Annotated in this window: 49 protein-coding genes (1 of these 49 cut by a window edge); 29 read left to right on the plus strand and 20 right to left on the minus strand. The window is 62.2% G+C overall.

Annotated features, from left to right (window positions below):
* Positions 1 to 50: 50 nt before the first annotated feature.
* The gene (rhtA, locus tag LOY31_RS20145) at positions 51 to 938 is read left to right on the plus strand and encodes a threonine/homoserine exporter RhtA (RefSeq protein ID WP_007955853.1); all 888 of its coding nucleotides are present in this window, start codon (positions 51 to 53) and stop codon (positions 936 to 938) included.
* A gap of 168 nt (positions 939 to 1,106) precedes the next feature.
* A complete protein-coding gene (locus LOY31_RS20150) occupies positions 1,107 to 1,388 on the plus strand; it encodes a hypothetical protein (RefSeq protein ID WP_007955851.1) in 282 nt (93 codons plus the stop codon).
* Positions 1,389 to 1,398: 10 nt separating this feature from the next.
* Here LOY31_RS20150 and LOY31_RS20155 read toward each other — a convergent pair whose 3' ends face one another.
* On the minus strand, positions 1,399 to 1,968 hold the full coding sequence (locus LOY31_RS20155; RefSeq protein WP_007955849.1) for a TetR/AcrR family transcriptional regulator: 570 nt from the start codon (positions 1,966 to 1,968) through the stop codon (positions 1,399 to 1,401).
* Positions 1,969 to 2,059: 91 nt separating this feature from the next.
* On the opposite strand from LOY31_RS20155, the gene LOY31_RS20160 reads away from it, so the two are divergent.
* Positions 2,060 to 2,788, plus strand: a complete 729-nt coding sequence (locus tag LOY31_RS20160) for an SDR family oxidoreductase (protein ID WP_108562869.1) — start codon at positions 2,060 to 2,062, stop codon at positions 2,786 to 2,788.
* A gap of 33 nt (positions 2,789 to 2,821) precedes the next feature.
* Complete coding sequence (locus tag LOY31_RS20165; protein ID WP_085607047.1) at positions 2,822 to 3,412, plus strand: 2-hydroxychromene-2-carboxylate isomerase; 591 nt, start codon at positions 2,822 to 2,824, stop codon at positions 3,410 to 3,412.
* Here LOY31_RS20165 and LOY31_RS20170 read toward each other — a convergent pair.
* A complete protein-coding gene (locus LOY31_RS20170) occupies positions 3,409 to 4,407 on the minus strand; it encodes a zinc-dependent alcohol dehydrogenase family protein (protein WP_258712126.1) in 999 nt (332 codons plus the stop codon). The two genes, LOY31_RS20165 and LOY31_RS20170, sit on opposite strands and share 4 nt — an antisense overlap.
* A 112-nt stretch (positions 4,408 to 4,519) precedes the next feature.
* Between LOY31_RS20170 and LOY31_RS20175 the strand changes: the two genes are divergently transcribed.
* The gene (locus LOY31_RS20175) at positions 4,520 to 5,428 is read left to right on the plus strand and encodes a LysR family transcriptional regulator (protein ID WP_258712127.1); all 909 of its coding nucleotides are present in this window, start codon (positions 4,520 to 4,522) and stop codon (positions 5,426 to 5,428) included.
* Here the strand turns inward: LOY31_RS20175 and LOY31_RS20180 are convergent.
* The 4 genes from LOY31_RS20180 to LOY31_RS20195 form a co-directional block, all read right to left on the minus strand.
* Complete coding sequence (locus LOY31_RS20180) at positions 5,421 to 7,229, minus strand: aminopeptidase P family protein (RefSeq protein ID WP_258712128.1); 1,809 nt, start codon at positions 7,227 to 7,229, stop codon at positions 5,421 to 5,423. The two genes, LOY31_RS20175 and LOY31_RS20180, sit on opposite strands and share 8 nt — an antisense overlap.
* 57 nt (positions 7,230 to 7,286) lie before the next feature.
* A complete protein-coding gene (locus LOY31_RS20185) occupies positions 7,287 to 8,453 on the minus strand; it encodes an aminotransferase class V-fold PLP-dependent enzyme (RefSeq protein WP_221535636.1) in 1,167 nt (388 codons plus the stop codon).
* A 206-nt stretch (positions 8,454 to 8,659) separates the two neighbouring features.
* Positions 8,660 to 9,274 carry a LysE family translocator gene (locus tag LOY31_RS20190; protein WP_221535635.1) on the minus strand — a complete coding sequence of 205 codons (615 nt, stop codon included), beginning with the start codon at positions 9,272 to 9,274 and terminating at the stop codon, positions 8,660 to 8,662.
* Positions 9,275 to 9,375: 101 nt separating this feature from the next.
* Positions 9,376 to 9,645 (minus strand): hypothetical protein, encoded by a 270-nt coding sequence (locus tag LOY31_RS20195; RefSeq protein WP_221535634.1) that lies wholly within the window; start codon positions 9,643 to 9,645, stop codon positions 9,376 to 9,378.
* A gap of 389 nt (positions 9,646 to 10,034) precedes the next feature.
* Between LOY31_RS20195 and msuE the strand changes: the two genes are divergently transcribed.
* From msuE to LOY31_RS20215, 4 genes are read left to right on the plus strand one after another with little or no spacing between them, the layout of a single operon-like run.
* Entirely contained in the window at positions 10,035 to 10,598 is a 564-nt protein-coding gene (gene msuE / locus LOY31_RS20200; RefSeq protein WP_007955830.1) for an FMN reductase, read from the plus strand.
* 10 nt (positions 10,599 to 10,608) lie between these two features.
* Positions 10,609 to 11,754 (plus strand): FMNH2-dependent alkanesulfonate monooxygenase, encoded by a 1,146-nt coding sequence (gene ssuD, locus LOY31_RS20205; RefSeq protein ID WP_007955828.1) that lies wholly within the window; start codon positions 10,609 to 10,611, stop codon positions 11,752 to 11,754.
* Positions 11,755 to 11,764: 10 nt separating this feature from the next.
* Entirely contained in the window at positions 11,765 to 12,952 is a 1,188-nt protein-coding gene (locus LOY31_RS20210; protein ID WP_007955826.1) for an acyl-CoA dehydrogenase family protein, read from the plus strand.
* Positions 12,953 to 12,975: 23 nt separating this feature from the next.
* Positions 12,976 to 14,079 carry a sigma-54-dependent Fis family transcriptional regulator gene (locus LOY31_RS20215; protein ID WP_258712129.1) on the plus strand — a complete coding sequence of 368 codons (1,104 nt, stop codon included), beginning with the start codon at positions 12,976 to 12,978 and terminating at the stop codon, positions 14,077 to 14,079.
* Here the strand turns inward: LOY31_RS20215 and LOY31_RS20220 are convergent.
* Complete coding sequence (locus LOY31_RS20220; RefSeq protein WP_007955823.1) at positions 14,076 to 14,441, minus strand: antibiotic biosynthesis monooxygenase; 366 nt, start codon at positions 14,439 to 14,441, stop codon at positions 14,076 to 14,078. The genes LOY31_RS20215 and LOY31_RS20220 overlap by 4 nt on opposite strands.
* Positions 14,442 to 14,531: 90 nt before the next feature.
* On the opposite strand from LOY31_RS20220, the gene soxR reads away from it, so the two are divergent.
* Positions 14,532 to 14,990 carry a redox-sensitive transcriptional activator SoxR gene (gene soxR, locus LOY31_RS20225; protein ID WP_085607061.1) on the plus strand — a complete coding sequence of 153 codons (459 nt, stop codon included), beginning with the start codon at positions 14,532 to 14,534 and terminating at the stop codon, positions 14,988 to 14,990.
* 36 nt (positions 14,991 to 15,026) lie between these two features.
* Here the strand turns inward: soxR and LOY31_RS20230 are convergent, their stop codons facing one another.
* The 3 genes from LOY31_RS20230 to LOY31_RS20240 form a co-directional block, all read right to left on the minus strand.
* Complete coding sequence (locus LOY31_RS20230) at positions 15,027 to 15,797, minus strand: MetQ/NlpA family ABC transporter substrate-binding protein (protein WP_258712130.1); 771 nt, start codon at positions 15,795 to 15,797, stop codon at positions 15,027 to 15,029.
* Between the two features lie 73 nt (positions 15,798 to 15,870).
* Entirely contained in the window at positions 15,871 to 16,536 is a 666-nt protein-coding gene (locus tag LOY31_RS20235) for a methionine ABC transporter permease (protein ID WP_007955819.1), read from the minus strand.
* Between the two features lie 2 nt (positions 16,537 to 16,538).
* Positions 16,539 to 17,753 (minus strand): SfnB family sulfur acquisition oxidoreductase, encoded by a 1,215-nt coding sequence (locus LOY31_RS20240; protein ID WP_258712131.1) that lies wholly within the window; start codon positions 17,751 to 17,753, stop codon positions 16,539 to 16,541.
* A gap of 284 nt (positions 17,754 to 18,037) precedes the next feature.
* On the opposite strand from LOY31_RS20240, the gene LOY31_RS20245 reads away from it, so the two are divergent.
* The 10 genes from LOY31_RS20245 to LOY31_RS20290 all read left to right on the plus strand — a co-directional run bounded on the left by LOY31_RS20245 (position 18,038) and on the right by LOY31_RS20290 (position 25,920).
* Positions 18,038 to 18,496 carry a VOC family protein gene (locus LOY31_RS20245; RefSeq protein WP_085607067.1) on the plus strand — a complete coding sequence of 153 codons (459 nt, stop codon included), beginning with the start codon at positions 18,038 to 18,040 and terminating at the stop codon, positions 18,494 to 18,496.
* A 141-nt stretch (positions 18,497 to 18,637) separates the two neighbouring features.
* Positions 18,638 to 19,513, plus strand: coding sequence for an alpha/beta fold hydrolase (locus LOY31_RS20250; protein WP_258712132.1), 876 nt, complete (start codon positions 18,638 to 18,640; stop codon positions 19,511 to 19,513).
* A 254-nt stretch (positions 19,514 to 19,767) separates the two neighbouring features.
* Positions 19,768 to 20,967 carry a PepSY domain-containing protein gene (locus tag LOY31_RS20255; protein ID WP_085607070.1) on the plus strand — a complete coding sequence of 400 codons (1,200 nt, stop codon included), beginning with the start codon at positions 19,768 to 19,770 and terminating at the stop codon, positions 20,965 to 20,967.
* Positions 20,964 to 21,506: a thiamine pyrophosphate-binding protein gene (locus tag LOY31_RS20260; RefSeq protein WP_085607072.1), complete on the plus strand. Its 543-nt coding sequence runs from the start codon at positions 20,964 to 20,966 to the stop codon at positions 21,504 to 21,506. The genes LOY31_RS20255 and LOY31_RS20260 overlap by 4 nt, the downstream gene beginning before the upstream one ends.
* Entirely contained in the window at positions 21,503 to 21,844 is a 342-nt protein-coding gene (locus tag LOY31_RS20265; RefSeq protein ID WP_007955813.1) for a hypothetical protein, read from the plus strand. Before LOY31_RS20260 ends, LOY31_RS20265 begins: the two co-directional genes overlap by 4 nt.
* The gene (locus LOY31_RS20270) at positions 21,841 to 22,416 is read left to right on the plus strand and encodes a DUF6162 family protein (RefSeq protein WP_258712133.1); all 576 of its coding nucleotides are present in this window, start codon (positions 21,841 to 21,843) and stop codon (positions 22,414 to 22,416) included. The genes LOY31_RS20265 and LOY31_RS20270 overlap by 4 nt, the downstream gene beginning before the upstream one ends.
* 35 nt (positions 22,417 to 22,451) lie before the next feature.
* Positions 22,452 to 23,381, plus strand: a complete 930-nt coding sequence (locus tag LOY31_RS20275) for a metal ABC transporter substrate-binding protein (protein WP_064598220.1) — start codon at positions 22,452 to 22,454, stop codon at positions 23,379 to 23,381.
* A complete protein-coding gene (locus LOY31_RS20280; protein WP_258712134.1) occupies positions 23,378 to 24,121 on the plus strand; it encodes a metal ABC transporter ATP-binding protein in 744 nt (247 codons plus the stop codon). The genes LOY31_RS20275 and LOY31_RS20280 overlap by 4 nt, the downstream gene beginning before the upstream one ends.
* Positions 24,121 to 25,020, plus strand: a complete 900-nt coding sequence (locus LOY31_RS20285) for a metal ABC transporter permease (RefSeq protein WP_258712135.1) — start codon at positions 24,121 to 24,123, stop codon at positions 25,018 to 25,020. The genes LOY31_RS20280 and LOY31_RS20285 overlap by 1 nt, the downstream gene beginning before the upstream one ends.
* Entirely contained in the window at positions 25,021 to 25,920 is a 900-nt protein-coding gene (locus LOY31_RS20290; protein WP_258712136.1) for a metal ABC transporter solute-binding protein, Zn/Mn family, read from the plus strand.
* A 191-nt stretch (positions 25,921 to 26,111) separates the two neighbouring features.
* Here LOY31_RS20290 and LOY31_RS20295 read toward each other — a convergent pair whose 3' ends face one another.
* The 5 genes from LOY31_RS20295 to LOY31_RS20315 form a co-directional block, all read right to left on the minus strand.
* Entirely contained in the window at positions 26,112 to 26,336 is a 225-nt protein-coding gene (locus LOY31_RS20295) for an MbtH family protein (RefSeq protein WP_007917715.1), read from the minus strand.
* An 83-nt stretch (positions 26,337 to 26,419) separates the two neighbouring features.
* Positions 26,420 to 27,832 carry an aspartate aminotransferase family protein gene (locus LOY31_RS20300; protein ID WP_258712137.1) on the minus strand — a complete coding sequence of 471 codons (1,413 nt, stop codon included), beginning with the start codon at positions 27,830 to 27,832 and terminating at the stop codon, positions 26,420 to 26,422.
* Positions 27,833 to 27,974: 142 nt separating this feature from the next.
* A complete protein-coding gene (locus LOY31_RS20305; protein WP_258712138.1) occupies positions 27,975 to 28,460 on the minus strand; it encodes a GNAT family N-acetyltransferase in 486 nt (161 codons plus the stop codon).
* A gap of 107 nt (positions 28,461 to 28,567) precedes the next feature.
* On the minus strand, positions 28,568 to 29,890 hold the full coding sequence (locus LOY31_RS20310; RefSeq protein WP_258712139.1) for an ATP-binding protein: 1,323 nt from the start codon (positions 29,888 to 29,890) through the stop codon (positions 28,568 to 28,570).
* A complete protein-coding gene (locus LOY31_RS20315) occupies positions 29,890 to 30,570 on the minus strand; it encodes a response regulator (protein ID WP_258712140.1) in 681 nt (226 codons plus the stop codon). The genes LOY31_RS20310 and LOY31_RS20315 overlap by 1 nt, the downstream gene beginning before the upstream one ends.
* Positions 30,571 to 30,869: 299 nt before the next feature.
* Here LOY31_RS20315 and LOY31_RS20320 point away from each other — a divergent pair, with 299 nt between their 5' ends.
* The 4 genes from LOY31_RS20320 (at position 30,870) to dsbG (ending at position 35,014) form a co-directional block, all read left to right on the plus strand.
* Complete coding sequence (locus LOY31_RS20320) at positions 30,870 to 31,541, plus strand: hypothetical protein (protein WP_221535626.1); 672 nt, start codon at positions 30,870 to 30,872, stop codon at positions 31,539 to 31,541.
* 124 nt (positions 31,542 to 31,665) lie between these two features.
* Positions 31,666 to 33,396 (plus strand): protein-disulfide reductase DsbD, encoded by a 1,731-nt coding sequence (gene dsbD, locus LOY31_RS20325; protein WP_258712141.1) that lies wholly within the window; start codon positions 31,666 to 31,668, stop codon positions 33,394 to 33,396.
* Positions 33,396 to 34,268, plus strand: coding sequence for a TlpA disulfide reductase family protein (locus tag LOY31_RS20330; protein ID WP_258712142.1), 873 nt, complete (start codon positions 33,396 to 33,398; stop codon positions 34,266 to 34,268). The genes dsbD and LOY31_RS20330 overlap by 1 nt, the downstream gene beginning before the upstream one ends.
* Positions 34,244 to 35,014 (plus strand): thiol:disulfide interchange protein DsbG, encoded by a 771-nt coding sequence (gene dsbG, locus LOY31_RS20335; protein ID WP_179694212.1) that lies wholly within the window; start codon positions 34,244 to 34,246, stop codon positions 35,012 to 35,014. Before LOY31_RS20330 ends, dsbG begins: the two co-directional genes overlap by 25 nt.
* 31 nt (positions 35,015 to 35,045) lie before the next feature.
* On the opposite strand, the gene LOY31_RS20340 is transcribed toward dsbG, so the two are convergent.
* Together LOY31_RS20340 and LOY31_RS20345 are read right to left on the minus strand one after the other, a co-directional pair.
* On the minus strand, positions 35,046 to 35,858 hold the full coding sequence (locus LOY31_RS20340; RefSeq protein WP_085607093.1) for an alpha/beta fold hydrolase: 813 nt from the start codon (positions 35,856 to 35,858) through the stop codon (positions 35,046 to 35,048).
* Between the two features lie 120 nt (positions 35,859 to 35,978).
* Complete coding sequence (locus LOY31_RS20345; RefSeq protein ID WP_258712143.1) at positions 35,979 to 48,977, minus strand: non-ribosomal peptide synthetase; 12,999 nt, start codon at positions 48,975 to 48,977, stop codon at positions 35,979 to 35,981.
* A gap of 380 nt (positions 48,978 to 49,357) precedes the next feature.
* Here LOY31_RS20345 and LOY31_RS20350 point away from each other — a divergent pair, with 380 nt between their 5' ends.
* The gene (locus tag LOY31_RS20350; RefSeq protein ID WP_007955779.1) at positions 49,358 to 49,912 is read left to right on the plus strand and encodes an RNA polymerase factor sigma-70; all 555 of its coding nucleotides are present in this window, start codon (positions 49,358 to 49,360) and stop codon (positions 49,910 to 49,912) included.
* A gap of 72 nt (positions 49,913 to 49,984) precedes the next feature.
* Here the strand turns inward: LOY31_RS20350 and LOY31_RS20355 are convergent, their stop codons facing one another.
* From LOY31_RS20355 to LOY31_RS20365, 3 genes are all read right to left on the minus strand, one after another.
* The gene (locus LOY31_RS20355) at positions 49,985 to 50,998 is read right to left on the minus strand and encodes a GNAT family N-acetyltransferase (protein WP_102686439.1); all 1,014 of its coding nucleotides are present in this window, start codon (positions 50,996 to 50,998) and stop codon (positions 49,985 to 49,987) included.
* An 87-nt stretch (positions 50,999 to 51,085) separates the two neighbouring features.
* Positions 51,086 to 51,883, minus strand: a complete 798-nt coding sequence (locus LOY31_RS20360) for an ABC transporter substrate-binding protein (protein WP_258712144.1) — start codon at positions 51,881 to 51,883, stop codon at positions 51,086 to 51,088.
* 92 nt (positions 51,884 to 51,975) lie between these two features.
* Positions 51,976 to 52,599: a TetR/AcrR family transcriptional regulator gene (locus LOY31_RS20365; RefSeq protein ID WP_007955773.1), complete on the minus strand. Its 624-nt coding sequence runs from the start codon at positions 52,597 to 52,599 to the stop codon at positions 51,976 to 51,978.
* 194 nt (positions 52,600 to 52,793) lie between these two features.
* Here LOY31_RS20365 and LOY31_RS20370 point away from each other — a divergent pair, with 194 nt between their 5' ends.
* The 4 genes in view from LOY31_RS20370 to atuD are tightly spaced (at most 29 nt apart) and all read left to right on the plus strand, a layout consistent with a single transcriptional unit that may run on beyond the window.
* The gene (locus LOY31_RS20370; RefSeq protein WP_258712145.1) at positions 52,794 to 54,584 is read left to right on the plus strand and encodes an acyclic terpene utilization AtuA family protein; all 1,791 of its coding nucleotides are present in this window, start codon (positions 52,794 to 52,796) and stop codon (positions 54,582 to 54,584) included.
* A gap of 12 nt (positions 54,585 to 54,596) precedes the next feature.
* Entirely contained in the window at positions 54,597 to 55,466 is an 870-nt protein-coding gene (locus LOY31_RS20375; protein ID WP_258712146.1) for an SDR family oxidoreductase, read from the plus strand.
* Positions 55,467 to 55,469: 3 nt separating this feature from the next.
* Positions 55,470 to 57,086: a geranyl-CoA carboxylase subunit beta gene (atuC, locus tag LOY31_RS20380; protein WP_258712147.1), complete on the plus strand. Its 1,617-nt coding sequence runs from the start codon at positions 55,470 to 55,472 to the stop codon at positions 57,084 to 57,086.
* Positions 57,087 to 57,115: 29 nt separating this feature from the next.
* Positions 57,116 to 57,507, plus strand: partial view of a citronellyl-CoA dehydrogenase gene (gene atuD, locus LOY31_RS20385; RefSeq protein WP_007908685.1) — the beginning only. It continues 766 nt past the right edge of the window; only the first 392 of its 1,158 coding nucleotides appear in the window; the start codon lies at positions 57,116 to 57,118; its stop codon lies beyond the right edge, outside the window.

Raw genomic sequence — 57,507 nt, forward strand, 5'->3', positions numbered from 1 at the left:
CACTATATTGCCCAACACACCTCAGTTCCTTCCCCGGATGATGCCACGCAATGAACGACCAGCCTCGCAGCCTTGCCTCAACCCTGTTCCCGGTTGGCCTTCTATTAATAGCCATGGCATCAATCCAATCCGGCGCCTCGCTGGCTAAAAGCATGTTCCCCATCGTTGGCGCTCAAGGCACTACCACCCTGCGCCTGATCTTCGCCAGCGTGATCATGCTGTTATTGCTAAAACCCTGGAGAGCGAAGCTGACAGCCAAATCGCTGCGTACAGTGATTGTCTACGGGATGGCGCTAGGAGGGATGAACTTCCTCTTCTATATGTCGTTGCGCACTGTCCCCCTCGGCATCGCCGTCGCCCTGGAGTTCACCGGGCCGCTGGCAGTCGCCATCTATGCCTCACGCCGCGCAATCGACTTTCTATGGATTGCCTTGGCTGCCATCGGCTTGTTGCTGTTGATACCAACCGGCGCTACGACAGCGGGTATCGATCTGGTGGGTGCAGGTTATGCACTGGGAGCCGGCGTTTGCTGGGCGCTATACATTCTGTTCGGCCAGAAGGCCGGCGCCGATAACGGCGTGACCACCGCGGCGCTTGGCGTGATGATCGCAGCCCTGTTCGTCGCCCCCATCGGTATCGTCCACGCAGGCAGCGCATTGCTGACTCCAGCACTGATCCCGATCGCTATCGGCGTCGCAATCCTGTCTACCGCCCTCCCCTACACACTGGAAATGGTCGCCCTCACCCGCATGCCCGCCCGCACCTTCGGCACGCTGATGAGCATCGAACCGGCCTTCGGCGCACTGTCGGGCCTGCTATTCCTTCAGGAATACCTTTCTTTGTCACAATGGATGGCGATCCTGTGCATTATTCTGGCCTCCGTCGGTGCAACCATGACCATGGGCAGCACTGCCAAACCCGCCATCGCGGCGGATTGAAAGGGGATTGAACGAAGGTCTGGCATTTGGCGCTCATTTAGGCCATGTTTAGCCTCGCAACCCAATGCCAGACATGGATTTTTTCGGATACGGACATCGGAACGCGTCAAGCGAGAGCGCATACAGGCAGACCCGAGCGCCAGACTCGAGGCCGCCATAAGGACGGTAATGAAACGAATTTTGATACTGATCGCCATACTCGCCGTTGCGGGCTGCGCGGCGACGTCGAAGACCCAGGTCAAGCATGGCAAGAAAGGGCTGCACATCAACTGTTCGGGGTTGTCCTCCTCTTGGGACAAGTGCTACGCCAGCGCTGCAAACTCTTGCGCACCGAAGGGCTACAAGGTCATCGCAAAGTCAGGCGATACCGTGGAAGAACCGGGTGATTACCCCTTCGGTCTCAACCCCGCCGGCTATACCAGCCGCAGCATGATCGTCATCTGCAAATAAACCATCGCCGCTACTGCACTCGCGAAGCGGCGAGCTGGTGTCCGATCTCTTCATGACAGGAGTTCAGCACCCGCTGCTGAATCTTCGGTGACGCCAGCATACGTGCCACGACCAGCGCTCCGACACATTGCGACAGAATCGCCCAAGCCAGGCTGTCGCTTTCCAGAATCTGCGCCCAACTTTCCTGAAGCTTGCAAATCCACAGCTCAGCCTGCTCCCTCACAACAATATCCGACCGCGCTATCTCGGCGCCCAGCGCAGGTAATGCGCAGCCCAGTTCGGGTTGCTCGACATGAGCCATGTTCAGATACAGTTTCAGGCACCGCTCCAGCCGTTCACGATCCTGCGTACCCTGCCCGCCCAAGCGCTCCAGACTCTGGCACAACTCTCGCTCGACGATAGCCGCGAACAAGGCGTCCTTGGACGAGAAATGACTGTAGAACGCCGCCCCGCTCAGGCCGATTGCTTTCATCAGGCCATCGACGCCCATTGATGAAAACCCGGTCTTTTTCGCAGACAGCGAGCTGCTTTGCAGGAGCTTTTCTTTGGTTTCCAGCTTGTGACCGGCGGAGTACCGCATGTATTTGTCCTCACATTGAGTGCCTTGACGCTGAGCAAATCCTAGCATAACGTTCGTTCACTTAACGATCGTTTACTAAAGGGATCCACCCATGAATAACAAGAAGGTCGTATTGGTTGTCGGTGCAGGTGATGCCACGGGCGGCGCCATCGCCAAGCGGTTCGCCAAGGAAGGTTTCGTCGCGTGCGTCACGCGGCGCAGCGCCGACAAATTGCAGCCGTTGGTGGAAGCGATTCAGGCGGACGGCGGTGAAGCCCACGGTTTTGCCTGCGATGCGCGCAAGGAAGAAGATGTAATTGCACTGATCGAAGACATCGAAACCCGCCTCGGTCCGATTGAAGCATTCGTTTTCAACATCGGCGCCAACGTGCCCTGCAGCATTCTCGAAGAAACCGCCCGCAAGTATTTCAAGATCTGGGAAATGGCCTGTTTCTCCGGTTTCCTCAATGCCCGGGAAGTCGCCAAACGGATGGTGACCCGCAGCCGCGGCACGATCCTGTTCACCGGCGCAACTGCCGGATTACGCGGCGCCTCAGGCTTCGCCGCATTCGCCGGAGCCAAGCACGGTATCCGGGCTCTGGCACAGAGCATGGCCAGAGAGCTTGGCCCGATGAACATCCATGTCGCCCACGTCGTGGTCGACGGCGCCATCGATACCGATTTCATCCGCGACAACTTCCCTGACAAATACGCCACCAAGGACCAGGACGGCATTCTCAATCCAGAACACATCGCCGAGAACTACTGGTATCTGCATAGCCAGCCACGGGATGCCTGGACGTTCGAACTGGATCTGCGTCCGTGGAACGAGCGCTGGTAATCCCCCCAATAACAAAAACAGAGTGCAGCGAACATGAGCAAAACCGTGGAGTTCTATTTCGATCTCGGCAGCCCCGCCACTTATCTGGCGTACACCCAACTGCCGAAAATCTGCGCCGAAAACGGTAGCCAGTTGATCTACATTCCGATGTTGCTGGGCGGCGTCTTCAAAGCCACCGGTAACGCGTCGCCGGCAATGATCCCGGCCAAGGGTCGCTACATGTTTCAGGACCTGGACCGCTACGCCAAACGCTACGGCATGCCCCTTAAATTCAACCCGCATTTCCCGATCAATACCCTGATGTTGATGCGCGCGGTCACCGGCATTCAACTGCGTCATCCTGATCGCTTCCTGGCATTCATCGATTGCCTGTTCAAAGCGCTGTGGGTTGAAGGCCGCCCCCTCGATGAGCCGGCAGCGGTTGCCGCCGTGCTGACTGAACATGGCTTCAATCCTGAAGAAGTACTGGCATTGACCAACGATGAAGCAGTCAAGGCCGCACTAAAGGACAACACCGAAATCGCCGTGAAGCGTGGCGTCTTCGGTGCGCCGAGCATGTTCATCGACAACCAGTTGTTCTTCGGTCAGGACCGGCTCGACTTTGTAGTGGAAGCCCTTCGCTAAATCTCCACCACCAGACGCCCCTGAGCTGCTTTCGTCGCCAGCAGCTCATGGGCTTCCCCGGCGGTTTCCAGCGTGAACCGACGCGGATCAAGCAGAGGTCGCAGCTGACCGGACTCAATCAGCGCGGCAGCCTGTCGCAAAATCTCGCCATGATGCTCACAGCCCCTGCCGGTCAATAACGGCAACAAGGTGAACACGCCCGAATACGTCGCCCCACGAAACGACAACGGCGCAAGACTGTGCTGCCCCCAACCGAGGCAACTGAGTACATGCCCGCTGTAGGTCCGTGCGGCTTTGAACGAGGCGTCCAGCGTCTCTCCCCCGACCGTGTCATAGACAATGTCGAACCCCTCCCCCGCCGTGAACTCGGCGACATAGTCCTCCACCGAGCTCTCTCGATAATCGATGAACGTCGCGCCGTAACCCTCGATGATCGAGCGTTGTCCCGCAGACCCCGTTGCATATACTTCAGCACCCAATGCTCGGGCCAGTTGAACGGCGACATGCCCGACACCACCCGCACCACCGTGAATCAACACCTTCTGCCCCGCACTCACCCGAGCCCGATCCACCAGGCCTTCCCACGCCGTGATCAATATCAATGGCAGGCTCGCGGCCTCGCGCGGGCTCAGGTTCAAAGGCTTACGCGCCAGCAGTCGAGCGTCCACCACTGCAAACTCGGCCAGCGAACCTTGCGCGCCACCAATCCCCGTGGCAAACGCATACACCTCATCGCCCGGCGCCCAATCCTGCACGCCCTCACCCACCGCTTCGATCACACCCGCCAGATCCAACCCCAACACCGCTGGCAACGGTTGCCGGGCATGGGCGGCCTGCCCTGCTCGGATTTTCAGATCCAGCGGATTCACACCGCTGGCCTTGATCCGCACCAATACCTGCCCGGCCTCTGCCACGGGGCGCTCAAGGGAAACCATGCGTAACGGCCCGTTGGCGGTGTCCACTATCAGGGCTTTCATGTTCAGTGAGTCAGTCATTTCGGTCATTCCTGTGGGAGAAAGTGAAGCCATGTTCCCGCAGCAGATCCATGCCGATAAGACGCCAAATGACTATAGTGATCATGCCAAATCGGCATGAATGAGGCGCTTCATGGACAAGCTCAACGCAATGACCATCTTCGTCCGGGTGGTCGAACGCGGCAGTTTCTCCGCCGTTGCCCGGGAACTGCACACCACCCAGCCGACCATCAGCAAAGTCCTGCGCGCTCTTGAGAGTCAATTGGGCGGCAAGCTGATTGCCCGCAGTACACGCAAGCTGTCACTGACCGATGAAGGTCAGCGGTACTACAACGAATGTCGAAATATCCTCGCTGCCGTGGATGCCGCCGAGCACAGTTTCCAGTCCGGCAGGGAAACCGTGGCCGGTCCTCTGCGAATCGGCTCCTCCGTCAGTTTCGGCCGCTTGCAGATCGCTTCGCGACTGGCGGAATTTCTGCAGCGCTACCCGCAGGTGCAGGTCGACCTGCAACTGAGCGATCAGAATCTGGATCTGGTCAGCGAAGGCCTGGACGTCAGCCTGCGCATCGGCGAGCTGAACGACAGCGGCATGATCGCCCGACGCATCGGCACCACCCACCGGCTCACGGTGGCGACGCCCGATTACCTGCAACGCCACGGTCACCCACAATCACCTCAGGATCTTGCGAAGCACAACTGCCTGCAATTCAACCTGCTCAGCACTCAGAATCTGTGGACCTACGAGAAGGATGGCCAACACCACGACGTACGCATCCAGGGCAACGCCCAGAGCAACAACTCCGAAGCGATCCGCGAAATGGTCTTGGGAGGATTGGGGATTTCGCTGTCACCGGTCTGGCTGTTCAGCGAAGATTTGAAGGTGGGTCGAGTGGTCGCCCTGTTGCAGGACTACCAGACCCGATCATTGCCGATTCACGCCGTGTCCCCGGCGAACCGTCGCCAGTCCGCCAGGGTCAACGCGTTTGTCGATTTCATGACCCAGGCGCTGGCTGCAGCGCCCGAGCTTCAACCGATCAGATAGCGGCAGTACGCGTGTTCAGCCATTCCAGTGCCGCGCCGTCAAGCAACGGGCTCAGGCGCTCGCGCACTTCGGCGTGATAGGCGTTGAACCACTGCTTCTCTTCTTGCGTCAGCAACGACGGTTCCAGGCAGCGAGTGTCGATCGGGCACAGGGTCAGGGTTTCGAACTTGAGGAACTCGCCGAACTCGCTGCTTCCTGCTTCAACGTTCATCGCCAGGTTTTCGATCCGCACACCCCAGCGGCCCGGACGATAAGTGCCCGGCTCGATGGAAGTGATCATGCCCGGTTGCATGGCGGTTTGCGGCGCCGGCGCCGCCTGATAGGCGATCACCTGCGGACCTTCATGAACGTTGAGGAAATAACCCACGCCGTGACCGGTGCCGTGACCATAGTCGACGTTATCGGCCCAGATCGGCGCGCGGGCAATCGCATCCAGCAACGGCGACAGAATGTCTTTCGGGAATCGCGCACGGGACAAGGCAATCACGCCTTTCAGCACACGAGTGCAATCGCGCTTCTGCTCTTCGGTTGGCGTACCAACAGCCACCATGCGCGTGATGTCGGTAGTGCCGCCCAGGTATTGACCACCGGAATCGATCAGCAACAAGCCGTCACCCTCGATCACCGCGTGCTCTTCCGGGGTGGCGTGGTAATGCGGCATCGCGCCGTTGGCGTTGTACGCGGCAATGGTGTTGAAACTCAGCGACACATAATCCGGGCGACGCTCACGGGCCGCCGTGAGTTTTTCGTCGATGGTCAGCTCGGTAATGCGCTCACGACCCCAGGCCGATTCCAGCCAGGTGAAAAACTCGCACAGCGCCGCGCCATCCTGCTCCATCGCCTGACGGATGTGCCCGGCATCCGCCAGGCTCTTCTGCGACTTGGCCAGTGTGGTCGGGTTCAGGCCTTCGACCAATTTCACGCCAGTGTCGAGGTTATCCAGCAGACCGCTAGTGACCCGCGCCGGATCCACCAGCAGGCTCGCGCCGCTCGGAATAGCACGCAAGGCGTCAGCGACTTCGCTGTAGTCACGCAGGGTCACGCCGTCTTTTTCCAGCACGGCACGCAGCTCAACATCGACCTTGCTCAAGGCCACAAACAGCGTGGCTTGCTGCTGGCTGATCAGGGCGAAGGAAACGAACACCGGGTTGAACGACACATCGCCGCCGCGCAGGTTGAACAGCCAGGCGATGTCGTCGAGGGTAGCGATGAAGTGCCAGTCAGCGCCGCGCTCCTGCAGGGTTTCGCGCAGTTTTCCGAGCTTTTCGCCACGGCTGACAGTCGCCTGCGGTGGCAGGTGCTGATAGATCGGCGCATTCGGCAACGCCGGGCGATCGCTCCAGACTTCTTTCAACAAGTCGATGTCGGTCCGCAGACTGGCGCCCCGCGCTTCGAGCTTGCCGCCCAGCGTACGCGCCGATGCGACGGCCATCACCGCGCCGTCAACCGCGACCACGCCACCTTCCGGCGTCTGCTCGGCCAGCCAGTCCAGCGGGCTCGGCTGACCCGGTTGCAGTTTCACCAGTTCGATGCCGCTGCCCTTGAGTTCCTTGGTCGCCTGCTCCCAGTAACGGCTGTCGGCCCAGACCCCGGCGAAATCGGTGGTGACAATCAACGTGCCGACCGAGCCATGAAAACCCGACAGCCATTGCCGGCCCTGCCAGTAACCCGGCAAGTATTCCGACAGGTGCGGGTCGGCGGACGGCACCAGCAACGCGTGGATACCTTCGCGACGCATCAGTTCACGGGTGTGCGCGAGGCGCTGGGGAACCGTTCCTTCGGTCAAAGTCTGGGTACTCATCATGTCTCCTGCCAATCACTTCATCGTTATTGTTCGGTGCCGTTCGAAGCCGGCTCGTTAAAGCCCTGTCGCCCAGAATGCCGGAGCACTGGCGCAGGCGGTCTTGATCAGTTCTACAGCCTTGTCGATGTCCTCGGCGGTGGTGAAACGGCCGAGGCTCAGGCGAATGGTACGGCCGGCCAGGTGCGCGTCATGCCCTAATGCCAGCAAGACGTGGGACGGCGCGTTGCTGGCGGAATTGCAGGCCGAGGTCGCGGAAAACGCGATCGAATGGCTCAGCGCTGCCGGGTTGAACTCGCCTTCGCTGAAGGTCAGGCTCAAGGTGTGCGGGATACGTTGGGTGCTGCTGCCATTGAGGCGCACGCCAGGCAGGCTCAAGAGTTGTTCGAGCAGACGCTCGCGCAGCGCGACGATGGTTTTCTTCTCGTCATCGAAAGCTTCGGCGGCCAAGGCAAATGCCGAGCCCATGGCAGCGATCTGGTGAGTCGCCAGCGTTCCGGAACGCAACCCGCCCTCGTGGCCACCACCGTGAATCTGCGCCTGCAAACGCTGCTGCGCATGCGGGCCGACGTACAGCGCGCCGATGCCTTTAGGGCCGTAAAGCTTGTGCGCCGAGAACGACATCAGGTCCACCGGCCACTGCGCCAGATCGATCGCGACCTTGCCGGCGCCCTGGGCAGCATCGACGTGGAACAACGCTCCACGCCCACGCACCACTTCGCCGATGGCCGGGATGTCGTTGACGGTGCCGAGTTCGTTGTTGACCAGCATCAGCGACACCAGAAAGGTGTCATCGCGCATCGCTTCGCTGACCGCTTGCGGGGTAATCAGGCCTTCGGCGTCCGGCACCAGATAGGTCACGGCGACACCGGCGTCCTGCAATTGCCGGGCGGTGTCGAGGATGGCCTTGTGTTCGATCTGGCTGGTGATGATGTGCCCGCCGGACACACCACGGGCCTGAGCCACACCTTTAAGGGCGAGGTTGTTGGATTCTGTAGCGCCGGAGGTCCAGACGATCTGCTGCGCCTGGGCGCCGACCAGTTCGGCGACTTGCCGGCGAGCGTTCTCGACCGTTTGCCGGGCCTGCTGGCCGAAGGCGTGGGAGCTGGAGGCCGGGTTGCCGAAGTTACCGTTGAAACCCAGACACTCGATCATCACCTGGATGACCCGCTCGTCCACCGGGGTGGTGGCGGCGTAATCGAAATACAGCGGACGTGTGTTCATAAAAAGACTCGCAGAGCGTGTTCCGGGATCAGGAAGCTCGTGTCTACAAACGGCACGACGCAGCCTTGTGAGCTGCGTCCGGGTTCGAGAGCGTCATCAATACCTGATCGGATGCCGTTAAAGAAGAACAACTTCATTTAAAAGTGCGTAGGAACGCTCCTGAACGCGACTTTAACAGGCATCGGGCCGGCGGTTGTAGCGCTGCGTCAGCTAAAGCTTTCAAGGAGTAACGGATACAGCGAGATCACCAGCAGCGCTGCCATGCCCCAGTTGAACAACCGCAACCAGCGGCGATCCTTGAGCACGTTGCGCAGCAAGGTCCCGCAAGCCGCCCAGACGCCGACGCTCGGCAGGTTGATGATAGCAAACACCGCCGCAATCACGATCACGTTGGTGAAATAACCCTGCATCGGCGTGTACGTGCTGATGGCACCGATGGCCATGATCCACGCCTTTGGATTGACCCACTGGAAAGCCGCCGCGCCGAGATAGCTGATCGGTTTCGCCTCGCCCTGCTCGCTATCACCGACCGGGCCGGAGTGAGCGATCTTCCAAGCCAGATAGAGCAAGTACGCCGCGCCGACGTAACGCAGGACCGTATAAAGCAGCGGATAAGTCTGGAACACCGCGCCAAGGCCAAAACCCACCGCCACCACCAGCACGAAGAAACCGCAGGTAATGCCGAGCATATGGGGGATGGTGCGGTTAAAACCGAAGTTCACGCCCGACGCCAGCAACATGGTGTTGTTCGGCCCCGGTGTGATCGAGGTGACAAGGGCAAACAGGGCAAAGCCCAGCAGCAGGTCGAGCGAGAGGGTCATGGCAGGCAGTCCGTCAGGGTCATTCAGGTGTTGACCCTATCCCACGGCGCCGCGCAAACCCACGGACAGTTGGGTAAAACTTCGAGCAGTACAGTTACGGATCAGCTAGGACGACCGTGCAGCTGTACGGCCCGCTCGGCGCTCATTTCACCCTTGCTGTCGAAACCGAAAGTCTTCTGCGGCTGGCCAAGCAGTTGGGCTTTCTTCGCGTGGTATTCCTCGAACGACAAGCCGCTGCGGTTCAAGGTTTCCAGCGCCAGTTCGCGGGTTTCTTCCGCCGTGTAAGGGCGCAGTTCCGGGGAAACGTGGCTCGCGCAACCAGCGAGAACGGAGAGAGAGAGCATCAGGGAAACAGTCAGTAAACGATTCATGGGAGCGTCCTGGCGAGCAGTGTGGGTCGATGGAGAAAAGGTACGCCCGGGCACGCTTTGGCAGAAATCAACGCTCTCAATAGTGGCTATCAGAATTCGGGCAGGATTCGTCCTGCATATTCTCAAAAGACCTATCAATATCAATTAACAGTCTTTTACGGAATAACAGTCAGCCTTTATAAATCCTTCATCGCGTTCGGCACTGTTGCTCCAGCAACTGTTTCCCAGGCAACAGCGGTTCAACAAACCGGCCTGAAAGTCACACGAGCACAGCCGCCGACAACGCTCAAAGCCCCGGAATACGGGCCTTACAGGAATTGGTACAGCGCTTGCTCTGCTCCGGTGACTACTCACTGCTCGCCGAGCAACTGTTGAAAAAGGAACTGACCATGTCGCGTCCACTGAAAGTCGTCGCCCTGTCCGGCGGAACCTGGCGTCCGTCTCGCACCCTGGTGCTGACCCAGGCCCTGCTGGCCGAATTGTCCGGGCACCTGCCGGTCGAGAGTCACCTCATCGAACTCGGTGACATCGCCCGCCCGCTGGGCGCTGCACTGTCCCGTCAGGAACTGCCGGCCGAGATCGAAGCCGAACTGCAGGCCATCGAACAGGCTGATCTGCTGATCGTCGCCGCGCCGGTCTATCGCGGCTCCTATCCGGGACTGCTCAAGCATTTGTTCGACCTGATCGACCTGAATGCGCTGATCGACACACCTGTGCTGCTTGCCGCCACCGGTGGCAGCGAACGCCATGCGTTGGTCCTCGATCACCAGTTGCGCCCGCTGTTCAGTTTCTTCCAGGCCGTGACCCTGCCGATCGGCGTGTACGCCACCGAAGCCGATTTCGCCGACTACCAGATCACCAGCGAACCGCTCAAGGCGCGCATCCGCCTGGCCGCCGAACGCGCCGCGCCGCTGTTTGGCACTCACATCAAACCGTTGCTGAAGATCGCTTAAGGAGCTGTTCATGGATGTTTTCTGGTTCCTGCCGACCCACGGCGACGGTCACTATCTGGGCACCACCCAAGGCGCGCGCCCGGTCACCCTCAATTACCTGAAACAGGTGGCGCAAGCCGCCGACAGCCTCGGTTACCACGGCGTGCTGATTCCCACCGGCCGTTCCTGCGAGGATTCGTGGGTGATCGCCTCGGCGCTGGTGCCGCTGACCGAACGCCTGCGTTATCTGGTGGCGATCCGTCCGGGGATCATCTCGCCGACCGTCTCGGCGCGAATGGCCGCGACCCTCGATCGACTGTCCAACGGCCGCTTGCTGATCAACGTCGTGACCGGCGGTGATCCCGACGAAAACCGTGGCGACGGCAGTTTCCTCAGCCACAGCGAACGCTACGAAGTCACCGACGAATTCCTCAAGATCTGGCGTCGCGTGTTGCAAGGCGAAGCGGTGGATTTCGAAGGCAAACATCTGAAAGTACAGAACGCCAAGGCGCTGTATCCACCGGTGCAGAAACCCTATCCGCCGCTGTACTTCGGCGGTTCCTCCGACGCAGCCCACGATCTGGCCGCCGAGCAGGTCGACGTGTACCTGACCTGGGGTGAACCACCGGCCGCCGTCGCCGAAAAACTCGCCGATGTGCGCGAACGCGCCGCCCGTCACGGACGCAAGGTGAAGTTCGGCATTCGCCTGCACGTGATCGTGCGCGAGACCGCCGAAGAAGCCTGGAAAGCCGCCGACAAACTGATCGAACACATCAGCGACGAAACCATCGAGGCCGCGCAGAAATCCTTTTCGCGCTTCGATTCCGAAGGCCAGCGACGCATGGCCGCCCTGCACGACGGGCGCCGCGACAACCTGGAAATCGCCCCCAACCTGTGGGCCGGCGTCGGTCTGGTGCGCGGCGGTGCCGGCACTGCATTGGTCGGCGATCCGCAGCAAGTGGCGGCGCGAATCAAGGAGTACGCGGATCTGGGCATCGAGAGCTTCATCTTCTCCGGCTACCCGCATCTGGAAGAGGCCTACCGCTTTGCCGAGCTGGTGTTCCCGCTGCTGCCCGAGCCGTACGCGAGCCTGGCTGGACGCGGTGTCACCAACCTCACCGGGCCGTTCGGCGAAATGATCGCCAACGATGTTCTGCCCGCCAAAGCCAACGCCTGAGGAAGACCGAGTGACTGCCAAACCGCAAAGCACCCTGCTCTCCCCGTTGCAGACCGCCCGCCAACTGGCCGCCGAATTTGCCCTGACCGCCGTCGAGCGCGACGAGCGTGGCGGCACACCAAAAGCCGAACGCGACGCCCTGCGCGACAGCGGTCTGCTGGCCCTGAGCATTCCCACCCGTTACGGCGGCCTCGGCGCGCGCTGGAGCGAAACCCTGGAAGTCGTGCGCGAATTCGCCAAGGTCGACAGCTCGATCGCCCACGTCTTCGGTTTTCATCATTTAATGCTCGCCACCGTCCGGTTGTTTTCCCGCCCGGAACAATGGCAACCGTGGTTCGAACAGACCGCGCGGCAGAACTGGTTCTGGGGCAACGCGCTCAATCCGCTGGACACCCGCACCGTGGTCAAGGATCTGGGTGGCTGGCGCGAGTTTTCCGGCAAGAAGAGCTTCTGCTCCGGCGCCAGCGATTCACAGATGCTGATTGCCTCGGCGGTGGACGAAAGCAACGGCGGAAAACTGCTGATCGCGGCGATCCCCAGCGGCCGCAGCGGCATCACCCTGCACAACGACTGGAACAACATCGGCCAGCGCCAGACCGACAGCGGCAGCGCCACGTTCGAACGGGTGCGGGTCGAAGAATCGGAACTGTTGCTGGATCCGGGCCCGTTGAGCACACCGTTCGCCTGTTTGCGCCCGTTGATTGCACAACTGACGTTCACCCACATGTTTCTCGGCATCGCCGAAGGGGCGTTCGAAGAGGCGCGGCAATACACCCTGAGTGAAACCCGCGTCTGGCACAAATCCTCGGTGCGCGAGGTGCGTGAAGATCCTTATGTGCTGGCGCATTACGGCGAGTTCTGGGTCGCCCTCGAAGGCATCCGGTTGTTGGTGGAACGCGCCGCTGCGTTGCTCGACGAGGCCTGGGCCAAAGGCCCGAACCTCAGCGCCGAAGAACGCGGTCACCTCGCCACGGCGATTGCCACCGCCAAGGTCGCCGCCAGTCGTCAGGGCCTGGAGATTTGCAGCCGATTGTTCGAAGTCACCGGCGCCCGTTCGACCCACGCGTCGCTGCGTCTCGACCGACACTGGCGCAACCTGCGCACGCAAACCTTGCACGACCCGCTGGATTACAAACTCCACGAGCTGGGCGACTGGGCGCTGAACCAGTCCCTGCCGGTGCCGACGTTCTATTCCTGATTTCCTTTCGTGGAGCGAGACCCATGCAACTGCTGACCCTGCCGCCCTCACCCGCCCTGGCCACTTCGATTCGCGCCACTGCCCAGGTGTTCGAAGACCCGAAATCCCAGGCCCTGCTCGCGCATCTGCAACAGGTCGCGCCGAGCGAAGCCAGCGTGCTGATCATCGGCGAAACCGGCACCGGCAAAGAGTTGGTAGCGCGGCACATCCACAACCTGAGCAACCGGCGCAACCGGCCGTTCATTGCGGTGAACTGCGGGGCGTTTTCCGAATCGCTGGTGGAAGCCGAACTGTTCGGCCATGAAAAAGGCGCCTTCACCGGCGCCCTCAGCGCCAAGGCCGGATGGTTTGAAGAGGCGGATGGCGGCACCTTGTTCCTTGATGAAATCGGCGATCTGCCGATGGCCATTCAGGTCAAATTGCTGCGGGTGTTGCAGGAGCGTGAAGTGGTGCGCCTGGGTTCGCGCAAGAGCATTCCCATCGATGTGCGAGTGCTGGCGGCGACCAACGTGCAACTGGAGAAAGCCATCAACGCCGGGCATTTCCGCGAGGATCTGTATTACCGGCTGAACGTGGTCAATCTGGAGCTGAGCCCGTTGCGCGATCGGCCCGGCGACATCCTGCCGCTGACCCGGCATTTCATCGAGGCCTACAGTCAGCGCCTGGGCTACGGACGCATCACCATCAGCCCCGGCGCCGAGCACAAGCTGCGCGGCTACAGTTGGCCGGGCAACATCCGCGAACTGGAAAACGTCATCCATCACACGCTGTTGATCTGCCGTAACGGCTTGATCGAACGCGACGATCTGCGCCTGTCGAACCTGCGCATCGACCGTCCGGACGATCAGCACGCGACCGCCGACGACTCACCGGAAGCGCTGCTGGAACGCGCCTTCCAGAAACTCTTCGAGCAACAGGCCGGCGCCCTGCATGAAAAAGTCGAAGACGCGTTGCTGCGCGCGGCTTATCGCTTCTGCCATTACAACCAGGTGCACACTGCGTCCCTGCTCGGCCTGAGCCGCAACGTCACCCGCACGCGGCTGATCAAGATCGGCGAACTGGCGGTGAACAAGCGGCGACCCACGGAAAACCTGCAAGGCGAGCGCTTGATCCAGCTGTCGATCTAGCCAACCAGTTGGCAGTGCAAGCCGTCGTCATGACTGCGGGCGATGCTGCTCAGCACCTGGAATGAACCGAAGGTCACGGTGCGCGCCTGATGGGTGCGGATCAGTTGCCAGAAATCCTGCTCGCCGGTTTCGAAACTCTGGAACGCCGCCTCCCCCGCCTCGCGGGACTGCCATTGCAGAAAGCTCAACACTCGCCGGCCATCGTCGCTGGCCTGGACGCTGGCGCTGACGAAACCGGCGTAACGCTGGGCCAGACGTTCAGTCTGCACCGCCAGCGCCGAGACCAGCGCCGGTTGCTGGCCGGGTTCGATTTCAAATTCGATCAATTGGGTAAAGCTGCGGTTTTTCGCTGGTGCTTGCATGACATCCCCACTCTGTCAGACGAATCTTGCGATTCGAAGGCCTGCAGGGTAAAACCTCGAGTTAACTAGAGGTCAAGGGGCAATTTGCAAATGGTCACTGCGGAAAATGTGCACAAGCAATTGACCGTCGGCGAAGTCGCGGCCCGCAGCGGTGTGGCGGTCACCGCCCTGCACTTTTATGAATCCAAAGGGTTGATCAAGAGCCAGCGCAATGCCGGCAACCAGCGGCGTTATCCACGGGAAGTACTGCGGCGGGTGGCGCTGATCAAGGTGGCGCAACGCCTGGGCATTCCGCTGGCAGAAATCGGCGAGGCGTTGAAACAGCTACCGGACAACCGCGCACCAACGGCGGCGGACTGGAAAGTGTTGTCGGAGCAGTGGCGGCGGGAGCTGGACGAGCGGATCAATCAGTTGATGCTGCTGCGGGATCGACTGACCGGTTGCATCGGCTGCGGATGCCTGTCGATGGAAGCCTGCCCGCTGCGCAATCAGGGCGATGTGCTGGGCGAGCAAGGGCCGGGGGCGCACTTTCTCGACGTACCCAAGTGAGGGTTCCCATGCCATGGGAACCCCCAATTCGATCCATCAGAAGCCCGGCGCAATCTGCCCTTTGTAGCGGGTCAGAATGAACTGACGCACTTCATCGGAATTCAACGCCTTGGCCAGTTTCTGCAGGCCCGGGTCGTTGATGTTGTCGGGACGTGCGACCAGAAACTCGATGTATAGACTCTTGCCCTTCTCGACGATCAGCGCGCTGTTGGTGTCGATCCCGGCTTCCAGCGCGTAGTTGGCGAACACGAACGCCAGGTCCACCTGACCCACCGAACGAGCCAGCAACGCGCCCTCCAGTTCACGAATTTTCAGGTGCTTGGGGTTTTCGACGATGTCGCGCTGGGTGGCCAGGGTGTTGCTCGGGTCCTTGAGTTTGATCAGTCCCGCCTCGTGCAGCAGCACCAGGGCGCGACCAGTGTTCACCGGGTCATTGGGGATCGACACGCTGGCGCCGTCCTTCAGTTCCGAGATGTTCTTGATCTTGGTCGAGTAAGCACCGAACGGTTCGATGTGCACGCCGACCACCGGCACCAGATCGGTATGGCGAGTCTTGTTGAAATCATCGAGAAACGGCCGGTACTGGTAATAGTTGGCGTCGAGGTTTTTCAGCGCCAGTTGCTGGTTGGGCTGGATGAAGTCGGTAAAGACCTTGATGTCCAGATCCACACCTTCCCTGGCCAGGGTCGGTTTGACGAACTCGAGGATTTCCGCGTGCGGCACCGGGGTGGCACCGACGATCAGTTTTTCGTTGGCATGGGCGCCGAACGACAGAACGGCAGCCAGTACGGCCAGGGTCTTTTTCATGCTGTGCTCCAAGGCAGATTTGAGTGGCCGTCGTGGGGTGAACGTGGGGCCTTTATGGGTTGAACTTGTTTTTTCAGCGTCGGCTGTAGTGCGCCACCAGACGGTCACCGGTCATTTGCAGGGCCTGCACCAGAATCAGCAGCAACACCACGGTGACCACCATCACGTCGGTCTGAAAGCGCTGATAGCCGTAGCGGATCGCCAGATCACCGAGCCCGCCGCCACCGATCACGCCGGCCATCGCCGTGTAATCCACCAGCACGATGGCGGTGACCGTCACCGCTGCCAGCAACCCGCCGCGGGCTTCCGGCAGCAGGGTGTGGCGGATGATCTGCCAGGTGTTGGCGCCCATCGCCTGGGTCGCCTCGACCACGCCGCGATCGACTTCGCGCAACGCGGTTTCCACCAGCCGCGCAAAGAATGGTGTGCAACCGACCACCAATGGCGGAATGGTCCCGGGCACGCCCAGCGAGGTGCCCACCAGCAACGTAGTCAGCGGAATCAGCACGATCAGCAAAATGATGAACGGCAGCGAACGCAGCATGTTCACGATCACCGACAGCACCCGGTACAGGCCAACCGTTTCATGCAACTGGCGCTTGCCGGTGAGGAACAGCAGCAACCCCAGCGGCAAGCCCAGCAACACCGTGAACAGCAGCGCCGCGCCGAGCATGCTCAGGGTGTCGAGACAGGCCTGAGCGATGTCGGCCCAGTAAATGTGCTTGAACCATTCGGCCATGATCAGGACCAGTCGTGGCGCGGTGGTTTGACCCCGTTGAGCAGCCAGTTGCCGACCACGTGGTATTTCCAGCGCACTGGGTCATGCAGGGTATGGACCCGAGCGTTGCGCCAGTGGCGGTCGAAGTTGTGCTTCTTCAGGGTCGAGCGGGTACCGCCGAGTTCGAACAGCTTGTTGCTGGCCTCGATGGCGATTTCGGTGGTCAGCACTTTGGCCTTGGCCACGGCCAGGGACGCCAGCGCGACGTTGTCTTCATCCGGTGCCGGACGTGCAGCGTCGAGCGCCCAACCCGCGCGTTCGAGCAAGGCTTCGGCGGCTTCCAGGCGGATTTCCAGCGCGCCGATCTGAATGATCGTCAGCGGATCTTCACTGGCCTTTTCCACACCCGCATCGATCCACGGTCGGGCGAACTGGCGGACAAATTCCACGGTATCGCGCAAGGCTGCCCGGGCGATGCCGGCGTCGATGGCGGCGGTGGTCAACTGGGCGAACGGCCCGGCCAGGGTCGGGTTCTCGTAGGAACGGTACGTCGGAAACAGATTGAATGGTGCCACCTGTAAATCTTGCGCCAGCACCGTGCCGCTGGACGTGGTGCGCTGGCCGATGCTGTCCCAATCATCAACGATCACCAGCCCTTTCGTGCCACGTTCGACGAAGGCCAACTGGCCCTTCTGTTCTTCATCCAGCGCCAGCACCGCCAGCCAGTGGGCGTAGAGCGAACCGGTGCAGTAGCCCTTGCGACCGTTGATCACGAAACCGGCGCCATAACGGCGGAGGGTCGCCTGAATGTCCTGCACATTCTTGCCGCCGGTTTCCGACAGCGCGTTGGCGAAACGATGACCTTGCAGCGCCAGCTCAAAGAAATGCGCCTGCTGCGCCGGGGTGCCTTGCAGGCGGATGTCTTCGAGCAGGCAGTAATGGTTTTGCGGGATCTGCCCGAGCGACGGATCGGCGGCGGAAATGATCGCAATCACCTGCGCTAGCACCGCACAGGACACCTGCGCGCCGCCGTATTCCTTCGGCACGGTGATGCCCCACAGGCCACTGTTGGAATACAGATCGACGATCTCGGCGGGCACTTCGCGGCTGCGGTCACGCTCGGCGGCGTGTTCCTGCAAGACGGCGGCGACCTGCGCGGCCACGCGCAAGGCTTCAACGTCGTCGGCGATCCGGTGGGCGGCCGGCGGGTTGATCGGATAAACGGCAGATTCAGACATGGATGACTCTCGGTATCGGTTTTGTACCGGGTCATTGCAGCTTCTGTGCCTGACCGACAGGCCTTGTCTTTCGGGGGTTACAGCGGATTTTCAGGGTATCTGACGATGAAAAACCCGCGCATTCTGTTGCTTCACTGTCGATGGCTGAACAGTGCGGTGGCTGCTCGTCGGGTAGTCGTTCAGGGCGATGGTACGGATCTATAGTTGAGCGACCGGCAACCCCGGCGAAGGCACACCTTCAACCTCTAATAAAAACCAGGCAACAAATAACAGGGAGTACCGCCATGAGCGTCAAACCCATTCCCGAGGGGTATCACAGCATTACCCCGTACCTCGGCATTCACAAAGCTGCCGAAGCCATCGACTTCTATAAGAAGGCGTTCGGTGCCACCGAAGTCATGCGCCTGAGCATGCCCGACGGCGGCATCGGCCACGCCGAACTGCGCATCGGTGACAGCGCGATCATGCTCGGCTCGCCGTGCGATCAAGGGCCGTTGAGCAATCCGGACAAAGCCGTTTCGGTCGGTTTGCATCTGTACGTGACCGATGTCGACAAATCTTTTCAGCGCGCACTGGATGCCGGCGCTACCTCGGTATCAGAGGTCAAGGATCAGTTCTACGGCGACCGCAGCGGGACGTTGAAAGATCCGTATGGGCATCTGTGGTTCCTCGCCACGCGCAAGGAGGATCTGACACAAGAGCAGATCGAGCAGCGGGCGAAGGAAATGTTCCAGCAGGGTTAGCAACGCCGAGTGTCCACTCCCGTGCAGCGCGCGGGGATGGGCGAACACGATTCATGAACCGTCGAACCACGCTTCACGTCTTGTCATGAACGCCCGGCGATTTCAGGATGCAGGCCACTCGCCTGAATAAAGGATCACCCGATGTTTGCCGGATTCGTCAAAGACCAGCGCCACGTCAACGGTGTGGACATCAGCTACCGCCTCAAAGGCAGCGGCCCGGGCCTGCTGCTGTTGCACGGGCACCCGCAGACCCACGTCATCTGGCACAAGATCGCCGAGCAACTGGCCGAGCACTTCACGGTGATCGCCGCCGACCTGCGCGGTTATGGCGACAGCAGCCGACCGCCGGCCGATGAGCGGCACACCAACTATTCCAAACGCGAAATGGCCCGCGACGGCGTGGAATTGATGAAAGCGCTGGGCTTCACGCAGTTCTCGATCCTTGCCCATGACCGTGGCGCGCGGGTCGCCCATCGCCTGGCCCTTGATCATCCCGAAGTTGTGCAGCGCATGGTCCTGCTCGACATCGCGCCGACGCTGGCGATGTACAGCCAGACCAATGAAGCCTTTGCCCGGGCCTACTGGCACTGGTTCTTCCTGATCCGCCCGGCGCCGTTGCCGGAAACCCTGATCGAAGCCGATCCCGAAGGTTACCTGCGCAGTGTCATGGGCAGCCGCAGCGCCGGGCTCGCGCCCTTCACCGACGAGGCCTTCAGCGAATACCGGCGTTGCCTGGAACGTCCCGGCAGTGCTCGGGGGATCTGCGAGGACTACCGCGCCAGTGCCGGCATCGACCTGGAACATGATCGCGCCGATCTCGCGGCCGGTCGCCACCTGAACCTGCCTTTGCTGGTGCTGTGGGGCGCCGAGGGCACTGTCGGTCGCTGCTTCGATCCGCTCAAGGAATGGCAACAGGTTGCCACCGACGTACGGGGCAAGGCTTTGCCGGCCGGGCATTACCTCGCCGAAGAAGTCCCTGAACTGTTGCTCACCGAAGCGCTCGACTTTCTCCGCTGATTCCCCCTCCTTCAATCCGACGGCATGTGCCGTCGGACTGCTTCGCCTCCCCCGCAGAAATCTGCCCACGCGACAGCAACATGCAATCGCGAAACATTTACTTTCATATCGTTTATCGGGATTTGCTTCGGTCATCCGTCTTATAGAGATGCGGGCTGGTCGCGTAGGCAAAAGCCACGACCGGCCTTTCAGGGGAACCCCGTGCTGCGAAGCCCGTAGTACCGCCCCCTCACTCTGAATCAAGACTTGTCATCATGTCGAAGAAATCCCGCTCGAAACTGTGGTTCCTGGTACACAGCTGGCTGGCGTTGCCGATCTGGTTTTTCGTGCTGATCGTCTGCGTCACCGGCACCCTGGCGGTGGTCAGCCAGGAAATCGTCTGGCTGGCCAACCCGCAGATGCGCGCCAGCGCGCCGTCGGACGATGCGCCGCTGCTCAGCTACGACCAGATCATCGCAGCCATCAAGAAAGCCGAGCCGCAAACGGTCGTGCAAGAAATCGACCGCCCCGATGAATCGCACTTTGCCCTCGATGTCCGCGTCAGCTACCCCGACGGGCGCTCGCTGACGGTCTACGTCAACCCGTACACGGGCGTCATTCAGGGCGAGGCCCCAGCGTTCAATTTCAAAGGTTTCACCCGCGCCCTGCATGGCTGGTGGCTGGTGCCCTTCACCAATGGCTACAGCTGGGGCTGGTACCTGGTGTCGATCCTCGGCCTGCCCATGCTCGCCTCGCTGGTGACCGGGCTGGTGGTGTACAAGCGCTTCTGGAAAGGCTTTTTCAGCCCGACCTTGCGATTTCGCCACGGCGCGCGGATTTTCTGGGGCGATTTCCACCGCCTCAGCGGCATCTGGTCGATCTGGTTCATTGCGGTGATTTCGATTACCGGCACCTGGTTCCTGATTCAGGCGCTGCTGGCCGACAACCACATTTCCATCTCGAGCGAACCGGTGATTCCGGCCATGTCCCGTGAGAGCGTGCCCCTCTCGGCGGACGGTTCGCCGGCCCCGCAGATCAGCCTCGATCGCGCGATCGAGATCGCCCAGCAGAAAATCCCCGGGCTGGAAACCAGCTATGTCAGCCTGCCGGGCAACGCCTACAGCCACCTCGATATCGGGGGGCGCGGCTGGTATCCGTTGATGTATCAGCGCGCGACGATCAATCCGTACAACGGCGAAATCGCTGCCTCGCGCCTGCTGTCCGACCGGACTTCGCTGGAGTTCGTCACCGAATCCATGCGGCCGTTGCACACCGGTGACTTCGGCGGGTTGTGGATCAAGTTGATCTGGTTCTTCTTCGGGCTGTTGCTGAGCATGATGGTGCTCAGCGGACTGCTGATCTGGACCAAACGCACCGCATTGGCCACCGCCAACGCCCTCAAGCGCGAGCACAAGAAGCAACGCGTCAAGGCGCAACCGGCCCTGAACCGTGAACCGTCGGAGGTCAACCCGTGAGCCAGTCCAACGTTGCAAACCGTCCTTCACGCCTGAGCCTGTTCTGGCACAAGTGGCGCTTCCACATCAACGTGTTGCTGCTGTTGATCCCGCTGGGCTTCATGCCCCGGTACTTTGCGGACCAGTCTCTGTTTCGCGGCGACACTGGCCTGGGCGAACGCGAAGTCGGAGAAGTCCAGGTCGGCCCCTGGAGCCTGCGCATGGCCGAATTCCGTGACGAGGCGCCCCGCCCCGCCGGGCCTGCCGGCCACATGAAAAGCTTCAATGTCGCGTTGTGTGATGCCTGCATCGATCAGGTCAAGGCCACCTACCTGCGCATCGGCAAACCGCGAAGCCTGCGCGCCGCCGGGGTGATCTTCTTCGGCACGCCGTATCGCATGGGCACCCAGTTGCCGATTCCGGAAAAGACCCGAACCGACGCCGAACTGTGGATCACCATGGAAGGCTGGGACGGCAGCATGCATCAGGCCTCGATCCCCCTGAGCCAGGCCTCCCCCGCCACCATCGCCTGGCTGAACAAACAAGGAGCCAAACCATGACTCTCGCCCGACGCTTTTCCCGCCTGCGCCTGAGCAGCCTGATGCTGGTGCTGTGTGCCGGTTTCAGCGCCAGCGCCCTGGCCCACAACCCGATGTGCGAGTGCAAGGCCATCGACGCCGAGCAGATCAAATGCACCGGCGGCTTCTCCGACGGTAGCGGCGCACCGGGGGTGACCCTCGATGTGATCGGCTACGACGAAACCATCCTCGTGCCGGGCAAGCTCGGCGCCGATTCGACCCTGACGTTCAAGAAACCCGGCGCCGAGTTCTACGTGCTGTTCGACGCCGGCCCCGGCCATGTGGTCGAAATCGACCAAGCGGATATCGAAGCCCCATGACCACGCCGACCACCCAGGTTGTACGCCCGGCCGGTGCCGGACATGAAACCCTCAATGTGCTGCTGATGTGCCTGTTGATCCTCGCGGTCGCCGGTTCCGTGGTGGCGTGGCGCGGGGTGTCCCACGAACCCGAACCGGTTTCCAGCCATCAGCTCGATGCCCGTCGCGACCTCGGCGCCAGCGAGCAAGGCATCTACGCCGACCTGCGAGTAACCCTCGACGAAATCCACCTGCTGCGCGAAGAACAGCAAAAGCTGCCAACCCCGCAGAACCTGGCGGATGAAGGTTTCGCGCCGTTCGCCCAGGACGCCAGTTCCGTGAGTCGTGGTGGTCATGCCTGGCAGTTGCTGGCCGACCGCGCCTACTTCGGCCACAGCCAGGCACCGGCCGTGGCCGGTTCGTTTCTGATGCGCCTGAACGCAGCCGATGACGCCGCGCCGGACATCTGGCTCAACCGCGCCACCGACCTGCAAGCGCCGGCAGACCTGTCCGACGCAGCGCTGTCCGCCGCCGGCTGGAAACAGATCGTCGCGCAATTCGATGCCGGGGTGACCCGCGAACATCGTCGTTGAACCCTCGCCTTCATTCGAGAGAAGACCGCTTGCCCATGCCTAGTTCATCTCAACGCCGTCCTTTCCTGCGCCTGCTGCTGATCGGCCTGTGCGCCTGCCTGCTGAGCCCGCTGGCCAGCGCCGATCAGGCCAAACGCCTGCGCATCGGCATTACCCTGCATCCGTATTACAGTTATGTGGCGAACATCGTCGGTGACAAGGCCGAGGTCGTGCCGCTGATTCCCGCCGGCTTCAACCCGCACGCCTACGAGCCGCGCGCCGAAGACATCAAGCGCATCAGCGGGCTGGACGTGATCGTGCTCAACGGCGTCGGTCATGACGACTTCGCCGACCGCATGATCGCCGCCAGCGAAACGCCGAACATCAAGACCATCGAAGCCAACGAAAACGTGCCGTTGCTGGCCGCCACCGGGGTTGCCGCGCGCGGTGCCGGCAAAGTGGTGAACCCACACACGTTCCTGTCGATCAGCGCCTCGATTGCCCAGGTCAACAACATCGCCCGGGAATTGGGCAAGCTCGACCCGGACAACGCCAAGACCTACACCCAGAACGCCCGCGCCTATGGCAAACGCCTGCGGCAGATGCGCGCCGACGCCCTGGCCAAACTGACCCAGGCGCCGAACGCCGAACTGCGAGTGGCCACGGTGCACGCCGCCTATGACTACCTGCTGCGCGAATTCGGTCTGGAAGTCACCGCCGTGGTCGAGCCGGCCCACGGCATCGAGCCGAGTCCGAGCCAGTTGAAGAAAACCATCGACCAACTGCGCGAGCTGGACGTGAAAGTGATCTTCTCCGAGATGGATTTCCCGTCCACCTACGTCGAAACCATCCAGCGTGAATCCGGTGTGAAGCTGTACCCGCTGTCGCACATTTCCTATGGCGAATACACCGCCGACAAATACGAAAAGGAAATGACCGGCAACCTCAACACCGTGGTTCGGGCGATTCAGGAGTCCGGCGCATGACGGCCCAGGAAAACCTCTCAATCACCCATAACGGCCCGACCCTGGATTTCGCCGACGTCAGCCTGACCCTCGGCCGCACGACGATCCTCGACAAAGTCACCTTCCAGGTGCAGCCCGGCAGCGTGCATGCGCTGGTCGGCCCCAACGGCGGCGGCAAGAGTTCGCTGATCAAGACCCTGCTCGGGCAGATGCCCCATCAGGGCTGGCTCAGCCTGCAATGGCCCGGCGAACCCGGCACCATCGGCTACGTGCCGCAGGCGCTGGAGTTCGATCGGGGTCTGCCGATGACCGTCGATGATTTCATGGCCGCCATGTGTCAGCGTCGCCCGGCCTTCCTCGGCTTGAGTAAACGCTACGCCGGCGCCATCGGTGATGCGCTGGAGCGAGTCGGCATGCAGGACAAGCGCAAGCGCCGGATGGGTGCGCTGTCCGGTGGCGAACGCCAGCGGGTACTGCTTGCTCAGGGCCTGATTCCAGCACCGCAATTGCTGGTGCTGGATGAACCGATGTCGGCCCTCGACGAAGCCGGGATCCAGGTGTTCGAACGCCTGCTCGGCGACTGGCGCGCGGCGGGCATCACGGTGCTGTGGATCGAGCACGATCTGGAAGCGGTCGGGCGACTGGCCAATCGCGTCACCGGCCTCAACCGCCGCGTGCTGTTCGACGCCTCGCCGCAACAGGCCCTGACCCCGGAACGCCTGCTGACCCTGTTCTCGACCCATCCACGGAGCGCTGCCTGATGAGTTACGAAGCCTTTCGTTTGATGGTGCAAGGCTGGGCCTCCTCCGGTTACTTGCCGGAAGCCCTGGCCTACGGGTTTGTGGTCAATGCGCTGCTGGCCGGTCTGCTGATCGGCCCGGTACTGGGTGGTCTCGGCACGCTGGTGGTGGTCAAGCGCTTCGCGTTTTTCTCCGAGGCGGTGGGCCACGCGGCGTTGACCGGCGTGGCCATCGGCATCCTGCTCGGCGAACCCTACACCGGCCCGTACGGCAGCCTGTTCGGCTACTGCCTGTTGTTCGGCATTTTGCTCAACTACCTGCGCAACCGCACCGGCCTGGCACCCGACACATTGATCGGCGTGTTCCTGTCGGTGTCCCTCGCCTTGGGCGCCAGCCTGCTGCTGATTCTGGCGGGCAAGATCAACGTGCACATTCTGGAAAACGTGTTGTTCGGCTCGGTGCTGACGGTCAACGGTAACGACCTGCTGGTGCTGGCGATTGTTGGCTCGCTGGTCATGGCGCTGGCCCTGCCGCTGTACAACCGCATCATGCTCGCCAGCTTCAACCCGCAATTGGCGGCGGTGCGCGGCGTCGCGGTGAAAACCCTGGATTACCTGTTCGTGATTCTGGTGACGCTGATCACCGTCGCGGCAGTAAAAGTCATCGGCGCGATTCTGGTCGGTGCACTGCTGGTGATTCCGGCGGCGGCCGCCCGCTTGCTCAGCCATTCGCTCAAGGGCTTTTTCTGGTGTTCGGTGCTGATTGCCACGGTCAGTACGCTGTGCGGGATTCTCGCGCCGATCGTGTTCGACCTGCCGATTCCGTCCGGCGCCGCGATCATTCTGGTCGCCGGTATCGCCTTCGCCCTCGCCGCGATTGCCCGGGGCGTCGTCCCCAGTCTGAAAGGGAACCTTGGATAAATGGCTTTTTCATTGCGACAACTGACCCTGGCCATCGCCCTCAGCGGCGCGGTTTCCAGCCCTCTGCTGGCTGCCGAGAAACCGCTGCGGGTGCTGGCCTCGTTGCCCATCACTTATGGTCTGGGCGAAGTCCTGCTCAAGGGCACTGACATCAGCCTCGAGCGCGCGGCGCCGGCGAATCTGCCGGGCAGTCGCCAGACCGCCTACTTCACCGGGCGCGGCGCCCCGGCGCTGAGCAAACTGGCCACCGGCGCCGATGCGGTGATCGGCGTACGCTCGCTATGGACCGACGATCCGCTGTACCCGATCGCCCGCCGCAGCAACATCCGCATCGTCGAAGTCGACGCTGCCCGCCCGGTGGACGGCGCCCTGCCCGGCATTGCCGTGCAACCGGGGCTCAAGGTCGACGGTTTGAACAGCCAGCCGTGGTTGGCGAGCAACAACATGGGGCGCATGGCCGACGTGATGGCGGCGGACCTGGTGCGCCTGGCGCCGAAGGACAAACCGAAAATCGAGGCCAATCTGGCGGCACTGAAGCAGCGCCTGCTGAAGCTCAGTGCCGACAGCGAGGCGCGTCTGGCCAGTGCCGACAACCTGAGCGTGATGAGCCTGAGCGATCACTTCGGTTACCTGATCGGCAGCCTGAATCTGGAATTGATCGGACAGGACGCGCGACCGGATGCCGAGTGGACGCCGGAAGATCTGAAAAAACTGACCGCCACCCTGAAAGACAATGACGTGGCGGTGGTGCTGCACCATCGGCAGCCGTCGGACGCGGTGAAAGCGGCAATTGCCGAATCGGGCAGTCATCTGCTGGTGCTCAGCACCGATGCGGCGGATCCAGTGGCAGAGCTGGAAGGCAATGTGGATGTGCTGCTCAAGGGCCTGGCCGGCGCCTGAGGAGAAGTGATCGTTCCACGCTCTGCGTGGGAATGCAGCCGGGACGCTCCGCGTCCCTTCCGAAGCGGACGCGGAGCGTCCAATGAGGCATTCCCACGCAGAGCGTGGGAACGATCATCAAGGCCGATCTTTCGGACATGAAAAACCCGCTGACTGTTTCCAGTCCAGCGGGTTTCTTTTTGCCTGAAGACTTACTGTGCAGCCGCTTGCGCTTCCATCTTCTGGCGCAGGCTCAGCGGGCGCATGTCGGTCCAGACTTCTTCGATGTAGGCCAGGCATTCCTTTTTCAGGCCACTCTTGCCAACGGTGCGCCAGCCTTCCGGCACGGCCTTGTAGTCCGGCCAGATCGAGTACTGCTCTTCGTGGTTGACCACGACTTGAAAGAGGATGTCCTCGCGGTCGAATACTGACGTCATGCTGTGTCTCCATCGCTGTAAGGGTGGGCTGCACGACGGGTGCAGCCGGGTATGTAGAAAGAACGTTCGACGCGGCGAAAAATTTACAGGCCGGCAGTCGCGGCGCTCAACGCACGACCGAAGATCTCGGCGACACGGTCGATTTCTGCGGCGGTGATCACCAGTGGCGGCAGGAATCGCACCACCGCACCGTGACGCCCGCCCAACTCCAGAATCAGCCCGCGCTTGAGGCATTCGCGCTGAACCAGCGGCGCCAGACGTGCGAAGGCCGGCGGATGGCCGAGTGCGTCCGGCGTGCCGTTCGGATCGACCAGTTCGACACCGAGCATCAGGCCACGACCGCGAATGTCGCCCAGTTGCGGGAAGTCACGCTGCAGAATGTGCAAGTGCTCGCTCAAGCGCTCGCCCATGGCGGCGGCGTGTTCGCAGACCTTGTGCTCGACCAGATAACGCATCACCGCAGAACCGGCGGCCATCGCCATCTGGTTGCCACGGAACGTACCGGCGTGGGCGCCGGGCTGCCAGGTGTCGAGCCAGTCGCGATAGACCACCACCGCCAGCGGCAGGCTGCCGCCGATGGCTTTGGACAGCACCACCACGTCCGGAGTGATGCCGGCGTGCTCGAAGGCAAACATCTTGCCGGTACGGGCGAAACCGCTCTGGATTTCGTCGACGATCAATGCGACGCCGGCCTTCTCGGTGATTCGGCGCAGACCGCGCAGCCACTCGATGTCCGCCGGAATCACACCGCCCTCGCCCTGCACCGCTTCGACGATCACCGCTGCCGGCAATTGCACGCCGGCCTCGGGATCATTGAGCAGGTTTTCCAGATAACTCAGGTTGGCCTTCAAACCCGCCGCGCCACCGAGGCCGAACGGGCAACGGTAGTCGTACGGGAACGGCATAAATTGCACGCCGTTGCTGAGCAGCGCACCCAGCGGCTTTTTCGGCCCCAGGCTGCCCATCAGGCTCAAGGCCCCCTGGCTCATGCCGTGGTAACCGCCGGTAAACGACAGCACGGTGCTGCGCCCGGTGGCGGTGCGCACCAGTTTCAGCGCGGCTTCCACCGCGTCGGTGCCGGTCGGGCCGCAGAACTGGATTTTCGCTTCCTTGGCCAAGGCTGGAGGCAGCAGGCCGAACAGGTCCTGCACGAACTGGTCTTTCACCGGCGTGGTCAGGTCCAGGGTGTGCAGCGGTAGCTCATCGGCCAGCACCTGCTGGATCGCTTCGATCACCACCGGATGGTTATGCCCCAGCGCCAAGGTGCCGGCACCCGCCAGACAATCGATGAAGGTACGGCCCTCGACGTCTTCGACGTAAAGACCTTTGGCGCGCTTCAGCGCCAGCGGAATCCGGCGCGGGTAGCTGCGGGCATTGGACTCCTGCTGGCTCTGCCGGGCCAGCAACGGCGACTCATTGAATTGATACAGCGTTTCAGCCGGCGCGGAGGCGATCCGGGCCGACGACTCTTCGATAAGGCTGGTGGCGACTGACATCTCTCGACCCCTCAATACGCTATGGATAGTGACCAAAACTGCACACCGGGCAGGTGCGCGTTCCGGTCGCGGGGCGCACATGCAGGTTTTCCTGTTCTGGAAACGCACCAGCGTGTCGAGGATTTACACCCTTGATCGAATGTCAGGCCGACAATGCCAGTGGCTTGTGCATCGGCAGGCACAAAACGCCGTGATGCGTGAAGGCAGACGCCGCTTCGCGATACCCCAGGCGCCGGTAGAACGCCTCGCCGGTTCGCGTACTGGCGAGCGTGACGCAAGGCTGGCCACGAATCCTCAGCCAAGCCTCGAGATCGCCCATCAGCGCGCGGCCCGCGCCCCGGCGAAACCACTCCGGCTGCACATGACAAAACGTAATCTCGCCATTGGCTGCGGCCATGCCGACGCCGACCGGTTTATCGTGAAGAAGCGCGATATTCAGATAGAGATGCGGATCAGCGAGCCAGCCGCTGATGTGTTCCGCCGATTGTCGGCGAACCCAGCGGTCGACCAGTTGGGGATCGTTGCGATGGTCAAGCGCGCAAGCGACACGGATCGAGCGTTCGAGAATCCGGCTGATGATGCCGGCGTCGGCGACTGTGGCGGGACAAATGTGGATGGGTGCTTCCATGGCGCTGTTTCCCTCAATCCATTGAGTCAAAGGCTGGGGCGACAATAACGTTGCGGCCGGCGGATGACTAATGGAGAGAGGTTACATTTGATGTGCCTGGCAACATTTCAGACCGGTTGCAGCGGCATGGTCAGCTCGACCCGCAAGCCATCCGGACGGCTGTCGAAATGCAGGGTACAGGCGCAGCGCTGAACGATGGCCTGGACAATCGCCAGCCCGAGTCCGCAGCCGGTGCTCTGGCCGTTGCGCCAGAAGCGCTGGGTCAGATGTTGCAGATCGTCCGGGGCAATGCCCGGCCCATGATCGCGCACCACGAAACGCACGTGAGTGACGGAGGTTTCCAGGCTCAGCTCTACCGCGCCGTCGGTCGGCGTGTGTCGCAGGGCGTTATCCAGCAGGTTGCGCAAGGCTGCGATCGACAGCACCGCCGGCATTTGCAGGGGGGCACCGGACAAGCGTTCAGGCAGGTGCAGCTTGATGCGCTGGCGCTGGTCGCTGGCCGAGTCCTGAATCGCCAGTTTCGCCACCTGTTCGGCACTGCACTGCACACCGTCATCGAACGATAAACTGCCTTCGACCCGGGCCAGCAACAGCAATTGCTCAAGGGTCCGGTGCAAGCGGTCGGCGCCCTCCTCGGCCCGGGCCAGGGACTGATCGCGGGCGTTGCCTTCGGTCATGCGCGCCACTTGCAGGTGGGTCTTGATCGCCGTCAGCGGGCTGCGCAGTTCATGGGCGGCATCGCCGGTCAGGCGACGTTCGCGTTCGATGGTTTTGCCGATACGCTGGAACAACTGGTTCTGGGTTTCGAGCAGCGGTTTCAGTTCGCTGGGGAATGACTGCAACTGCAACGGCTCGAGCGAATCGGCGTTGCGGCGCATCAAGGCTTCACGCAAACGGTTGAGCGGTGCCAGGCCCTGGCCAATCCCCAGCCACAACAGGCACAGGCAGCCGAGCAGCGCCACGCCAACCGGCACCGAGGCCGCCAGCAGGATCGACATGTTCAGGGCTTCGCGCTCGATCACCCGGTCGGCGGTGGTAATCCGCACATCGCCCCGGGCCAGGGTGAAGCTGCGCCATGGCGCGCCATCGATCATCTGATCGTGGAAGCCCATTTTCTGGGCTTCCAGCGCCTGTTCCGGATTGTTGTGGCTGCGGGCGAGAATCTCCCCGCGCAACGAGCTGACCTGACAGGCCATGCCGCCGGGAATGTTCAGTTGTTCGGCGCTGAAATGAGTGCCTTCGCCTTTGCTCGGGATAGCGGGCAATTGCTCCAACAACCCGGCGACCATCCGCGCCGACGCCACCAGGCGCTGGTCGAGGGAAAACATCATCTGGTTGCGCAAGTCGCTGAGCATCCAGGCGGCCGCCAGTGCCCAGATCAGCGCGAACGCGGCGCCGAGGGTCAGGCTCAGGCGCAGGCGCAGACTCATCACTTGTCAGATTCTCCACCATCGGCCGGGCCCAGGCGATAACCGAGGCCACGCACGGTTTCGACGATACCCTTACCCAGTTTGCTGCGCAGGTGATGGATGTGCACGTTGAGCGCGTTGCTCTCCAGCTCATCGTTAAAACCGTAGACGCTGTCCTTCAACTGCTCGGTGGACAGCACTCGGCCACGGTTGTGCAGCAAGGCTTGCAACAGGGATTGTTCGCGACGGGACAGGTCCACCGAACGGCCTGCGAGCGTGGTTTCGCGACTGCTCGGGTCGTAGGTCAGCGCACCGTGTTCGATCAGGTTGACGCTGCGCCCGGCCACCCGGCGCAGCAGGGTTTGCAGACGGGCGAACAACTCACGCAGATCGAAAGGCTTGAGCAGATAGTCGTCGGCACCGGACTGCAAACCGTCGACACGGTCGGTGACCGAGTCACGCGCAGTGAGGATCAGCACCGGAATCTCCAGGCCTTGCTGACGCAATTGTTGCAGCAACTTGAGGCCATCTTCGTCCGGCAGGCCGAGATCGAGCACCATCACGTCGAATTCGGCAACCTTGAGGATCGCCCGCGCCTTGGAGGCGGTGTTGACGTGCTCGACCGTCAGGCCTTGTGCCGTCAGCCCGGCGACGATCCCGCTGGCGATCAACTCATCGTCTTCGCAAACCAGTACGTGCATGGGAGCTCCATGAGAAAAAACGCGATTCAAGCAGGAGAGGATTAAGCGGCAATTATGGACACTGCCCGCGCCAAGGAAAAGCACGATCCCGACGTATACGACCACGGGCGAGGTCTTTCTCAACGCCAATTACTGCAACGACAACTAACAAGTTCACAGGCAATAACTTAACACCACCCAATGTCACAAACAGCAATCACTAAATCAGTGCACAACCACTATTTATCGATATAACCTCCAACTGCAAAACACACAAACATCAAATCAAACAACTATCATTCTTCAGAAGCAAACATCAAATGTCCAAACTTAACAACTTCGTCGCCATTGACTGGCGCTCCGGCCCTGACCGGATTTACTTCTTCTTCAAAGATACTGATCAATTCTCCCGCTACAACAATGGCGATGAAAAAGTACCCAACGAATATCCAAAACCGATCAAGGGAAACTGGCCAGGATTCGATGCCTATGCCAAGCACCTGCGCTTCGGATTTACGCAAACAAGGGCAGGCGACAAGGACATTGCCTGGTTGTTCTTCTACAACGGTGATCGCCCGTGGGTGTGCGCCTATGACCAGGACAATGACAAGGCTGATGCCTTTTACGATCTATCCAACTCTCTCTGGACGCCGATCCTGCCTTACTTCGACAGAATCGTTGCCGGCACCTGGCTGGAAGCCATCGGACACAAGTACGAGTTTCTTTTCCTGTTGAATGACGGAACTCGTCTGACATTCCACACTGTGACGCAAAAAATCAATCACCAAGCCAATGCAATACTGCCCGGACTTGCACCTTATAAAGATCGCCTTGTTACTGCGGCGCAGATTGATCCGACGTTCAGCGATAACCTCTGGTGCATCTTCCTGACCAATGACCAGTTTGTGGTTTTCAATATGCAAAAAGGCGCTGTCGAGGGAGGTGTGCGCAATGTCAGTGACACATTCGCCGGGTTAACCCGCGGTCTCTGATTCCCTCATTCGTTTGCAATGCTGCAGCGTCTCGCAGGTTCGACGCATGGATAACTCCGGTTAATCATCGGTTAATCGCCGCCCGCCACTGTGCCCCTCAATTGCACAGGGACAAGGCTCCTCCATGCGTCATTTTTTTCTATTGTTTGCACTGTTGATTTCGAGTCTGGCCCAGGCAGGTAATGATCCCTTTGCATCAAAACCGGAGTTCTTGCCGGTCGACAAGGCGTTCGTACTGACCTCGGAACGTCTGGATTCCGGTGAGACCCAGCTGTTCTGGCAAATTGCCGACGGCTATTACCTGTATCAGAAGCGTCTGAAGTTCGACGGGCTGGCGACACAAAACGTCCCGGCCCTGCCCGAAGGCGAGTCCCACAGCGACGAGTATTTCGGCGAACAGCCGGTTTATCGCCAGGGCCTCGAGCTGAAAATCCCGGCAGCCGCACAGGGCCAGATCAAGGTCAGTTATCAGGGCTGCGCCGATGCCGGTCTTTGCTATCCACCGCAAACCCGAGTGATCGACCTCGGCGGCAAAGCCGCAGCAACGACAGATGAAGCGCCGGATCAGGCACTGGCCAGCGGTCTGCAACAGCATTCGCTGGGCTGGAGCCTGCTGGTGTTCTTCGGCCTAGGCCTGCTGCTGGCGTTTGCCCCGTGTTCGTTGCCGATGTTGCCGATTCTGGCGGGCATGGTGGTGGGCAGCGGCGCCACGCCACGTCGCGGTTTCGCGCTGGCCGGCAGTTATGTGGTTTGCATGGCGCTGGTGTATGCGGCGATGGGCGTCATCGCCGCGCTGCTGGGGGCCAACCTGCAGGCGTGGTTGCAGAACCCGTGGCTGCTCGGGACGTTCGCGGCGGTGTTTGTGGTTCTGGCGCTGCCGATGTTCGGCTTCTTCGAGCTGCAATTGCCGGTGGCCCTGCGGGATCGACTGGAACATGCCTCGCGCAGTCAGCGCGGCGGCAGTCTGATCGGCGCGGGCGTATTGGGCGCACTGTCCGGTCTGCTGGTCGGCCCGTGCATGACCGCACCGCTGGCGGGCGCCCTGCTTTACATCGCGCAAAGTGGCAACGCGCTGCACGGCGGTCTGATCCTGTTTGCCTTGGGCATCGGCATCGGCGTTCCGCTGCTGTTGCTGGTAACCGTCGGCAATCGCTTCCTGCCCAAGCCCGGCGCGTGGATGAACCTGCTCAAGGGCGTGTTCGGTTTCCTGTTTCTCGCCACGGCGCTGCTGATGCTGCGACCGGTGCTGGATCCGTCGCTGTGGCTGGGTCTGTGCGGCGCACTGCTATTGATCGCCGCTTACAGTGCCTGGAAACAGTCCGACGGCTTCGGTCGCGTGGCTCACCTGTTCGGTGCCGGTTCGCTGTTGCTGGGCTTGTGGGGCAGTCTGCTGGTGGTCGGTGCGGCAGGCGGCAGTGACGATCCGTATCAGCCGTTGCAGGTGTACAGCGCCGGCCGCGTCGGATCTGCGGCGCCCAGCGGCCACGAAGCCTTCACGACGATCAAGGATCCCGCTGCCCTGCAACGCGAGCTCGACGCCGCCAAAGCGCAGGGCCAGTGGGTGCTGCTCGATTACTACGCCGACTGGTGCACGTCGTGCAAAGTCATGGAGAAACAGGTGTTCGGCCAGGCGCGGGTGATGCAGGCCCTGAGCGATGTGCGCTTGCTCCGACTCGACGTCACCGCCGACAATGCCGCCAGCCGCGAACTGCTCGGTCGTTATAAAGTGCCGGGGCCACCGAGTTTCGTGTGGATCGGCGCCGACGGCGAAGAGCGCCGCAGCCAGCGCATCACCGGCGAGGTCGATGCCGATACTTTCCTGCAACGCTGGACCACCACCCGAGACGCCCGTTAATGCTGACCTTCACCCTCGGCACCTTTGCCATCGCACTCAACCACCTGCTGCTGATCAGCGCGCTGGCGCTGGCGACCTTCGTCGGCTGGCGGGTAGCCAAGCGCGGCGGTGACAACCCCGAGTCGGCGCTGTTCAGCCTGTTTCTGCTCGGCATGCTGGCGGCGCGCATTGCGTTTGTCGCTGTGTACTGGGGCCACTATCGCAATGATCTGTGGCAGATCATCGATCTGCGCGACGGCGGTTTTCTCGCCTGGCCGGGGGTGATCGTGCTGTTGCTGGCGGCGCTGTATCGCGGCTGGCGCCGGCCGGGCGTGCGTCGGCCGCTGGGGTTCAGCGTGGTCAGCGGCGTGGCGTTCTGGGTGCTGGCGACCCTGTCGCTGAACATCTACGAGCAAGGCACGCGCCTGCCGGACATCACCCTGCGCAACGCCGCCGGGGAAACCGTGAAACTCACCGACTATCAGGGCGGGCCGCTGGTGATCAACCTGTGGGCCACCTGGTGCCCGCCGTGCCGCCGGGAAATGCCGGTGCTGGAAAACGCACAGCAACAACGCCCGGACCTGACGTTCCTGTTCGTCAACCAGGCCGAAAGCATGCAAAGCGTCGCCACGTTTCTCGAAACCCAGGGCTTGAGCCTGAACAACGTGCTGTTCGACCGCAGCGGACGCCTCGGCCAGGCCGTGGGTTCCATGGCCCTGCCGACTACGCTGTTCTATAGCCCGGACGGTCGCCTGCTGGGCAGCCATCTGGGCGAGTTGTCGAATGCCAGCCTGGCCCGCGCCCTGGAAAACTTCGACACCCCGGCTTCCAGCCCGAATCCGGCCACCTCTTCTTCAAGGAAACTGCCATGCCCCGCCTCCGCCACCTGCTGACGCTGACCATGAGCGCAGCCCTGCTGCACTTGCCGTCGGTCCAGGCCGCCGAAGAACTGCCTGAAGCGATCAAGAAGATCGAAGCCAAAGGCGCGAAAATCGTCGGCCAGTTCGACGCGCCGGACGGCTTGCGCGGTTACGCCGCGCAATACCAGAACCGCGGCATGGCGCTGTACCTGACGCCGGACGGCAAGCATGTGCTGCTGGGCAATCTGTATGACGCCGACGGCAAGGACCTGAGCAGCGAACCGCTGCAAAAACTGGTCTACGCGCCGATGGCCAAGGAAGTCTGGGCCAAGTTCGAAGCCAGCAACTGGATTCAGGACGGCAACAAGGACGCGCCGCGCACCGTGTACCTGTTCAGTGATCCGAACTGCCCTTACTGCAACATGTTCTGGGAACAGGCCCGCCCATGGGTCAAGGCCGGCAAGGTGCAGTTGCGGCACATCATGGTCGGCATCATCCGCGAAGACAGCCCGGCCAAATCCGCCGCCCTGCTCGCCGCCAAGGACCCGAGCAAAGCCCTAGAGGATCATGAGAAGGCCGGCAAGGCCAGCACCCTCAAGGCCTTGAAGGACATTCCGGTCGCCGTGCAGACCAAACTCGCGGCGAACATGCAGTTGATGGAAGACCTGGACTTGCAGGCCACCCCGGCGATCTTTTACATGGACGACAAGGGCGAACTGCAACAACAGCAAGGCGCGCCGACGCCGGACAAACTGGCGAAGATTCTCGGCCCGAAATAAAAAAAGCCCACGCAATGCGTGGGCTTTTTCGTTACTTCAGCTCAGCCAGAAACTTCAGCAGCGTGTCGGTCACGAAGGTTGGATTCTCCAGATTGGAGATATGCCCCGCCTCCGGCACCAGCACACACGGACAACCAATCAGCTCAGCCATTTCCCGTGCTTCCGACGGCGGGCGTGGCTTGTCCTGATCGCCGCAGACCACCAGCGTGGTGGCCGCATTCAACTCGCCCAGGCGCGGCAACAGATCGTCACGGCCAAAGGTGATCCGCCCCATCGGCACGATGCTGTCACGCAGGCGGTCAGCCGAATACCCGGCCAGTTTTGCGCGGAAGTCCTGATACAGCGCCGACTCTCGATCGATGCCCGGGCGAAAGAAGATCGGCACCACGATATCCAGCAGTTGTTCGGAGATCCCACCGCTTTCCTCGATCTGTTTGAACAGCGAGAAATAGTACTGGCGGGTCGGTTCCGGCTCGACGCCGACGTAAGTGTCCATCAGCACCAGACCGTTGAGCCGCTGCGGCGCCGACAACGCCAGACGCACGCCCCACATGCCGCCGACCGACAACCCGACCAGCGTCACCCGGTCAATGTCCAGATGATCGAGCAAGGCCAGTGCCTGACGGGCGATGTCGTCCAGCGAAGCGGTGCCTTCAGGCAAGCGACCGGATTCGCCGTGCCCCCACAGATCCAGTGCAATCACCCGATAGTGCGCCGATAGCGCTGCGATCTGCGGTGCCCACATGGCCTGATCCCACAGGTAGCTGCCAGCCAGCAACACCGCCGGGCCTGTGCCTTGATCAATGTAGTGAAGCGCCTGTCCGTCAACTTCGAAGAAAGCCATCGATCACCCCCGCGACAAAAAAGAGAACCGGCAGACTGGGCTGCCGGTTCGGGATCGTCAACTATACAAACGTACATCCATGTGCCGGTTGATCGATGTTGAGATCACAGACGCTGAAGACTACAACCCCTCCAGCTCTGCCATCAGGTCATTCAACCGATCAACCTTTTCCTCGGTAATGTCGCTGGCCGCCAGCCCTTCGATGTACCCGGCCAGTTCCTCCACCGTGCTGCACTCGAACATCGCCCGCAGCGGCACGTCCCGTTGCAGAGCTTTCTGCACCCGCGAGGCGATTTGCGTGGCAAGCAGCGAGTGGCCGCCGAGTTCGAAGAAGTTGTCGCGTACCCCGACCTTCTCGACCTTCAGTACCTCGGCCCAGATATCGGCCAGGGTCTGCTCCAGCTCGCTGCGCGGCGCCAGGTAATCCTGGCTCTGCAACTGGCCGATCTCCAGCACCGGCAAGGCCTTGCGGTCGAGTTTGCCGTTGGCGTTGAGCGGCAACCGGTCAAGCCACAACCAGTGCAGCGGCACCATGTATTCCGGCAGTTCGGCGCGCAGGCGCTGCTTGATCCGCTCCAGGCGTTCGCTCTGATTCAGTGCGGAATCTGCGGCCACCAGGTAGCCGACCAGATGCTTGCCGTTGACGCCTTCCTGCACGCCGACCGCCCCGTCACGGACTTCCGGTTGCTCGTGCAGACGCGCCTCGATTTCACCCAGCTCGATCCGGTAACCGCGGATCTTCACCTGATGGTCGACCCGGCCGACGTACTCCAGCACCCCGTCACTGCGACGGCGCGCCAGGTCACCGGTGCGATACAGACGCTCGCCCGGCGCACCGAACGGATTCGGCACGAACACCGGCGCGGTGCGCAACGGATCGCTGACATACCCGCGACCGACCCCGGTGCCCGCCACGCACAACTCGCCCACCGCACCCAACGGCACCAGATCCAGCGCGCCATCGAGCAAGTACAGCAAGTTGTTGTCGGTCGGCGTACCGATCGGCAGGTAACTGCCGCGAGTCGAGGCCAGGTCGACGCGGAAGAACGCCACGTCGTCCGAGCATTCCGCCGGGCCATAGGCGTTGACCAGACCGATCTCCGGATAACGCAGCAGCCACTGGTGCGCCAGTTCCGGCGGCATTGCTTCACCGGTCGGCAGCATCCAGCGCAGACCGTCGAGGCTCAAACGATCCGAAGCGAGCATGCCCTGGATCAGCGACGGCACGCTTTCCAGCACGGTGATGCCCTGCTGCTGCACATGCACCAGCAAACCTTGCGGATCGTGGGCGATGGTGTTCGGCACGATGTCCACTCGCGCCCCGAACAGCGGCGCGGCGAGGAACTGCCAGACCGAAATGTCGAAGCTTTGCGAAGCGGTCTGGGCGATCACATCGGCGTCGCTCAGGTTCAGGTACGGCACCTTGCTCAACTGGTTGTTGAGCATGCCGCGCTGCTCGACCATCACGCCTTTCGGCAACCCGGTGGAGCCCGAGGTGTAGATCACGTAGGCCAGATTGTCCGGGCCGCTGAAGATTCCCGGATTCGCCGACGACATCGCGCCGGCCTGAACCTCTTCCCACACCAGCAAGCGCGGACGGTTGGCACAGCTGAACTCATCCAGCAAGGTCGTCGCCTGTTCACGGCAAGCCTCGGTGCACACCAGCACCGGCGTGCGGCTGAGCTCGATGATCCGTTGCAAACGCTGGCTCGGCAGGCCCGGATCCAGTGGCAGGTAACCGGCACCGGCCTTGAAGCTGCCGATGATCATGCCCAGCAGATCCAGATTACGTTCGCCCAACAGCGCCACCGGTTGATCCATCTGCACCCCGGCCGCGACCAGTGCATGACCGAGACGGTTGGCGTTCTGGTTCAGCTCGGCATAGCTCAGCTGCTGATCAAGGCAACTGGCGGCAATGCGTTGCGGATGTTGTGCGACCTGCGCTTCGAACAGCTCGACGTAGCTCTGTTCCAGCGGATAGTCGTGCTCACTCTGGTTGCAGCCGTGGAGCAGGAAGTCCTGTTCCTCTTGGCCAAGCAGCGGCAGGTCGGCCATGTCGCCATGGAAGCCGTCGACCAACGCCAGCAACAGACGCTTGAACTCGCCGAGCATGCGCTCGATGGTCGACTCGTCGAAGTAACGCTGGTCGTAAGACAGGTGCAGACCGAGGTCGTCGCCCGGATAGCAAACCGCCGTCAACGGGAAGTTGGTGTGGGTACGGCCCGAATCCGAGGTCGCGTTGAGGCTCTGCGCACGGTCCAGCACCGAGACTTCCACTGGGGCGTTTTCGAACACGAACAGGCTGTCGAACAGCGGCTGGCCTTTCGGCAGTTCGCTTTGTTCCTGGATGTTCACCAGCGGCAGGTATTCGTACTCGCGCAGTTGCATGTTGCTGTCGAGCAGACCGCTTAGCCACTGACGCACGCTGGCGCGCTGATCGTCCGCCGGAATCTGCACCCGCAGCGCGATGCTGTTGATGAACAGGCCGACGGTGCGCTGCATCTCCGGCATTTCCACCGGACGCCCGGCCACGGTCACGCCGAACAGCACGTCGCGATCACCGCTCATGCGGCGCAGCACCAGTGCCCACGCCGCCTGGGCGAAGGTGTTGATGGTCAGTTGATGGGCCTGGGCCAGTTCGCGCAGACGAGCGCCGTCCTCGACATTCAGTCGGGTGTAGCGGTCGCCGACGATCATGCCGCCGCTTTCGCCGGCGTGTTCACGCAGGAACGGACGGTCGCTCGGGATCGGCGTGGTGCGCTCGAAGCCTTGCAGGTTCTGCTGCCACCACTGACGCGCTTCGGCCAGGCTCTGACGTTGCAGCCAGCCGATGTAATCGCGGTAGCGCGGCGGCACTGCCAGTTGCGCATCGCGACCTTCGCCGAGGGCGGTGTAGATCTCGAAGAAATCGTTCATCAGCAGCGAACGGCACCAGGCATCGATCAGGATGTGGTGGTTGCTCATCATGAACCAGTAGCGCGCCGCGCCGACCTTGATCAGACGCAGGTGGAACGGTGCCTGATTGAGCAGATCGAAACCGGCCTCGCGCTCGGCCTTGAGCAGCGCTTGCAGTTTCGGTTCCTGCTCGGCGTCAGCGATGGCGCTCCAGTCCAGGTACTCGATCGGCGTGCGACCCGGCGTATGAATCACTTGCAGCATGTCTTCGCCGACGTTCCAGCAGAACGACGCACGCAACGCTTCATGACGGGCGACCACCGCTTGCCACGCCTGGGCGAAACGCTCGGGGTCGAGTTCGCTGTTGATGCGATAGCGATCCTGCATGTAATACAGACCGGTGCCCGGTTCGAGCAAGGTGTGCAGCAGCATGCCTTCCTGCATCGGCGTCAGCGGGTACACGTCTTCGATGTGCGCCGCCGGCACCGGCAATGCGTCAAGTTGCGCCTGGGTCAGTTTCGCCAGCGGGAAGTCCGACGGCGTCAGGCCACCGGCCTCGTCCTGCAGGCAATGTTCGATCAGGCTCTGCAACTCGCCGACGTAGGCATCGGCCAGCTCGTTGATGGTCTGCGCGTCGTAGCGTTCGGCGCTGAAGGTCCAGCGCAGCAGCAGTTCCCCGCCGTACACCTGACTGTCGACGCTCAACTCGTTCGGCAGTGGTGCGTGCGGATCGTGGGCGGCACCAACCGATTCATCCAGCGGACGGAACAGCGCATCGCTGCCGAAGCTCTGGTCGAACTGGCCGAGATAGTTGAAGGTGATCGGCGCGCTCGGCAACACCGCCATGCTCTGACGGCTGGCGTCATCGGCCAGGTAGCGCAGCACGCCATAACCGAGGCCTTTGTGCGGAACGGCGCGCAGTTGTTCCTTGATCGCCTTGATCGAAGCGCCCTGCCCGGCGGCCTCTTCGATGTTGTGCGGGGTCAGGCGCAGCGGATAGGCGCTGGTGAACCAGCCGACGGTGCGGGTCAGGTCGATCTCGTCGAACAGGGTTTCGCGGCCGTGGCCTTCCAGTTGAATCAACGCCGAGGGCTGACCACTCCAGCGGCACAGCACGCGGGCCAGCGCAGTCAGCAGCAGATCGTTGACCTGCGTGCGATAGGCGCTCGGTGCCTGTTGCAGCAGTTGCTTGGTGCGTTCGGCATCCAGTCGCACGCTGACGGTTTGCGCATGACGATTCTCGCGACCGCCCTCAGGACGTTCGCACGGCAAATCGGCATTCGGGCCGGCCAGTTGCGCTTGCCACCAACTCAGTTCTTCACGCAGGGATTCGCTGCCGGCGTAAGCCTGCAAGCGCGCCGCCCAGTCCTTGAAGGCACTGGTTTTGGCCGGCAGTTTCACCGACCGATCGGCGTCGAGCTGGCGATACACGGTTTGCAGATCGTCGAGCAGAACGCGCCACGACACACCGTCGACCACCAGGTGATGGATCGCGATGAACAGCCGTTGCCGAGCGTCCGGCCCATCGACCAAAACTGCACGCAACAGCGGGCCTTGGGCAAGGTCGAGGCTGCGCTGGGCATCGGCGAACAGCGCGGCGCATTTGTCCATCGACGGCACGCGAACCTGCCACAGCACGGCAGCATCGGTCACCGGTTGATGGGTCGCTTGCCATGCGCCGTTGACCTCGGTGAAGCGCAGACGCAGGGCGTCATGCTGCTCAATCATCGCCAACAGCGCTTGCTCCAGACGATGCGGTTCCAGTGCAACAGTCGGCTCCAGCAGCAACGCCTGGTTCCAGTGCTGACGCTCGGGAATCTCGGTGTCGAAGAACCAGTGCTGGATCGGGGTCAGACGCGATTCGCCCGTCACCAGACCTTGCTCGGCGGTCACGGTCTCACTGCGACTGGCGACAGCCGCCAGGGTCTGTACGGTCTGATGCTGGAACAGATCACGCGGGCTGAAGTGAATGCCCTGCTGACGCGCACGGCTGACCACTTGAATCGACAGGATCGAGTCGCCACCCAGCTCGAAGAAGTTGTCGTTGAGACCGACCTGCTCGACGTTGAGCACCTCGCACCAGATCTGCGCCAGGGTCTGCTCCAGCTCGTTGCTCGGCGCCACGTAATCCTGACGATTGAGCTCCGGATCCGGTGCCGGCAACGCGCGGCGGTCGAGTTTGCCGTTGGCGGTCAGCGGCATGCTCGCCAGCAGAATCAGATGGGTCGGCACCATGTAGTCCGGCAGTTGCGTCTTCAGGTGCGCCTTCAGCGCATCGCGCAGTTCGGCCTGCTCGGCTTCGCTTCGCGAAGCGACCTCGGTCACGAGATAGCCGACCAGTTGCTTGCCGCTCGGCGCATCCAGCGCCAGCACCACCGCTTCGCGGATCGAATCGTGATCGAGCAGGCGGGTTTCGATCTCGCCCAGTTCGATCCGGAAACCACGAATCTTCACCTGATGGTCGATCCGCCCCAGGTACTCCACCAAGCCGTCGGCGCGCTGGCGCACCAGGTCGCCGGTGCGGTACATGCGCCCGCCATCGACGGCAAACGGGTCAGCGACGAAACGTTCGGCAGTGATGCCCGCACGCTCGTGATACCCCACCGCCAGACCGGCGCCGCCGACGAACAACTCACCGGTCGCGCCTTGCGGCACCAGCGCCAGATCGGCGTCGAGAATGTAGGCCACGCGATCACCGATCACGCTGCCGATCGGCACACTGCCGGCGCCCTCTTCCAATACTTCCGGCGCCAGACTGGCCAGCGGCATGACCACGGTTTCGGTCGGGCCGTAGGCGTTGAAGAACAGGCTCGGTTTGAACGCCGCGCGAATCCGTTGCAGGTGTTCGCCAGTCAGCGCTTCGCCGCCGGTAATGATCATGCGCACCGGCAGGATGTCGTTTTGCGTCGCGAGGAACTGCGCCAACTGGCTGCCGTAGCTCGGGGTGAAGCCGAGAATATTGATCCGATGTTCGCGGATCAGCCCGCAGATTTCTTCCGCGTCCCACTGACCCTGCGCACGCAGCACCACCTGCGCACCGCTCAGCAGTGGCACCAGCAGACGCTCGGTGGCGGCGTCGAAGTTGATCGAATAGAAGTGCAGTTCGCAGTCGTCCGAACGCATGCCGAAGCGCTCGATCACCGCCTGGCAATGCATGGCGATTTCACCGTGGGACACCACCACGCCTTTCGGCTTGCCGGTGGAGCCCGAGGTGTAGATCAGGTACGCCTGATGCTGCGGCAGGCTGATAAATGGCAGCTCGGTTGCCGGGTAATCGGCCAGCGCGGCGCTGTCATCCTCCAGGCACCAGCGCGCCACGTTCGACGGCAGTTCGCCGAGGGCCTTGAACATCGCGCGGTCGCTGAGCAGCAGGCCGACGCCGCTGTCTTCGATCATGTAATGCAGACGGTCGAGCGGGTATTCCGGATCCAGCGGCACATAGGCGCCACCGGCCTTGAGGATCGCCAGCAGGCCGACGACCATTTCCAGCGAACGCTCCAGCGCCAGGCCGACCCGCACTTGCGGGCCGACACCGCGTTCACGCAGAGCCCAGGCCAGACGGTTGGCGCGGGCGTCGAGTTCGGCGTAGCTCAGGGTCTGCCCGGCGAAAGTCAGGGCCGGCGCATCTTTGCGCGCCAGCGCCTGCTCGGCGAACAGGTGATGAATGCACTGGTCGAGACGACGTTCACCCGGCTCGACGCCAAGGCTGTCGAGCAATTGCTGTTGCTCAGGCGCATCGAGCAGCGGCAGTTCGCTGAGGCGTTGTTGCGGGTCGGCGATCAGCGCTTCCAGCAGGTTGCGCCAGTGCTTGGCCATGCGCGCGATGGTCGGTTCATCGAACAAGTCGGTGCTGTAAGTCAGGCAGCAGCCGAGGCGATGGTCGAGATCGGTGACTTCCAGGTTGAGGTCGAACTTGGTCGCCCGCGCATCGTTGGCCAGGTACTCGACGGTCATGCCGGCGAGCATGCGGCTCTGCTGGAATTCCCAGCGCTGCACGTTGCACATCACCTGGAACAGCGGGTTGTACGCGGCGCTGCGCGGTGGCTGCAACGCCTCCACCAGATGGTCGAACGGCAGGTCCTGATGGGACTGGCCTTCGATCACGGTGTGGCGCACGTGCTCGAACAATTCGCCGACCGACATCTGGCCGTCGAGCTGGCAACGCAGCACCTGGGTGTTGAGGAACGCACCGATCAGGCCTTCGCTTTCCGGGCGGATACGGTTGGCCACTGGCGCGCCGATGCGCAGATCGGTCTGGCCGCTGTAGCGGTAAAGCAGGGTCGCAAGGGCAGCGGTCATGGTCATGAACAGGGTCAGACCGTTCTGCGCATTGAAGGCGCGAACCCGCGCGGCGAGATCATCGCTGAGGTCGAAACGGAACAGCTCACCCTGATGACTTTGCACCGGCGGACGCGGCCGGTCGCCCGGCAGTTCCAACAGCGGGTGTTCGCGGCCCAGTTGCGCGGTCCAGTAGTCGAGCTGACGCTGACGCTCGCCGGACTCCAGCCAGTTGCGCTGCCACACGCTGTAGTCGAGGTACTGCACCGGCAACGGTTCCAGCGGCGATTCGCGATCGTCGACGAACGCTTCGTACAGTGCGCTGAGTTCGCGGGCGAAAATGTCCATCGCCCAGCCTTCGGTGACGATGTGGTGCAGGGTCAGGACGAAGTAATGCTCTTGCTCGGCAGTCTTGACCAGACAGGCGCGCAGCAGCGGGCCGGTTTCCAGATCGAACGGCAGGTGTGCTTCGTCGTCGGCCAGTTGCTGGACTTTCTGCTCGCGCACATCGGCGGCGAGTTTCGAGAAATCCTTCCAGTCCATGCGCACGTCGGTCTCGGCATGCACCTGCTGACGGGCCACGCCATCGATGCTCGGGAACGTGGTACGCAGGGTTTCGTGGCGCATGATCAGCGCTTGCAGCGCCGCCTCGAAACGCCCGACATCCAGCACGCCACGCAGGCGCGCCATGCCGCCGACGTTGTACGCCGGGCTGTCCGGCTCCATTTGCCAGAGGAACCACATGCGCTGTTGGGAATAGGACAGCGGCACCGGTTTGCTGCGATCAACCTTGTCGATCGGCGGCTGTTTGTTGGTACGGCCGCTGGCCTGGATCTGGCGGATCTGCTCGGCAAAATCACCGAGCTCGCTGTGTTCGAACAAGGCACGCAACGGCAGCTCGACGTCGCAGGCCTGCCGGGTACGGGAAATGATTTGCGTGGCCAGCAGCGAGTGACCGCCGAGGGCGAAGAAGTCGTCGCGCAGGCCGACCTGTTTCAGGCCGAGCACTTCGCGCCAGATCGCGGCAATCTGCTGCTCCAGCTCGGTGAACGGCTCGACGTGTTCGCGCACCTGCCATTGCGGCTCGGGCAAGGCGCGGCGGTCGAGTTTGCCGCTCGGGCTCAGGGGCATTGCGTCCAGGCGCATCAGTTGCGCCGGGACCATGTATTCCGGCAGCTCGGCAGCCAGTGCGGTTTTCAGGCGCGCGATTTGCGCGTCCTGATCTTCATTGGCGTCGGTGGCGGTGAAGTAGCCGATCAGTTGCGCGCCGGCGACGGTTTCGCGCACCAGCACGGCGGCCTGCGCCACGCCGTCCTGAGCCAGCAGACGGGCTTCGATTTCTTCCGGCTCGACGCGGAAGCCGCGCAGTTTGACCTGCTGATCGAGACGGCCGAGGTATTCGATCACGCCATCATTCGTCCAGCGTGCGCGGTCACCGGTGCGGTACAGACGCGCGCCCTGCTCGCCCAGCGGATCAACCACGAAACGCTCGGCGGTCAGCGCCGGCCGGCCGAGGTAACCACGGGCCAGGCCGATACCGCTGATGCACAGTTCACCTGGCACACCGGCCGGTACAGGATTGAGATCGCTATCGAGCACGCGGCAGACCACGTTGCCCAGCGGACGGCCAATCGGCGAACGCTCGCCATCCGCCACGCTGCAATGCCAGTGGGTGACGTTGATCGCGGTTTCGGTAGGGCCATAGCGGTTGTGCAGCTGCACCGCCGGCAGTTGCGCCAGCACGCGGTTGCGCAGTTCCGCCGGCAGCGCCTCACCACCGGAGAACACGCGACGCAGGCTGGTGCATTCGGTGCTCAACGGTTCGTCGATAAACAGCGAAAGCAGCGGCGGCACGAAGTGCAGCGTGGTCACGCCATATTCTTGAACAAGCTGCGCGATGCGATGCGGATCGCGGTGTTCACCGGGGCCGGCGATCAGCAGACGCGCACCGGTGATCAGCGGCCAGAAGCATTCCCACACCGACACGTCGAAACTGATCGGCGCCTTTTGCATCAGCACGTCGGTGTCGTTCAGGCGATAAGAGTTCTGCATCCATTGCAGACGTTCGGCCAGCGCCGCGTGAGTGTTGCCCACGCCTTTCGGCTGGCCGGTGGAGCCGGAGGTGTAAATCACGTAGGCGAAGTTGTCGCCGTGCAGATGCAGACCCGGTGCCTGGCTCGGCCAGTTCTCCAGGTGCAGGGTGTCCATGGCGATCACGCTGACGCCTTCGCTGGCCGGCAAGCGGTCGAGCAATGTGGTCTGGGTCAGCAGCAGTTCGACGCCGCTGTCATTGAGCATGTAGGCCAGACGCTCGGCCGGGTAATCCGGGTCCAGCGGCACGTAGGCGCCACCGGCCTTGATGATCGCCAGCAGGCCGATCAGCAGTTGCGGCGAACGCTCGGCGGCGATGGCCACGCAGACGTCCGGGCCGACGCCTTTGTCGCGCAGGTAATGGGCCAAACGGTTGGCCTGGGTGTGCAGTTCGGCGAAATCGAGGCTGCCGCCGTCCCACACCAGTGCGGTGCGATCCGGGATCTGACGGGCCTGTTCGTTGAGCAATTCCGGCAGCCATTGTTGCGCCGGGGTGCACGGGGCGATGCTCCATTCGCTTTGCTGAGTATTTTCGGCGGCGGTCAGCAATTGCAGATCGCCGATAGTTTGTTCCGGACGTTCGCAAACTGCTCGCAGCAGGTTGCTGAAATGCTCGGCGAGGCGCTCGATAGTCGCGGCGTCGAACAACTCATCGGCGTAGTCGAAGGACAGCGTCAGGCGACCGTTGCGGTCTTCTTCACTGTGCAGTTGCAGATCGAACTTGGCCTCACGGCTGTGCCACGGTAGTTCTTCGGCCAGCAGCCCCGGCAGACGCTTGAGTGCGCTCAAGTCACGCTGCTGGTGGTTGAACATGACCTGGAACAGACCTTGTTCGCGGGCCTGCGGGAAGGCTTCGAGCAGTTGTTCGAATGGCAGATCCTGATTCGCCTGGGCACCGAGTGCCGCTTGGCGGGTTTGCGCCAGCAGTTCGGTGAATGGCAGACGCGAATCGACGTCGGCACGCAGCACCTGGGTGTTGATGAAAAAGCCGATCAGGCCCTGGGTTTCCAGGCGCGGACGGTTGGCGTTCGGCACACCGATGCGAATGTCGCGCTGGCCGCTGTAGCGATGCAACAGGCTCTGGAACGCCGAGAGCAGCAGCATGAACGGGGTGGATTGATAAGCCTGTGCCGTCTGGCGAATGGCGTCGCTGAGGCTGATCCCCAGACGAACGCTGTGGCGTGCGGCACTGTGAATTTGTTTGGCAGAACGTGGATGGTCAGTCGCCAGTTCCAGGGTCGGATGCTCGTCACCCAACTGCGCTTTCCAGTACGCCAGTTGCCGCTCGCCCTCGCCTTGCGCCAGCCATTGGCGCTGCCAGCTGCCGTAGTCGGCGTATTGGGTTGGCAGCGGCGCCAGTTCCGCGCGCTGGCTTTGGGAAGCGGCGGCGTACAGGCGCGAAAACTCGTCGATCAAAACGTTCAGCGACCAGCCGTCGGCGATGATATGGTGCAGGGTCACCAGCAACTGGTGATCTTCGTCGTCGAGGCGGACCAGCGTCACCCACAGCAGCGGACCTTTCTCCAGATCGAACTGGGTGCGGGCTTCGTCCTTGCGGATCTGTTGTGCGCGGGCTTCACGCTCGCTGGCCGGCAGGTCGCTGATGTCGATCAGTTGCAGGTTGAACTCCCCAGCTGCCTCGACCTGTTGCAGAGCCACGCCGTCGCGTTCAAAGAAGCGCGTGCGCAGGGATTCATGGCGCTCGATCAGTTGCTGGAAACTGGCGCGCAGGGCGTCTTCGTCCAGTTCGCCGCGCAGGCGCAGGGCACCAGGGATGTTGTAGGCGCTGCTGTGCGGATCGAGTTGCCAGGTGATCCACAATCGGTTTTGCGCCAGGGATTGCGGCAGTGCTTCGTTGCGCGACAGGGCGGTGATTTCGCCCTGGGCGCTGCCGCCGTCCTGTTGCTGCTGTGCCACGGCGGCGGCGAATGCGGACAGGGTCGGCGCTTCGAACAGCAGACGCAGGTTCAACTCCAGGCTCAGTTCTTCGCGGACCTTGGCGATCACTTGGGCGGCGGCGATCGAGTTGCCGCCGAGCAGGAAGAAATGATCGTCGGCGTTGACCTGTTTGACGTTGAGTTGCTCGGCCCAGATTTTGCCGATCAACGCTTCCAGTTCGGAGGCGGACGCGGTCGACTCGCTGGCTTCAGCCGTGGCCGACGGGAATACCGCGTAGCTGTCGAGGCTGCCGTCGGCCAGGCGATTGCGGCAGGCCGAACGTTGCAGCTTGCCGCTGGAGGTCTTCGGCAGCGCACCCGGGTTCAGCAACACCACCACGCTCGGCGCTTCCTGATACGCCTCGGCCACGGCTTGGCGAATGGCTTTGATCAGCGCTTCAGGCGGCAGGATTTTCTGCACGCTGCGGCTGATTTCCGCCGCGATGCCGATACCTTCTTCGCCATTCTGATTGACCGAGAACGCGGCGACGCGGCCCTTGCGCACCACCTCAACTTCGTTCTCGACCGTTTTCTCGAGATCCTGCGGGTAGAGATTGTGACCGCGCACGATTAGCATGTCTTTCAGGCGACCGGTGATGAAAAGTTCACCTTCGCGGATGAAACCCAGGTCACCGGTGCGCAGCCAGGTCTGGCCGGCGTGCTGGACGAAGGTCTTGGCGCTGGCCTCGGGGTTGCGCCAGTAGCCGAGGGCGATGCTCGGGCCGGTAGCCCAGACTTCACCGACGGCATTGTCGGCCAGTTCTTCGAGCGTGTTCGGCTCGACAATCAGCACCGCATGGTCGGGCTGGCTGATACCACAACTCATGATCGGGCTGCCCTCGCCCGCTTCGGCACGGTTCTGTGCCAAGGCTTGATCGTCAACGCGCAGTGCAGGAATCCCTGTGCCGCGTGGTGTGCCGGCGACGAACAGGGTCGCCTCGGCCAGACCATAGGACGCCATGAAACTGCTTTCGCTGAAACCGCACGCGGTGAATTTCTCGGCGAAGCGCTCGAGGGTGTCGAGACGGATCGGCTCGGAGCCGGAATAGGCCACACGCCAGCGGCTCAGGTCGAGACGTTCCAGCGCCGATTCGCTGACACGCTCGCTGCACAGACGATAAGCGAAGTCCGGACCGCCGCTGATGGTGCCGCCGTATTGGCTGATCGCTTCGAGCCAGCGCAACGGCCGGCCGAGGAAGTACGCCGGCGACATCAGGATGCACGGCACGCCGCTGAAGATCGGTTGCAGCAGACCGCCGATCAGGCCCATGTCGTGGTACAGCGGCAGCCAGCTGACAATCACGTCGTCCGGGTTCACGTCGATGCCGAAGCCATGGCGGATCAACAGTTCGTTGGCCACCAGATTGCCGTGGCTGACTTGCACGCCCTTGGGCAGCGCGGTCGAGCCGGAGGTGTATTGCAGGAAGGCGATGTGATCTTGGGGCAAGGTCGGTTCGACCCAGCGTTCGGCCAGTGCAGCGTCGAGGGTATCGACGCACAACAGCGGCGGCGCGCCTTCGATTTGCTGCAGGGCGTCGCGCAGGTCGGCGCTGGTCAGCAGCAAGCGCGGTTCGGCGTCGGCGATGATCGACAGCAGGCGTTCCTGATGGTGACGCTTGGCCGATTCCGGCGGATAAGCCGGCACCGCGATCACGCCCGCGTACAGGCAACCAAAGAACGCCGCGACGTAATCCGGGCCGCTCGGAAACAGCAATACCGCGCGATCACCGAATCCGGCCTCGGCCTGCAACGCTGCCGCGATGGTGCGCGCGCGCTGATCGAGTTCGCGATAACTGAGCACCACAGCCTGCTCCTCGGTTTCCGCGAGAAAGCGCAAGGCCAGCCGATCCGGCGTCAGGGCCGCGCGGCGCTGGAGGGCTTGGACCAGGGTGCTGGGGAGTTCGAACGCGTCGGTCATGAGGTTTCCTGCCTGAATTCGGCTTGCTGGTGGAATCGGGTTGGCTGCGGCATGCCCGTGCAAGGCATGCGGGACACGGTCTTCGCCGACCGTGCAAGGCATTGGAATGCGGTAGGTCCGGGCTGCATTACCCGGATCCATTCACCAATGAGAACGGATGACGTCTTGAAATAATTAGTCGGCAGGCTGGATCGCCAACGGGGCTGGGCGCTTGGGCGAGTGCGGCGGCGTGTCGCAGTTCTCAGATCGCACTGTTATGGATCATTAGTTCTCTTTCTCAATTGACAATCATTATCATTCAACATAATTTGTCGCTCGATGTGTAGGACGGCCCCGTCCCCCAGGCGTCCCACTAACCTATTGGCAGCAAGGTGATTTCCATGACGGAACAAGTATCCACAAGCAGGTGCGATTCACCGCTACTTCAGGCATTCGTCGACAATCGACTGATTCTGGTCAAGATTGCAGCCCGCATTACCGGCTGCCGGTCACGCGCCGAAGATGTGGTGCAGGATGCGTTCTTCCGACTGCAATCGGCCCCGCCGATCACGTCGTCGATCAAGGCCCAGCTGAGTTATCTGTTCCAGATCGTGCGCAACCTGGCGATCGATCACTACCGCAAACAGGCGCTGGAGCAGAAGTACGCCGGCCCCGAGGAGGAAGGGTTGAACGTGGTCATTCAGGGCGCTTCGCCGGAAACCTCGCACATCAATTTCTCGACCCTGGAACACATCGCCGACGCGCTGACCGAGCTGCCGGTCCGCACCCGCTATGCGTTCGAGATGTACCGTCTGCACGGCGTGCCGCAGAAGGACATCGCCAAGGAACTCGGCGTTTCGCCGACCCTGGTCAACTTCATGATTCGCGATGCGCTGGTGCACTGCCGCAAGGTATCCGGCAGCCGTGCCGATGCGGTGTCCGCAAACCGTCGCTGATAAAAAACGGCCGCAAAAAAAGATCGCAGCCTTCGTTGAAGGGCTGCGATCTTTTTTGTTTTCAGCGAAATGTCATACCAGCGTGCACCGGTCGAAGAAGCGCTCGCGTCCGAGGATCATCAGCGCCGCGCGCTTGTGCGGGAAGTCGAATTCTTTCTCGCAGTGGAAACACTGGTTGTGCATGTGGCCGATCATCTTCGCGTTGTCGGCGCGCGGTTCGGCAACGACGCGCTGAGTGCGTGGATCATCCAGAAACAGGTAATGCACCAGCGCCGATAGCCAGCTCGCCACCTTGTGCGGGCCGCGATGGTCTTCTTCTCCGACCAGCATGTGAATGCCGCGATCGTAATTGTCGGCATCGTAGAACGGCGCGATGCGATCTTCCTTGGCCCAATAGGCTTCGAAATAGGCAAACGGCTGATCATCGAAACAACCGATCAGGGTCAGCGTGTGCGGATCGGCGTCGAGCTTGCTCAGGTATTCGCGATGCTGTTCGAGGCTGCCCTCTTCCTGCCAGAAACTGGCGACGCGCGGGCTGTTCTGCCAGCGATTGAAACGCGCCAGATCCTGCTCGATCTCCACCGTTCGCAGGGAAATCCAGGCACCGAGGCGCGCATCGAAACGCCGATAAACCTCACCACGCGGTTTCACCGGTCGCAGCGGATGGCGCTTGCCGTTGCTGATGACCATCTGCTGCGGATAACTGCCGGTCAGTGAGGTGCCAAGCCACGGTTGCGGCAGTTGCCAGAACAGCGTGCGCTCACAGCGATATTCGCCCGCCACTTCGGTGCCCACCAGCAAACCGCTGAGCAAGGCTTCGGTCGGCGCCTGATCGAGTTGCCAGATCAATTGCTGACGCGCCGGATCCCGGGCAAACAGCCAATAACAGGCCGCCCACAGCGCCTGGCCCGGCGGCAGTGCATAGCGTTCATCGATCTGGATCGGCCCCTGGCCTTCACGATCGAGGCGCAGGCGAATCAGAGGTTGCCCGTCCAGGCTCAGGCTCAGACGGCTTTCGGTGGCATCGGCTACCAGTTGGCTGCCCGAAGGCAGGGCCAAGGCAGTCAGGTCATTCAGATTGGACATGGGTCGGGCTCACGATAATCGTCGACAGTTCAACGATGGGACGTGAGCCGGGGCGGGAAATTTAGGCCGTTCGGCAAAAACCGCCGGTCATTGATGCGGCACCGGCACCACCGCAATCTTGTACGGATCGAAGATTTTCAGCATCTGCCCGTTGTCGCGCAGGCCTTGCAGCAGCTTGCCGAAGGCTTCGCCGGTGATCGGCGCCTTCGGACTGAGAATCGCATAGTGGTGGTAGATCTGGTCGATGCGCTGGGACACCAGCAACTCGTCGCGCACCTTTTCGTTGCGCAGCAGGTAATCGAACAGGTACGAGCGGGTCACCAACGCAATGTCCGCGCGCCCGCGCAAGACCATCAACAGATTGCTGTCGTGGGAATAGGTCAGCGTGGCGCTGTAGGTTTCAGCGAGGTACTTGGGATCGGCGTTGAAATTGGCGAATTCGTAGTGATAACCGCTGTACAGCGCCAGCCGTTTGCCCTTCAGATCGGCGAAGTAATTCTGCTGGCGTCCGGGCTTGTCCTGCGCGACGAAAATCTCCGCGTCCTCCAGGCCCATGTCGACGGTGGTGTGGGGGATATCTTTCCAGCCCCACTCCGGGTTTTCGAAGATCGCCATGTCCGTACGGCCATCCTTGAAATCGCCGAACCGGCGAGGAATCGAGGTGGGCACCAGCTCGAAACGATAGTCGCTCTGGGCGCTGTTCAAAGCCGCGACCAGCTCCGGCAGCAGGCCGGTGTCAGCGCCGTTTTCCGGGCGAATGGTATAGGGCGGAAAATGCGCCGCGCCCACCCGAACCACTTGCGCCGCCGGAGCAGGCAATACCCATAATGCAGCCAGCGCTGCGAGCATCAGCCCGGCGGCCGTCCGAATTGGCGAAGACTTCAAAACACCCCACTCCCCGAAAAAGTACCGATCATTGCATTCAAGCTAGGCGGTTTCGCCCAGTTAGCCAGTTTCCCGACCCCGATAGAAAGCGCCTAGCGCTCTTCGAGCACCAGAATCAGCGCTTCTTCGGCCAGTTGATCCAGGCTCAGGCTACCGCCGGCACGGAACCAGGTAGTGGTCCAGGACAACGCGCCCGTGAGAAAACGTCGGGTAATGAACACGTCGCCACGGATGAACCCCGCCTCTTTGGCCTCGCCCAGCACTTGCAGCCAGAGGTCTTCGTAGATGTCGCGCAGTGCCAGCACTTTGGCCTGGCCGTCTTCGGACAGCGAGCGCCATTCATACACCAGCACCGCCATCGCCTCGCCGCTGCCGCCCATGATCGACTGCAATTCGCAGCGGATCAGCGCCAGCACCCGCTCGCGCACATCGGCGGCATCGGCAAGGGCCGCACGCATCAGCGCGGTGTTGTAGCGGATGGTTTCTTCCATCACCGCCCGCAGGATTTCATCCTTGCTCTTGAAGTGATGAAAGATGCTGCCCGACTGAATCCCCACGGCACCGGCCAGATCGCGCACCGTGGTGCGCTCGTAGCCTTTGTTGCGGAACAGGTGGGCCGCCACTTGCAGCAGTTTGCCGCGAGCGCTGTCCGGATCGGTCAGCTGGCCGGCATCGACCAGTTCACGCATGACCCTCAGGGCTTTTTGCTCGTCCACCCGTTCTCTCCTACAGTCGATCAGTCAAATGCGCCGCACGCCGCAGAAACGGCGGGGTTGCGCGGGCAATTTAAGCCGCCGGCGGTGACCAAGCAAGCGCTTGGGCAGAAGATAATTCCAGGCGTTTACAAACCAAGCGCTTGCTTGGTAGTCTCGATGCACTTCTGTCACAGGTTGCTGAGTCGGAGATCAAAATGCCCACCACGGTTCGCATCGGATGCGCCAGCGCATTCTGGGGAGACACCTCGACCGCCGCCGCGCAGCTTGTGGCCGCAGGACAGCTGGATTATCTGGTCTTCGACTACCTGGCCGAAATCACCATGTCGATCATGGCCGGTGCGCGCATGAAGGACCCGCAGGCCGGGTTCGCGGGAGACTTCATCGAAGTCCTCGCACCCCTGCTGCCGCAACTGGCCAAACAGAACATTCGCGTCATCAGCAATGCCGGCGGGGTCAATCCAAAGGCCTGCGCCGCCGCGCTGCAAGCGGCCTGCGACAAGGCCGGCGTGGCGCTGAAAATCGCCGTGCTATCTGGCGATGACCTGCAACCCCACTTCAAAAAACTCGCCTCCCAAGGCATTACGGAAATGTTCAGCGGCGCCCCGCTGCCGCCGATGTGTGTTTCAACCAACGCCTACCTCGGCGCACCGGGCATTGTCGAAGCACTGCGTCTGGGCGCCGACATCGTCATCACCGGCCGGGTGGTCGACAGCGCAGTGGTCAGTGCCGCGCTGGTGCATGAATTCGGCTGGTCATGGCACGACTACGACAAACTCGCGCAAGCCGCCCTGGCCGGGCACATCATCGAATGCGGCGCGCAGTGCACCGGCGGTAACTTCACCGACTGGCGCGACGTGCCGGACTACGAACACATCGGTTTCCCGATCGTCGAAGTCAGCGCCGACGGCCAGTTCATCGTCAGCAAACCCGAAGGCTCCGGTGGGCTAGTCACGCCGCTGACTGTCGGCGAGCAGATGCTCTACGAAATAGGCGACCCGCAGGCCTATCTGTTGCCCGATGTGGTCTGCGATTTCAGCCAGGTCAAACTCCAGCAACAAGGCAAAAACGCCGTTCGGGTCCACGGTGCCAAAGGCCTGCCGCCCAGCGACCAATACAAGGTCAGCGCAACGTATCCGGACGGCTTCCGTTGCACCGCCAGTTGCCTGATCGCCGGCATCGATGCCGTGGAAAAAGCCCGGCGCGTCAGTCAGGCGATCCTCGACAAGACCTCGGAAATGCTCGACCAGAAAGGATTGGGCCCCTACACCGAAACCCACGTCGAACTGCTCGGCAGCGAAGCCACCTACGGCCCTCACGGCCAGCGCCGGGACAGCCGCGAAGTGGTGATCAAACTCGCCGTGCGCCACCCGAACAAACAGGCGCTGATCCTGTTCTCCCGGGAGATCGCCCAGGCCGCCACTGGCATGGCGCCGGGGCTGACCGGTATCGTCGGCGGGCGGCCGACGATTTATCCGCTGATCCGGCTGTTCTCTTTCCTGATCGACAAAAGCGTCTGCAACTTGCAGATCGATATCGCCGGCGCATCTAACCCGTTCGCCCTGCCCGCCCCCGCCACCCTCGACAGTCAGGACCTGCCCCTGCCCCACGAAACACCCAAACCCCAAGGCCGCGCCGACGCCAGCGTGCCGCTGGTGAAACTGGCCGTGGCGCGCTCCGGCGACAAGGGCAATCACAGCAACATCGGCGTCATGCCGCGTCGTCCGGAATACCTGCCGTGGATCGCCGAAGCGCTGACCCCGGCGGTGGTCGTCGACTGGATGAACCATGTCCTCGACCCGATTCACGGCCGGGTCGAGCGCTGGTATCTGCCGGGCACCCACAGCCTCAACTTCCTGCTGGAAAACGCCCTTGGTGGCGGCGGCGTGGCGAGCCTGCGCATCGACCCGCAAGGCAAGGCCTTCGCCCAGCAATTGCTGGAAATCCAGATCCCGGTGCCGCAGAGCATCGCCGAACAGTTCGACTAGAGGATTGGCACCATGGCGTTCGAATCGATTTTCAGGGCTGATCTGTTCAGCGGCCAGACCGTCATCGTCACCGGTGGCGGCAGTGGCATCGGGCGTTGCACCGCCCATGAACTGGCGGCGCTCGGGGCCAACGTGGTGCTGGTCGGGCGCAAGCCGGAAAAGCTGCAAACCGTCGCCGCCGAAATTGCCGAGGACGGCGGTCGGGCGCACTGGAAGGCCTGCGATATCCGTGACGAAGAGGCGGTGAAGGCGCTGGTCAGCGAACTGATCCGCGAACACGGGCCGATCCACGGGCTGGTCAACAATGCCGGCGGCCAGTACCCGTCGCCCCTGGCCTCGATCAATCAGAAAGGTTTCGAAACCGTGCTGCGGACCAATCTGGTCGGCGGTTTCCTGATGGCCCGGGAAGTGTTCAATCAATCGATGAGCAAACACGGCGGCAACATCGTCAACATGCTCGCCGACATGTGGGGCGGCATGCCCGGCATGGGCCACTCCGGCGCCGCGCGCTCGGGCATGGACAACTTCACCAAAACGGCAGCGTTCGAATGGGGTTATGCCGGCGTTCGGGTGAATGCGGTAGCCCCGGGATGGATCGCTTCCAGTGGCATGGACACTTACGAAGGCGCGTTCAAAGCCGTGATCCCGACCTTGCGCGAACACGTGCCCCTCAAGCGCATCGGCACCGAATCGGAAGTCAGCGCGGCGATCGTGTTTCTGCTCAGCCCCGCTGCCGCGTTCATCAGCGGCAGCACCTTGCGCATCGACGGCGCAGCCAGTCTGGGCAGTCGCGCCTGGCCGCTGCACAAGGCGACCCACAGCGAATCCTTCAACGGCTTTCACCGGGCCTATATGCCGGACGTTTTGAAGGACAAGGAGTAAGCCATGCCGCAGATCCAGTCCCAACTCGACCCGCACAGCGAAGCCTTCGCCCGCAATCGCGCAGCGATGCTCGCCGCCATCGAACAAGTCCAGCAACTCGAACAAAACCTGCTGAACAAGGCTGCCGAAGCCAAACCGAAATTCGACAAGCGCGGACAATTGCTGCCCCGTGAGCGCCTGAATCTGCTGCTCGACCCCGGCGCGCCATTCCTCGAGCTGGCGAGCCTGGCCGGCTACAAACTCCACGACGACAAGGACGGCAGCTCGGCCGGTGGCGGCTTGATCGCCGGCATCGGCTACGTGTCCGGCGTTCGTGCCTTGATCGTGGCGAACAACAGCGCAATCAAGGGCGGGACGATTTCCCCGTCGGGTCTGAAAAAATCCCTGCGCCTGCAACAGATCGCCCAGGAAAACAAACTGCCGGTTATCACCCTCGCCGAGAGCGGCGGCGCCAACCTCAATTACGCGGCGGAAATCTTCGTCGAAGGCGCGCGCAGCTTTGCCAATCAGGCGCGGATGTCGGCCATGGGCCTGCCGCAGATCACCGTGGTGCACGGTTCGGCCACAGCCGGCGGCGCCTATCAACCGGGGCTGTCGGATTACGTGGTGGTGGTGCGCGGCAAGGCCAAGCTGTTTCTTGCCGGTCCGCCGTTGCTTAAAGCGGCGACCGGTGAAGTCGCCACCGACGAAGAACTGGGCGGCGCCGAGATGCACGCGCAAGTCGCCGGCACCGCCGAATACCTGGCCGAAAACGATGCCGACGGCGTGCGTCAGGCGCGGGAAATCGTCAGCCTGCTGAACTGGAACGAGCAAATACCGTGGCTGCCCGAGCCGCAATTCAAGGAGCCGCTGTACCCCATCGACGAACTGCTCGGGCTGATCCCGGACGACCCGAAAAAACCCTACGACGTGCGCGAAATCATTGCGCGGATCGCCGACGAATCGCGCTTCCTGGAGTTCAAGGGTGAGTTCGATCAGCAGACCGTTTGTGGCCACTTGAAGATTCAGGGCCGCGCCTGCGGTTTCATCGGCAACAACGGCCCGATCACGCCCAACGGCGCAAGCAAGGCGGCGCAGTTCATTCAACTGTGCGACCAGAGCCAGACGCCGCTGCTGTTTTTCCACAACACCACCGGGTTCATGGTCGGCACCGAATCGGAACAGCACGGCGTGATCAAGCACGGCTCAAAACTGATCCAGGCCGTTGCCAATGCGCGGGTGCCGAAATTGACGATCGTGGTCGGCGGCTCCTACGGCGCGGGCAACTACGCGATGTGCGGACGCGGGCTTGATCCGCGCTTCATCTTCGCCTGGCCCAACAGCCGCACCGCCGTGATGGGTGGCGCCCAGGCCGGCAAGGTGCTGCGCATCGTCACCGAAGCCAAACAGCTCAAGGACGGCCTGGTGCCCGACCCGAAAATGCTCGACATGATGGAGCAGGTCACCGCGCAGAAACTCGACAGCCAGTCCACCGCCCTCTACGGCAGCGCCAACCTGTGGGACGACGGGCTGATCGATCCGCGCGACACCCGCACCCTGCTCGGTTACCTGCTGGACATCTGCCACGAAGCCGACATCCGCACGTTGCAACCCAACAGCTTCGGCGTCAGCCGGTTCTGATCGCCACGGATTAAAGGAGAACAATAAAAATGATCTTCACCCCGGAACACGAAGCTCTGCGCCGTACCGTCCGCCAGTTCGTCGAGCACGAGATCAACCCGCACGTCGATGAATGGGAAAAGGCCGGGCGCTTTCCGATTCACGAGATTTTCCGCAAGGCCGGCGACCTCGGCCTGCTGGGGATTTCCAAGCCAGAAAAATTCGGCGGCATGGGCCTGGATTACAGCTATTCGATCGTCGCCGCCGAAGAGTTCGGCACCATTCATTGCGGCGGCATTCCGATGTCGATCGGCGTGCAGACCGACATGTGCACCCCGGCTCTCGCCCGCTTCGGTTCCGATGAGTTGCGCGAAGAATTCCTGCGCCCGGCCATCACCGGCGAGCAGGTCGGTTGCATCGGCGTCTCGGAAGTCGGCGCCGG

Origin of the sequence: Pseudomonas sp. B21-021, from assembly GCF_024749205.1 — a bacterium.
GTDB classification, from domain to species: domain Bacteria; phylum Pseudomonadota; class Gammaproteobacteria; order Pseudomonadales; family Pseudomonadaceae; genus Aquipseudomonas; species Aquipseudomonas paraglycinae.

Coding starts and splice junctions, on each gene's coding strand:
- LOY31_RS20300 (WP_258712137.1), bottom strand. CDS start 27,832: ATGTCAGTCGCCACCAGCCTTATCGAAGAGTCGTCGGCCCGGATCGCC.
- LOY31_RS20290 (WP_258712136.1), top strand. CDS start 25,021: ATGGCTTTTTCATTGCGACAACTGACCCTGGCCATCGCCCTCAGCGGC.
- ssuD (WP_007955828.1), top strand. CDS start 10,609: ATGGATGTTTTCTGGTTCCTGCCGACCCACGGCGACGGTCACTATCTG.
- LOY31_RS20330 (WP_258712142.1), top strand. CDS start 33,396: ATGCTGACCTTCACCCTCGGCACCTTTGCCATCGCACTCAACCACCTG.
- LOY31_RS20170 (WP_258712126.1), bottom strand. CDS start 4,407: ATGACTGACTCACTGAACATGAAAGCCCTGATAGTGGACACCGCCAAC.
- LOY31_RS20165 (WP_085607047.1), top strand. CDS start 2,822: ATGAGCAAAACCGTGGAGTTCTATTTCGATCTCGGCAGCCCCGCCACT.
- dsbG (WP_179694212.1), top strand. CDS start 34,244: ATGCCCCGCCTCCGCCACCTGCTGACGCTGACCATGAGCGCAGCCCTG.
- LOY31_RS20150 (WP_007955851.1), top strand. CDS start 1,107: ATGAAACGAATTTTGATACTGATCGCCATACTCGCCGTTGCGGGCTGC.
- dsbD (WP_258712141.1), top strand. CDS start 31,666: ATGCGTCATTTTTTTCTATTGTTTGCACTGTTGATTTCGAGTCTGGCC.
- LOY31_RS20195 (WP_221535634.1), bottom strand. CDS start 9,645: ATGAATCGTTTACTGACTGTTTCCCTGATGCTCTCTCTCTCCGTTCTC.
- atuC (WP_258712147.1), top strand. CDS start 55,470: ATGCCGCAGATCCAGTCCCAACTCGACCCGCACAGCGAAGCCTTCGCC.
- LOY31_RS20185 (WP_221535636.1), bottom strand. CDS start 8,453: ATGAACACACGTCCGCTGTATTTCGATTACGCCGCCACCACCCCGGTG.
- LOY31_RS20295 (WP_007917715.1), bottom strand. CDS start 26,336: ATGACGTCAGTATTCGACCGCGAGGACATCCTCTTTCAAGTCGTGGTC.
- LOY31_RS20240 (WP_258712131.1), bottom strand. CDS start 17,753: ATGTCTGAATCTGCCGTTTATCCGATCAACCCGCCGGCCGCCCACCGG.
- LOY31_RS20320 (WP_221535626.1), top strand. CDS start 30,870: ATGTCCAAACTTAACAACTTCGTCGCCATTGACTGGCGCTCCGGCCCT.
- LOY31_RS20275 (WP_064598220.1), top strand. CDS start 22,452: ATGCCTAGTTCATCTCAACGCCGTCCTTTCCTGCGCCTGCTGCTGATC.
- LOY31_RS20305 (WP_258712138.1), bottom strand. CDS start 28,460: ATGGAAGCACCCATCCACATTTGTCCCGCCACAGTCGCCGACGCCGGC.
- LOY31_RS20350 (WP_007955779.1), top strand. CDS start 49,358: ATGACGGAACAAGTATCCACAAGCAGGTGCGATTCACCGCTACTTCAG.
- rhtA (WP_007955853.1), top strand. CDS start 51: ATGAACGACCAGCCTCGCAGCCTTGCCTCAACCCTGTTCCCGGTTGGC.
- LOY31_RS20315 (WP_258712140.1), bottom strand. CDS start 30,570: ATGCACGTACTGGTTTGCGAAGACGATGAGTTGATCGCCAGCGGGATC.
- LOY31_RS20175 (WP_258712127.1), top strand. CDS start 4,520: ATGGACAAGCTCAACGCAATGACCATCTTCGTCCGGGTGGTCGAACGC.
- LOY31_RS20155 (WP_007955849.1), bottom strand. CDS start 1,968: ATGCGGTACTCCGCCGGTCACAAGCTGGAAACCAAAGAAAAGCTCCTG.
- LOY31_RS20180 (WP_258712128.1), bottom strand. CDS start 7,229: ATGAGTACCCAGACTTTGACCGAAGGAACGGTTCCCCAGCGCCTCGCG.
- LOY31_RS20245 (WP_085607067.1), top strand. CDS start 18,038: ATGAGCGTCAAACCCATTCCCGAGGGGTATCACAGCATTACCCCGTAC.
- LOY31_RS20280 (WP_258712134.1), top strand. CDS start 23,378: ATGACGGCCCAGGAAAACCTCTCAATCACCCATAACGGCCCGACCCTG.
- msuE (WP_007955830.1), top strand. CDS start 10,035: ATGTCGCGTCCACTGAAAGTCGTCGCCCTGTCCGGCGGAACCTGGCGT.
- LOY31_RS20265 (WP_007955813.1), top strand. CDS start 21,503: ATGACTCTCGCCCGACGCTTTTCCCGCCTGCGCCTGAGCAGCCTGATG.
- LOY31_RS20250 (WP_258712132.1), top strand. CDS start 18,638: ATGTTTGCCGGATTCGTCAAAGACCAGCGCCACGTCAACGGTGTGGAC.
- LOY31_RS20375 (WP_258712146.1), top strand. CDS start 54,597: ATGGCGTTCGAATCGATTTTCAGGGCTGATCTGTTCAGCGGCCAGACC.
- LOY31_RS20255 (WP_085607070.1), top strand. CDS start 19,768: ATGTCGAAGAAATCCCGCTCGAAACTGTGGTTCCTGGTACACAGCTGG.
- LOY31_RS20160 (WP_108562869.1), top strand. CDS start 2,060: ATGAATAACAAGAAGGTCGTATTGGTTGTCGGTGCAGGTGATGCCACG.
- LOY31_RS20345 (WP_258712143.1), bottom strand. CDS start 48,977: ATGACCGACGCGTTCGAACTCCCCAGCACCCTGGTCCAAGCCCTCCAG.
- LOY31_RS20285 (WP_258712135.1), top strand. CDS start 24,121: ATGAGTTACGAAGCCTTTCGTTTGATGGTGCAAGGCTGGGCCTCCTCC.
- soxR (WP_085607061.1), top strand. CDS start 14,532: ATGGTCACTGCGGAAAATGTGCACAAGCAATTGACCGTCGGCGAAGTC.
- LOY31_RS20355 (WP_102686439.1), bottom strand. CDS start 50,998: ATGTCCAATCTGAATGACCTGACTGCCTTGGCCCTGCCTTCGGGCAGC.
- LOY31_RS20370 (WP_258712145.1), top strand. CDS start 52,794: ATGCCCACCACGGTTCGCATCGGATGCGCCAGCGCATTCTGGGGAGAC.
- LOY31_RS20340 (WP_085607093.1), bottom strand. CDS start 35,858: ATGGCTTTCTTCGAAGTTGACGGACAGGCGCTTCACTACATTGATCAA.
- LOY31_RS20190 (WP_221535635.1), bottom strand. CDS start 9,274: ATGACCCTCTCGCTCGACCTGCTGCTGGGCTTTGCCCTGTTTGCCCTT.
- LOY31_RS20230 (WP_258712130.1), bottom strand. CDS start 15,797: ATGAAAAAGACCCTGGCCGTACTGGCTGCCGTTCTGTCGTTCGGCGCC.
- LOY31_RS20235 (WP_007955819.1), bottom strand. CDS start 16,536: ATGGCCGAATGGTTCAAGCACATTTACTGGGCCGACATCGCTCAGGCC.
- LOY31_RS20270 (WP_258712133.1), top strand. CDS start 21,841: ATGACCACGCCGACCACCCAGGTTGTACGCCCGGCCGGTGCCGGACAT.
- LOY31_RS20215 (WP_258712129.1), top strand. CDS start 12,976: ATGCAACTGCTGACCCTGCCGCCCTCACCCGCCCTGGCCACTTCGATT.
- LOY31_RS20310 (WP_258712139.1), bottom strand. CDS start 29,890: ATGAGTCTGCGCCTGCGCCTGAGCCTGACCCTCGGCGCCGCGTTCGCG.
- LOY31_RS20220 (WP_007955823.1), bottom strand. CDS start 14,441: ATGCAAGCACCAGCGAAAAACCGCAGCTTTACCCAATTGATCGAATTT.